The sequence below is a fragment of the Paraburkholderia sp. BL23I1N1 genome, assembly GCF_003610295.1.
Taxonomy (GTDB): domain Bacteria; phylum Pseudomonadota; class Gammaproteobacteria; order Burkholderiales; family Burkholderiaceae; genus Paraburkholderia.
The window spans coordinates 3,562,237-3,619,907 of the sequence record NZ_RAPV01000001.1 but is presented as its reverse complement, the minus strand read 5'-3'; the positions used below and the strand labels follow the sequence as shown (position 1 = coordinate 3,619,907).

General features: G+C 61.9%; 50 protein-coding genes and 2 pseudogenes (2 of these 52 only partly in view). 35 read left to right on the top strand and 17 right to left on the bottom strand.

The genetic code is table 11. The annotated features are described in order from the left end of the window. A protein-coding gene (locus tag B0G76_RS16830; RefSeq protein WP_120293611.1) for an ABC transporter substrate-binding protein crosses the window boundary here: on the top strand, positions 1-152 show its 3' end. Its footprint begins 682 nt before the window's first position; the window shows 152 of its 834 coding nt (coding positions 683-834); its start codon lies off the left edge, out of view; it ends in the stop codon at positions 150-152. A gap of 137 nt (positions 153-289) precedes the next feature. On the opposite strand, the gene B0G76_RS16825 is transcribed toward B0G76_RS16830, so the two are convergent. Then, positions 290-1,120, bottom strand: coding sequence for an ABC transporter substrate-binding protein (locus tag B0G76_RS16825; protein ID WP_183082072.1), 831 nt, complete (start codon positions 1,118-1,120; stop codon positions 290-292). A gap of 644 nt (positions 1,121-1,764) precedes the next feature. Between B0G76_RS16825 and B0G76_RS16815 the strand changes: the two genes are divergently transcribed. Genes B0G76_RS16815 through B0G76_RS43825 form a run of 3 tightly spaced genes read left to right on the top strand, consistent with a single transcriptional unit; the run spans position 1,765 to position 2,639 of the window. Continuing rightward, a complete protein-coding gene (locus B0G76_RS16815) occupies positions 1,765-2,043 on the top strand; it encodes a hypothetical protein (RefSeq protein ID WP_120293610.1) in 279 nt (92 codons plus the stop codon). Between the two features lie 27 nt (positions 2,044-2,070). Further along, the gene (locus B0G76_RS16810) at positions 2,071-2,421 is read left to right on the top strand and encodes a hypothetical protein (RefSeq protein WP_120296449.1); all 351 of its coding nucleotides are present in this window, start codon (positions 2,071-2,073) and stop codon (positions 2,419-2,421) included. Then, on the top strand, positions 2,421-2,639 hold the full coding sequence (locus B0G76_RS43825; RefSeq protein ID WP_120293609.1) for a hypothetical protein: 219 nt from the start codon (positions 2,421-2,423) through the stop codon (positions 2,637-2,639). Before B0G76_RS16810 ends, B0G76_RS43825 begins: the two co-directional genes overlap by 1 nt. Before the next feature lie 512 nt (positions 2,640-3,151). On the opposite strand, the gene B0G76_RS43820 is transcribed toward B0G76_RS43825, so the two are convergent. After that, complete coding sequence (locus tag B0G76_RS43820; RefSeq protein ID WP_120293608.1) at positions 3,152-3,367, bottom strand: GDCCVxC domain-containing (seleno)protein; 216 nt, start codon at positions 3,365-3,367, stop codon at positions 3,152-3,154. Between the two features lie 193 nt (positions 3,368-3,560). After that, entirely contained in the window at positions 3,561-3,962 is a 402-nt protein-coding gene (locus B0G76_RS16795; protein ID WP_259460603.1) for a response regulator, read from the bottom strand. 167 nt (positions 3,963-4,129) lie between these two features. On the opposite strand from B0G76_RS16795, the gene B0G76_RS16790 reads away from it, so the two are divergent. Then, on the top strand, positions 4,130-5,887 hold the full coding sequence (locus B0G76_RS16790) for an ATP-binding protein (RefSeq protein ID WP_120293606.1): 1,758 nt from the start codon (positions 4,130-4,132) through the stop codon (positions 5,885-5,887). A 58-nt stretch (positions 5,888-5,945) separates the two neighbouring features. Then, positions 5,946-6,254, top strand: a pseudogene (locus B0G76_RS16785) (acylphosphatase). Positions 6,255-6,329: 75 nt separating this feature from the next. Here the strand turns inward: B0G76_RS16785 and B0G76_RS16780 are convergent. Continuing rightward, positions 6,330-6,824: a Uma2 family endonuclease gene (locus B0G76_RS16780; protein ID WP_120293605.1), complete on the bottom strand. Its 495-nt coding sequence runs from the start codon at positions 6,822-6,824 to the stop codon at positions 6,330-6,332. 493 nt (positions 6,825-7,317) lie between these two features. On the opposite strand from B0G76_RS16780, the gene B0G76_RS16770 reads away from it, so the two are divergent. Beyond that, positions 7,318-7,521: a cold-shock protein gene (locus B0G76_RS16770; RefSeq protein WP_120296447.1), complete on the top strand. Its 204-nt coding sequence runs from the start codon at positions 7,318-7,320 to the stop codon at positions 7,519-7,521. A 303-nt stretch (positions 7,522-7,824) separates the two neighbouring features. Here B0G76_RS16770 and B0G76_RS16765 read toward each other — a convergent pair whose 3' ends face one another. The 3 genes from B0G76_RS16765 to B0G76_RS16755 form a co-directional block, all read right to left on the bottom strand. Continuing rightward, the gene (locus tag B0G76_RS16765; protein WP_120293604.1) at positions 7,825-8,004 is read right to left on the bottom strand and encodes a DUF2934 domain-containing protein; all 180 of its coding nucleotides are present in this window, start codon (positions 8,002-8,004) and stop codon (positions 7,825-7,827) included. Positions 8,005-8,247: 243 nt separating this feature from the next. After that, positions 8,248-8,421 (bottom strand): hypothetical protein, encoded by a 174-nt coding sequence (locus B0G76_RS43815; RefSeq protein ID WP_259460602.1) that lies wholly within the window; start codon positions 8,419-8,421, stop codon positions 8,248-8,250. 1,765 nt (positions 8,422-10,186) lie between these two features. Beyond that, positions 10,187-11,056, bottom strand: coding sequence for a LysR family transcriptional regulator (locus tag B0G76_RS16755; protein ID WP_120293603.1), 870 nt, complete (start codon positions 11,054-11,056; stop codon positions 10,187-10,189). A gap of 362 nt (positions 11,057-11,418) precedes the next feature. On the opposite strand from B0G76_RS16755, the gene B0G76_RS16750 reads away from it, so the two are divergent. Then, entirely contained in the window at positions 11,419-13,884 is a 2,466-nt protein-coding gene (locus B0G76_RS16750; RefSeq protein WP_120293602.1) for a GNAT family N-acetyltransferase, read from the top strand. A gap of 43 nt (positions 13,885-13,927) precedes the next feature. Here B0G76_RS16750 and B0G76_RS16745 read toward each other — a convergent pair whose 3' ends face one another. Next, a complete protein-coding gene (locus tag B0G76_RS16745; RefSeq protein WP_120293601.1) occupies positions 13,928-14,473 on the bottom strand; it encodes a hypothetical protein in 546 nt (181 codons plus the stop codon). A gap of 77 nt (positions 14,474-14,550) precedes the next feature. Continuing rightward, the gene (locus B0G76_RS16740; protein ID WP_120293600.1) at positions 14,551-15,339 is read right to left on the bottom strand and encodes an IclR family transcriptional regulator; all 789 of its coding nucleotides are present in this window, start codon (positions 15,337-15,339) and stop codon (positions 14,551-14,553) included. A 369-nt stretch (positions 15,340-15,708) separates the two neighbouring features. Between B0G76_RS16740 and B0G76_RS16735 the strand changes: the two genes are divergently transcribed. From B0G76_RS16735 to B0G76_RS16695, 9 genes are all read left to right on the top strand, one after another. Further along, entirely contained in the window at positions 15,709-16,758 is a 1,050-nt protein-coding gene (locus tag B0G76_RS16735) for a sugar ABC transporter substrate-binding protein (RefSeq protein WP_120293599.1), read from the top strand. Beyond that, positions 16,755-18,275, top strand: coding sequence for a sugar ABC transporter ATP-binding protein (locus B0G76_RS16730; protein ID WP_120293598.1), 1,521 nt, complete (start codon positions 16,755-16,757; stop codon positions 18,273-18,275). The genes B0G76_RS16735 and B0G76_RS16730 overlap by 4 nt, the downstream gene beginning before the upstream one ends. Beyond that, positions 18,265-19,320 (top strand): ABC transporter permease, encoded by a 1,056-nt coding sequence (locus tag B0G76_RS16725; RefSeq protein ID WP_120293597.1) that lies wholly within the window; start codon positions 18,265-18,267, stop codon positions 19,318-19,320. Before B0G76_RS16730 ends, B0G76_RS16725 begins: the two co-directional genes overlap by 11 nt. A 25-nt stretch (positions 19,321-19,345) precedes the next feature. Next, positions 19,346-19,672 (top strand): UxaA family hydrolase, encoded by a 327-nt coding sequence (locus tag B0G76_RS16720; protein WP_120293596.1) that lies wholly within the window; start codon positions 19,346-19,348, stop codon positions 19,670-19,672. A gap of 42 nt (positions 19,673-19,714) precedes the next feature. Beyond that, positions 19,715-21,028, top strand: a complete 1,314-nt coding sequence (locus tag B0G76_RS16715; RefSeq protein ID WP_120293595.1) for a UxaA family hydrolase — start codon at positions 19,715-19,717, stop codon at positions 21,026-21,028. A 150-nt stretch (positions 21,029-21,178) separates the two neighbouring features. Continuing rightward, entirely contained in the window at positions 21,179-22,219 is a 1,041-nt protein-coding gene (locus tag B0G76_RS16710; RefSeq protein ID WP_120293594.1) for an aldo/keto reductase, read from the top strand. Between the two features lie 7 nt (positions 22,220-22,226). Then, complete coding sequence (locus tag B0G76_RS16705) at positions 22,227-23,057, top strand: amidohydrolase (protein WP_120293593.1); 831 nt, start codon at positions 22,227-22,229, stop codon at positions 23,055-23,057. 66 nt (positions 23,058-23,123) lie between these two features. Then, positions 23,124-23,867 carry an SDR family oxidoreductase gene (locus tag B0G76_RS16700; RefSeq protein WP_120293592.1) on the top strand — a complete coding sequence of 248 codons (744 nt, stop codon included), beginning with the start codon at positions 23,124-23,126 and terminating at the stop codon, positions 23,865-23,867. Positions 23,868-23,938: 71 nt separating this feature from the next. Next, positions 23,939-24,787 carry an ureidoglycolate lyase gene (locus B0G76_RS16695; protein WP_120293591.1) on the top strand — a complete coding sequence of 283 codons (849 nt, stop codon included), beginning with the start codon at positions 23,939-23,941 and terminating at the stop codon, positions 24,785-24,787. A 103-nt stretch (positions 24,788-24,890) separates the two neighbouring features. Here the strand turns inward: B0G76_RS16695 and B0G76_RS16690 are convergent, their stop codons facing one another. Beyond that, positions 24,891-25,325 carry a PaaI family thioesterase gene (locus B0G76_RS16690; RefSeq protein ID WP_120296445.1) on the bottom strand — a complete coding sequence of 145 codons (435 nt, stop codon included), beginning with the start codon at positions 25,323-25,325 and terminating at the stop codon, positions 24,891-24,893. A 267-nt stretch (positions 25,326-25,592) separates the two neighbouring features. On the opposite strand from B0G76_RS16690, the gene B0G76_RS16685 reads away from it, so the two are divergent. Continuing rightward, complete coding sequence (locus tag B0G76_RS16685; RefSeq protein WP_120293590.1) at positions 25,593-27,215, top strand: methyl-accepting chemotaxis protein; 1,623 nt, start codon at positions 25,593-25,595, stop codon at positions 27,213-27,215. A 111-nt stretch (positions 27,216-27,326) separates the two neighbouring features. On the opposite strand, the gene B0G76_RS16680 is transcribed toward B0G76_RS16685, so the two are convergent. Beyond that, on the bottom strand, positions 27,327-27,530 hold the full coding sequence (locus tag B0G76_RS16680; protein ID WP_007178724.1) for a cold-shock protein: 204 nt from the start codon (positions 27,528-27,530) through the stop codon (positions 27,327-27,329). A gap of 219 nt (positions 27,531-27,749) precedes the next feature. Between B0G76_RS16680 and B0G76_RS16675 the strand changes: the two genes are divergently transcribed. Then, positions 27,750-28,025 carry a hypothetical protein gene (locus B0G76_RS16675; RefSeq protein WP_120293589.1) on the top strand — a complete coding sequence of 92 codons (276 nt, stop codon included), beginning with the start codon at positions 27,750-27,752 and terminating at the stop codon, positions 28,023-28,025. A gap of 53 nt (positions 28,026-28,078) precedes the next feature. Here the strand turns inward: B0G76_RS16675 and B0G76_RS16670 are convergent, their stop codons facing one another. Beyond that, positions 28,079-29,188, bottom strand: coding sequence for an AGE family epimerase/isomerase (locus B0G76_RS16670; protein ID WP_120293588.1), 1,110 nt, complete (start codon positions 29,186-29,188; stop codon positions 28,079-28,081). Between the two features lie 180 nt (positions 29,189-29,368). On the opposite strand from B0G76_RS16670, the gene B0G76_RS16665 reads away from it, so the two are divergent. From B0G76_RS16665 to B0G76_RS16620, 10 genes and pseudogenes are all read left to right on the top strand, one after another. Continuing rightward, positions 29,369-29,515 carry a hypothetical protein gene (locus B0G76_RS16665; RefSeq protein WP_409076718.1) on the top strand — a complete coding sequence of 49 codons (147 nt, stop codon included), beginning with the start codon at positions 29,369-29,371 and terminating at the stop codon, positions 29,513-29,515. Between the two features lie 133 nt (positions 29,516-29,648). Continuing rightward, positions 29,649-30,992, top strand: a complete 1,344-nt coding sequence (locus B0G76_RS16660; RefSeq protein ID WP_120293587.1) for a hypothetical protein — start codon at positions 29,649-29,651, stop codon at positions 30,990-30,992. A 339-nt stretch (positions 30,993-31,331) separates the two neighbouring features. Then, positions 31,332-31,640 carry a hypothetical protein gene (locus B0G76_RS16655; RefSeq protein ID WP_120293586.1) on the top strand — a complete coding sequence of 103 codons (309 nt, stop codon included), beginning with the start codon at positions 31,332-31,334 and terminating at the stop codon, positions 31,638-31,640. Between the two features lie 189 nt (positions 31,641-31,829). Continuing rightward, entirely contained in the window at positions 31,830-31,988 is a 159-nt protein-coding gene (locus B0G76_RS42900; protein ID WP_183082071.1) for a hypothetical protein, read from the top strand. 439 nt (positions 31,989-32,427) lie between these two features. Then, positions 32,428-32,739 (top strand): hypothetical protein, encoded by a 312-nt coding sequence (locus B0G76_RS16650; protein WP_120293585.1) that lies wholly within the window; start codon positions 32,428-32,430, stop codon positions 32,737-32,739. Between the two features lie 186 nt (positions 32,740-32,925). After that, positions 32,926-33,801: a 3-hydroxyacyl-CoA dehydrogenase family protein gene (locus tag B0G76_RS16645; protein ID WP_259460837.1), complete on the top strand. Its 876-nt coding sequence runs from the start codon at positions 32,926-32,928 to the stop codon at positions 33,799-33,801. A gap of 270 nt (positions 33,802-34,071) precedes the next feature. After that, positions 34,072-35,928: pseudogene (locus B0G76_RS16635) on the top strand (filamentous hemagglutinin N-terminal domain-containing protein); the annotation flags it as partial. A gap of 106 nt (positions 35,929-36,034) precedes the next feature. Beyond that, positions 36,035-37,411 (top strand): IS4 family transposase, encoded by a 1,377-nt coding sequence (locus B0G76_RS16630; RefSeq protein WP_120293581.1) that lies wholly within the window; start codon positions 36,035-36,037, stop codon positions 37,409-37,411. Between the two features lie 172 nt (positions 37,412-37,583). Next, entirely contained in the window at positions 37,584-38,195 is a 612-nt protein-coding gene (locus B0G76_RS16625) for a flavin reductase family protein (protein WP_120293580.1), read from the top strand. A 109-nt stretch (positions 38,196-38,304) separates the two neighbouring features. After that, the gene (locus B0G76_RS16620; RefSeq protein WP_120293579.1) at positions 38,305-38,739 is read left to right on the top strand and encodes a cupin domain-containing protein; all 435 of its coding nucleotides are present in this window, start codon (positions 38,305-38,307) and stop codon (positions 38,737-38,739) included. 10 nt (positions 38,740-38,749) lie between these two features. On the opposite strand, the gene B0G76_RS16615 is transcribed toward B0G76_RS16620, so the two are convergent. Beyond that, positions 38,750-40,207, bottom strand: a complete 1,458-nt coding sequence (locus tag B0G76_RS16615; RefSeq protein WP_120293578.1) for a polyhydroxyalkanoate depolymerase — start codon at positions 40,205-40,207, stop codon at positions 38,750-38,752. 220 nt (positions 40,208-40,427) lie between these two features. Here B0G76_RS16615 and B0G76_RS16610 point away from each other — a divergent pair, with 220 nt between their 5' ends. Next, positions 40,428-41,081 carry a glutathione S-transferase family protein gene (locus B0G76_RS16610; protein ID WP_120296443.1) on the top strand — a complete coding sequence of 218 codons (654 nt, stop codon included), beginning with the start codon at positions 40,428-40,430 and terminating at the stop codon, positions 41,079-41,081. A 54-nt stretch (positions 41,082-41,135) separates the two neighbouring features. Here the strand turns inward: B0G76_RS16610 and B0G76_RS16605 are convergent, their stop codons facing one another. The 3 genes from B0G76_RS16605 to B0G76_RS16595 all read right to left on the bottom strand — a co-directional run bounded on the left by B0G76_RS16605 (position 41,136) and on the right by B0G76_RS16595 (position 46,578). Beyond that, positions 41,136-43,118 (bottom strand): methyl-accepting chemotaxis protein, encoded by a 1,983-nt coding sequence (locus B0G76_RS16605; RefSeq protein ID WP_120293577.1) that lies wholly within the window; start codon positions 43,116-43,118, stop codon positions 41,136-41,138. 145 nt (positions 43,119-43,263) lie between these two features. Continuing rightward, entirely contained in the window at positions 43,264-45,792 is a 2,529-nt protein-coding gene (locus B0G76_RS16600) for a heavy metal translocating P-type ATPase (RefSeq protein ID WP_120293576.1), read from the bottom strand. 114 nt (positions 45,793-45,906) lie between these two features. Beyond that, entirely contained in the window at positions 45,907-46,578 is a 672-nt protein-coding gene (locus tag B0G76_RS16595) for an FMN-binding negative transcriptional regulator (RefSeq protein ID WP_120293575.1), read from the bottom strand. A 296-nt stretch (positions 46,579-46,874) separates the two neighbouring features. Here B0G76_RS16595 and B0G76_RS16590 point away from each other — a divergent pair, with 296 nt between their 5' ends. Together B0G76_RS16590 and B0G76_RS16585 are read left to right on the top strand one after the other, a co-directional pair. Next, complete coding sequence (locus B0G76_RS16590; RefSeq protein WP_120293574.1) at positions 46,875-48,296, top strand: DUF1254 domain-containing protein; 1,422 nt, start codon at positions 46,875-46,877, stop codon at positions 48,294-48,296. 254 nt (positions 48,297-48,550) lie between these two features. Beyond that, a complete protein-coding gene (locus B0G76_RS16585; protein WP_120293573.1) occupies positions 48,551-52,339 on the top strand; it encodes a DUF748 domain-containing protein in 3,789 nt (1,262 codons plus the stop codon). 5 nt (positions 52,340-52,344) lie between these two features. Here the strand turns inward: B0G76_RS16585 and B0G76_RS16580 are convergent, their stop codons facing one another. Beyond that, positions 52,345-53,898, bottom strand: a complete 1,554-nt coding sequence (locus B0G76_RS16580) for a PLP-dependent aminotransferase family protein (RefSeq protein ID WP_120293572.1) — start codon at positions 53,896-53,898, stop codon at positions 52,345-52,347. 130 nt (positions 53,899-54,028) lie between these two features. Between B0G76_RS16580 and B0G76_RS16575 the strand changes: the two genes are divergently transcribed. From B0G76_RS16575 to B0G76_RS16565, 3 genes are all read left to right on the top strand, one after another. Continuing rightward, positions 54,029-55,135 carry an ABC transporter ATP-binding protein gene (locus B0G76_RS16575; protein ID WP_120293571.1) on the top strand — a complete coding sequence of 369 codons (1,107 nt, stop codon included), beginning with the start codon at positions 54,029-54,031 and terminating at the stop codon, positions 55,133-55,135. 124 nt (positions 55,136-55,259) lie between these two features. After that, positions 55,260-56,309 (top strand): ABC transporter substrate-binding protein, encoded by a 1,050-nt coding sequence (locus B0G76_RS16570; protein WP_120296441.1) that lies wholly within the window; start codon positions 55,260-55,262, stop codon positions 56,307-56,309. A gap of 130 nt (positions 56,310-56,439) precedes the next feature. Next, on the top strand, positions 56,440-57,671 hold the 5' portion of the coding sequence (locus tag B0G76_RS16565; protein ID WP_183082211.1) for an ABC transporter permease. 37 nt of this gene lie beyond the right edge of the window; only the first 1,232 of its 1,269 coding nucleotides appear in the window; the start codon lies at positions 56,440-56,442; the stop codon falls past the right edge of the window.

The following is a 57,671-nucleotide window of genomic DNA, read 5'->3' as shown; positions in this document are numbered from 1 at the left end:
CGCACCAGGATGTCGCCTTCGGAATCCGAAAAGACACCCCAGCGGCTGACGTTGCTGTGCTCAATACTTTCATTGAACAGCAGGTCAAGACGGGCCAGGTCGACAAACTCGTGAAGGGGGCAATCCAGCAGATGCTGGAAGCAGCAAAGTGAGGCTGCAATGCCGGCTGGTCCGTCCATGTGAACGGACCAGCCTTGGCATCACGGCGACGGAATGATTCTGGACTGGAAAGGGTCGGTGACTGGCTCGCAACTGCTTCGCGGCGAGCCTACCGACCGCGGTCGACTTCCTACTTGGCCGTTGCAGCAAGCATTTGTTGCACGGACGACTTGACCAACTTGTCGACGGAGCCGCTTTTGACCTGGTCGTTGATAAACGAATTTAGCACCTGCATGTCACTGGCCGTCGTGTCTTTACGCACGCCGAAAGCGACCTCCTGCTGCGCGATTGGGGGAGTCGGCTGGATTGCGCCGGCCCAGTCCGGGTGTGACTCCGTCAGAAGCATGTTGGTGATGTTGGCATCAGCCAGAAGGTCAGCACGTTTGGACATTAACGCCATGCGCGTGTCGTCGTTACCTGGCAGCCGCATTATCTGAGCTTGCTTCAGCAAAGCCGAAATTGCTTTGTCCTGTGCAGACCCGGACATCACGGCAACCGTCACGCCCGGCTTGTCGAAATCGGACACGCCCTTGGCACCCTTGGGAATCTTGGGATTGTTCTTGTTGTACGCGAACGAAACATTGTACGGCGTCACCGGCGACGAAAACGAGACTGCTTTTTCACGCTCTGGCGTGTCGTTCAACGCCATGGACAAATCCCATTTATCTGACTGCAGGCCCGCGACGATGTTGTCCCAGGTGGTATCGACGAATTCAACCTTCACTTTCAAGACCTTCTGCCCGAAGTCGCGGCACAGGTCAGAAAAGAAACCGCTGTACTCGCCGGTTTTTGGGTCGCGCATGACATACGGAGGCGCGACTGCCGCACCGCAGCGGAGAACGCCCGCTTTTTTCACACTCTGCCAGGAGTCGTCGGCGTGTACCGGGGCGCTGGCGACCGCAAAACCAACAATTGCGAACGACGCGATTGCGCGAAGCGAAAATCGGGACAGCTTGAGCATTTTGAATCTCCGTTTAGGGGTAAGACTGCGAGCGCATGCACGCATACCACACAGCTTTGTGCGCCCATATGTGTACATCGTTGCACGCAGTCTATGAATTCAAAATTCCCTGTGTCAACAGGCGATTGCCCCAGGTCGCACAGCAAACTGATTTCACAACGCTTCCGAAGTCCGGAAAACCGCAGGGCATGTATCTTTTGTCATATGAAATATCATGCCGCGCACTCTCTTTGACGGTCGCATAGGCTTTCGCTTTGACCGCTGGCGGTCGGCGCCGGGCACAACCTTTATGTGGGGTGTTGTGGTCGGCGTTGCGGGTGCCCTGCGACCGCCGGCATCAGAGAAAGCATTGAGCTGCTGTAGAAGTCTTTCGGCGCAACCTCCACTAACCTCGTGGAGATGGCGCGTGGAATGCCTTGGCAGATGCGCATGGCTTTACCAACGCTCGGGGGACTTGTTGCCGGGATTTGCCTTGCCCTTGCCGGCCGGCGTCCAGCGGAAGGTGCCGAGGCGGTGACCTGTGGTAGCGGCGTTGTGCCAATCTGGCAAAGCATTTGGCGCTGTATCTCGTCCCTTTTCACCATCGCCAGCGGCGGCTCCATAGGTCGTGAAGGCTCGATGGCTATGGAGTTTTTCCGGCCGATATGCACGTGCACAAGCCCGGCAACCATCCGATGCCGGAAATTGCAGTGTTCGTCGCAGAAATGAAAGCGGCGTTTGGCGAGCGGGAAATCGATGAAGCCATCCGTCTCGGCAAGGCGGAGGAACCGACGTTCCACGCGTGCGAAAATGGTCACCCGGTGGGCACCACGACGCCAGCGGCAACAAATGTCTGGCGCGCTGACCGCGCCTTGCGCAACCGCCACCACTGCAATGGCTGCGACGGCTCGTGCATTGGTACGACACAATCCTGCGTGGCTTAAGCCGGCATGCAGACACACGGAGAGCATATGCTTCGATTTCTGGGTATCGCTGCACTTCTGCTGACTGCCACTTCGACTGTGTCGGCCGGTGAGCGGTACCTCGAAATCTGGAATCCGCCAGAAGCGCGCGGAGCGATGTATCACGTGAAGACCGCACATAAACAACGGAAGCGTCATCATGCTGCGCCCCACACCGTGAAGGTCCGTTCCCTCCAAACTTCCGCGTCCGTTGCGAAGCTCGCGTCGAAGCAGCGCTCCACGCCAGAGACCTTACGAGCCAAGGCACCGGACATAATGGACATTCCGCGGCAGATAACTCCCGAGGGCAACATCATCCGCGTCGATTCCCGCCGCGCATCAGTTGAGGTGACGCGCTAGTGGAATCGGAGCGCTATAAGGGATGCGGCGTGTGGGGCCACGCTATCATTCAGCAGGAGGATATCCTGCTGCCCGAGCGGTACACGGCTGGTGGGACTATTACCCAAAACAACAGTCTCGTTGAGACTTCGGGAATCCTTGGTCATTTCGATACCGAGGATGAAGCGCGGCATGTTGGACTTGCGTGGACGCCGGCCTGGATTGATTGCCACGGGTAGTCGAATTCAACTTTTGTCGATGCCCGAACGAACGTTTCGCTGCTCGCCTCATTCAGTGTCGCTTTTATCGCTGGGCACCTCTTTCCTGCTCTGAGTCTTGCTCACGAGAGACCCCGCTCCTGTGGAGGTCACCCGTTAAAAGAGTCCCATGCAACTTATGGCTTTATATGTCAGAAGAAGTCTTCGATTGAAGAAGATGTAAAGACATATCTAGCGAATGGCTTTAGCCCGTGCGTCATCTAAATTTTTGAAACGCGCACGCGCACGCGCACGCGCAAGAGAATCTCACATGCCAGCTATCGCGGCGATAGATTCGTGCGGCCGTCGGCCCATAAACGCTCGGGACAAACCAAACCAGCGATACCCGCTGCTCGGCCGAAAGTTGTTGAACAACGCTTTGGCCAGATATCCCCAGGGAATCGCGTCCGCCCGCGCACGAACGGCAAGTTATCCACGACGGCGGCCGTAACCGCCGTATCAGGACAAACTTCGAGCAAACCGTCTGCGAAGCCTTAGTCCGCACAGGAAGGGCCAGACTGCTGCTTCGGCGGACACCCGTTGGTGCCATATGAGCAGTACACGCAGCAGTCACCGGATTTCGGTCTAAGCACTGTCTTGCAATGCTCGCATTCGTAAAACCACACACAGGCGTCGGTGGGCATCAACTCATCTTTCCTATGTCCGCACGCGGGGCACGTAATGGTGGAATTCAACACAACCTCGCTCATCACTACCCTTGAACCAAGACGGACACCTGCATAACCTGAAGTCGGAAATCAAGTATGAAGTCTGGTCGCACAAACGCAACCAGCAGCAACGCACACGGCCCATGGCGTTCCAGAAAGAACGTCTGAAAGAAGATTCGCGGCATCAGGACCGAATCCACCTACCGTTCAAATGACGGGAACCCAATATCGAATGTTAGTGGCTGGACTTCCGCCCCGGTACTTCCGGGGGCGCTCCGTCGAGCAGGCTATGAATCGCATTTATCAACCGACCTATGGGGGCCGGCTTGAGCAACAGCACATCCCATAGCGGCTCCTCTGGTTCGGGCGGTAGCGCGGCCGACAGCATGACGACCGGAATGTCGGCCGTCGCGGTGTCGCCCTTCAAGCGCCGGCACAGTTCGACGCCGTCCACGCGCGGCATCATCCAGTCGGTCACAATCAGACCCGGACTCTCGATGGCGGCCACCGCGAGCGCAACCTCTCCATCCCCGGCTGTAAGCACGCGGTATCCTTCCCGCTCCACCAGTTGTCGAAGCGGACGCAGAATATTCGGGTCGTCGTCAACGAGCAGTACGGTCGCCAATTGAGGTGCCACGTTTAAAGTCACATGGGGTGATGGTGTGGTGCAGCAATAGTCATACCTGAACTTGTCGGCACTCTGGAGGGCTGTGTTACCACCGGCCTTTGTGATGGAGTTCCTACAATTCATTCTGCGTGGTAATTTCTTCCGCGCAGCCACACCAATTACAACCTGGAGGCCATATGGCCGGACTGTCTGCATCGGCAGCGGACCGCGCACGGCGCGCGGGGTGTCTCGTCACGTCAGCGCTCGACGCGCGTGCGCATCGCCCACCCGACCATGCTGCGGAAAGCAGCGCGATGCACCGTCTGGCACAGGCACTGACGTCATCGGACGGTGTCATGCTGCAGACGCTCTCCGATATGGCACTGAGTCTGTGCGATGCGGGCAGCGCGGGCATCGGGCTGCTGGAAACCGGCGCTGACGGCGCCCCCGTGTTCCGTTGGGTCGCGGTTTCGGGCGCCTGTGTTGACACTGTGGGCACCACCATCCCGGTTGCAGACAGCCCGAGCGCCGTGACGCTCGAACTGGCCGCGGGGCAACTGTTTTCGTTTCCCCGGCGCTACTTCGCCTGCCTGGAACACGTTTCTCCGGAGATTATCGAAGAACTGGTCGTACCCATTCCGGGCGAACCTGAGCCGTGGGGCACCCTGTGGGTCATGTCCCACGACAGGGCACACCTTTTCGATGCGGAGGACCGCAGAATCCTGACCAGCCTTGCAAACTTCACCTGCGCGGCGCTCACCATGACCCGGGCGAAGGCTGACGCGGAAGCCAGGGCGGCAGAAGCCGAGGCCGCAAGGAATGCACTGGCCCTGGAAGAGTCACGCAAGGATGACTTCATTGCGACCTTGAGTCATGAACTACGCAATCCCCTCGCGCCCATCGACGGCGCCCTGACGGTCGCACGAAAACTCGCTACAGACAATTCCGCTGTGCTGGCTGCGTTGGGCATCGCCGACAGGCAGATGCGGATACTGAAACGGCTTGTCGGAGACCTGCTCGACGCGTCCCGGATAAGGCATGGCAAACTGTCCGTGCGCCCATCGTACGGGTTGCTCCAGGATATCGTGGCCGACGCGGTGACGGCGATGACGGCCGACGTCAGAAACGGCGAGCACCGACTGCATATCACTGTTCCGCCTTATCCGGTGACCGTTCACGCCGACGCTGCCCGACTCACCCAGGTCATATCGAACCTGCTGACGAACGCGGTGAAATACACGCCTCCCGGCGGCGACATCACTTTATCGGTCGAGGCACCGGACCTGAGCATCGCGTCGATACGCGGCTCATCGCCCCGAACTGCGGTCATCACGGTGAGAGACAACGGTGCGGGCATTTCATCTTCACTGCTGCCGCACGTCTTTGACATGTTTACCCAGTCGGCGTCGGCCCGCGGGCATGCAGAAGGCGGGCTCGGAATCGGACTGGCGGTCGTGAAGCATCTCGTTGCCGCACACAACGGCACGGTTATCGTTACGAGCGAGGGCGAAGGTAAAGGAACGGAAGTCGCTGTGCAGCTTCCCATCGTTTGCGAAAGCGCCGGCGAGCCCGTCGTGACCGCGACACGCCCGATGGCGCCGAGTCGTATCCTCCTTGTCGACGACAACGCGGACACCATGGAGGCGCTGGCTACGTTGCTGGAGCTCGAGGGGCATGAGGTGAAGCGGGCACAGAGCGGACCCGACGCGCTCTCGATAGTGGAATCATTTACTCCGGACATTACCCTGATTGACATCACGATGCCCGGCATGGATGGCGTTGAGCTTGCACAACTGCTTCGCCTTCGGGCCCAGTGCTCCCAGACGAAGCTGGTTGCATTAACGGGCTATACCGATGCTGCCAGCAGACTCGAGACTGACGAACGGGTATTTGACAGCCATCTCACCAAACCGCTGTCGCTTGAAGACCTGGCGGATGTCATGCGGCGCTCATAGAACTGGGCCACTTCACTGAACGGCGAAGCTGCGTGAACACTTTGCGAGAACTACACGCATGGAAACCAACAACGATGACGGGACGCTTGAGACTCGGCTCGTTCGAGTACTCGGGCAGGTGCAGGGTATCGGCTATAGGGAAGCCTGCGTACGCCGGGCGCAAGCGCTCGGCGTCACCGGCTGGGTGCGCAACCGATTGGACGGTTCGGTAGAAACGATGCTGCAGGGCTCACCCGAGCAGCTTGCCGACATGTGCGCCTAGTTGAGCGAGGGGATGTCTGCAGCGCTGGTCGACAAGCTCGAGGTGACCGAGGTGCAGCCGCCATTTGCCCGCTTTGACTACTTTGAGCGAGTGCCCACTCTGTAGAGGCGGGCAATTCGCTACAGCGGACAAGGTGGGGGCTTCCCCGCGCAGGCCTGCCGGGCAGCGCCATCGATGTTGTCAGCAGGATGGACTTCGGACCCTTTCGGCTGCGGGGACACCGCGCCCTTCGAAACCCATACAACCAGGCGGTAGCGCTATGCCTAACATCGAAGCGTGCCGCTGGCCCAACGGGCCCCAAAATTCAACCTCTCCGCGCCGGCCTACGACAATGACTTCGCTGGCCCCGCCTTCCAGATACGCGCGAACCCTCCGGTCAATGTCCAGCGGCCTGTCCCTATCGAGAAGCACCTCAACACAGAGGTCAGGCACGAACGGCACGGGGTCATCGCGGTCGAAACCCTCCCATTTTTCGCTCGGCATCCAGACGACGTCGGGAACCCTGATGCCAAAGGACAGGGTCGTCACCGCCACAGACATTGCGGCTAGATGACCAATCTGCTCGGTCAGCTGGCAAAAGACGTCTGTAAGCACTATCTGGCGCCTCGCCGAGGGGCGTGAATTCAATACCCTCTTGCCAAGCTCGTCCAACTCGTACCATTCCCGCGATGCCATGCAAAAATTCGGTGCGCTGATGCAACTGGTTCTGCCCGACGACCGCCCGGGCGTCTTCGTGAAACGCGATGCAGTTCAGAGAGTTATGGATTTCGGAACAGTAAAGCGACTGGTTTTCAAGGACGGCTCATGTCTGGATGTTCGATATGAAGGGCCGTACAGTGACCTTTTCGACGCGTGAACAGCGTGGGCATGCCTGCAGTTGCCTCGAGCCAGTCCGTCGCCCGTGACGCCCTGGTGGCAGACTTTGCAGCTTTGGGGGAGCGAGTTCTGAGTTTTGCTGCTGACGCGCATCTCGACGCGGCCGCGACCGGGAACGAGCGAAATGTCGAGCGGTCAGAATCCGCGTTTTACCCGCATTGCCCCACTTACTACAGCAGACTGCAACTTCACTGTCGGAATCTCGGATAACGTAACTGCGATTGAGCTAGGGCTTGCAAGACTCACGCGCACCGAATTAAGTGTGCTCTTCAAATTTTATTGGAAACGGATGATGGCAACTGGAACAGTGAAGTGGTTTAACGACGCCAAGGGCTTCGGATTTATCACGCCGGACGACGGCGGGGACGACCTGTTTGCCCACTTCTCGGAAATCAGCGCAGAGGGGTTCAAGTCGCTGCAGGAGAATCAGAAGGTCAGCTTCGACGTGAAGATGGGCCCGAAGGGCAAGCAAGCCGCGAATATCAAACCGGTCTAGGAAGAAATCTGCGTCTTGGAGGCGCACGATTCCCGGTCCGTCGGACATCGGATTTTCCGGGCGGAGTCGGCGCAAGAGCGCCGCCCGGCACCAAGCGCCGAGATTCCGCGTCACGCGAAGCTTGGGTATAGGCGGCGCCTGACTGGACTGTCTTCGCGGTCGCACGCAGACTGCAACGAAGGAATACCGCGCGAGCACCGCGCCACCGTGCAGTTCGCCAGCAAGAGGAATTTAATGGCCTGAGTTATGGCACGGCCAGGCATTCGACGGCGTGGCTACTCCTGAGCGCCTAGCCGATTTTCGTCACCCTGGCAGCCGGCCCTTCGGGTCGCCTCCATCCCCGTCGGCTCCAGATTCTTCCTCATCTATCTGAATCCGCGCTTGTTCCCAATACTCGTCGGCGCGGCCCTCCGGGCTGCCGTCTTTTTCCCAGAGTTCGTAGGCCCGTACACGAATCTTCTCTTCCCGCGAAACGTTGTCCATTGCATGGCTCCTGGCAGGTTCGCCACGACCAGCTACTCATCAATTTGCAAGCGACCTTTTCGATGGCAGATGGCGCAAGCGCTAACGAAAGAACCGACAAACTCAAAGTCGGCGAACATATGAAAGCTACCGGCACTTGACGTTCTGTACCCTATCCTGCGTTCCCGACAACTTGCCGCATAACACTCCCTAACCGGGAGCCTGACCGTGCAGATTGCCGGGTACACGTCCAACGGGACCGCTTTAGTAAGTCTTCTTCATTCCGCCGCTGTCGGAGGCAGGCGCATCCATTCCCCCCTTCTTCTGCATCTTCGGCTTCATCTGCTTTTGCGACATCTCACCCGATTTTCCCATCGTGTTTACCCCGGACGCGCCAGATGGCGACTCTGTAGTGCCGTTTGCATTCGGGGTTCCCATTCCAGCTCCACCCTGGCCCGCACCGGCGCCCCCGCCGCCACCTGTTCCCGCGCCTTGCGCGTAGGCGGCGGCAGACTAGCTCAGAATCAACGCCGAAAACAAGATTTCTTTCGCAGCAACTCGCATGATGGTCTCCCTCGTGTGCAGAGCGACTGGCTGCAATCTCGGCCGATGCAGCCCCTCCACCACGAGCCACGCAATTCGCGTGCCGCTGTTCGCGGTGGCATAGGGTCCTCGATTTCACCGTTGGCCGTTATCCACCCTGGTGCGCGTACAGGCGTTGCTGCCCTTAAGTCGCCTTCCGAATGCCAATAAGCGAAACGCTCCTTGAATTCCTATCTAAAGCTCGTCGCCGATTTTAGTAACCGAGCCCTCCGACCTTTGTGCCCGCGCAACGCAGGGGCAAGCCAGTCCTTCTGGGCCCGTGCCTTGAGGATTAGGTTCGGTAGCGCCAGGCGAAGCCTGGGATTGGAGGAAGTGTGTATTGCGGAAACCAGTCATTGGAATCCAGAGGGTTCGACTCCCTCCCGGTAAAGGCTAGCCACCAGCCGGAAGCGAGCCTTGCATGCGAGTGCGGTGACGCACTACTTGAAGCGTAGGCAGCAGGTACCGAAGCCATGTGATTGAGCCTCGAGATAATCAACTGTTGGTGTCTTCACTTTCCGAACACTGGGGACAGCACTGTGCGAGCCGTAATGGTGAGGCTCGCCAGACCGACCGGGGTCCGAGAGCAGGGCAAAGGTGCGAGGATGGATTCCCCAGGAACCTGGGAGGTCCTGTGTTCGACCGATCTTGTAGGGCCCTGAGGCACGGGGCGATATAAACCGGGCCACACCTTGCGGGGCTCTCCGCCGCAAGGAGCAAAACGAGGAGAGGAAGGATTGGAGCGAGCAAGCGAATCCATAAGCGACCTCGTATTCGGCACAGGAAGTCTTAGCGCCTTCATAGTACTGATGACGCCGGGGAACGCCGCTCGGGCGGACCCGGTCGAGGAAAGCTCGCAGGCGTTATCTCTCCTCACGGAGACAGCTAGGCCAGAGGCCAGCCACGTTGTCCCGGTGGCTTCACACGTCGTCGTTACCAACAACGCATGCACCGGTAGGCTACGGTCGACGGAACGACCGGTTTCCTGACCAGCCTTTCGGCTGGTTAAAACAATTGCATACGCGACTTCATGTCGCACTGGTCCAAGCCTGTCAGCACGTTTGGCTTGCTACTGGTGACGACGTTTATCGGAAGTTCACATATGTTGGTCGTACCCACTCATCCCTTGCTCCTCTCCGCCTTCGTGCTGGCAGATTCCGTCTTGCTTCGCAGCTCGACGTACCGTGAATCCGGCGGTTGCTTTGTCCCCGAAGCTTCACACCAAGCTGTTGCCAGCTTCGCATGTCCGGGTAGGGAACGGCTGATGGAACAGCCGGTTTCATCGGGTTTGAATTGCTTCCGTGAAACAGAGAAAACACGGGACTTGCAGGTCGCACCAGGCTTCCAAACCTGGCTGCTGGGTGTTTCCCAGCGGCTCGAAGATTATAAATCAGGGTGGGGTAGCACTTGTCACTTGTTCAGGCTAAGTGATCAACTTTGGCCGTTTGGATAAGGCCTCGTCAAAATCAAGCGCCATGTTTTGTTTAACGACCCTCATACGGGCTATTAAGTGACTTAACAGCCCGTATGAGGGCCGTTATACAGAATGGCTGCAAGATTTGATCGGTAAAGGACGGGCGCAACGAACCCGTCAGCAAAGAAGCGCCTGGCTCTGCTCACCTCACTCCATCTTCAACACTTCTTCCCGCATCCAACTGGCAAACGCCTGCACATGCTCAAGCTCCGCGTGGCGTTGCGCCACGTCGAGCCAATAGCCGAAAGGCCCGGTCACTTCGACATCGGAGAACCGCGCCAGACTCCCGTCCGCGAGTTCGTCGACGATCATGTTCCGATCGACAACCGCCAGCCCCGCGCCCTTGCGCGCGGCGTGGATCGCCTGTTCGAGCGTGGAGAATTCGGTGCCGTTTTCCGCGTAACGCGCGGGCATGCCCGCCTTTGCCAGCCAACTCGGCCAGAGGTCCAGCCTGGCCTCGTTATGCAGCACGTGCAGTGCAGGCATATGCTCGAGCAGCATCTCGAGCGGTTCGCCGAGTAGCCGCGGTGTACCGACCAGAATGTGGCGTTCGATCATCAGCAATTCGGAATGGGCGTCGGCCAACGCGTGGCGGCCGAAGCGGATGTTGCAATGACAATCGTCCGTGGCTGAGGTGCGAACGGAAAGTTCGACGTCGGGTAACTCGATACCGAGCGAACCGAGCCGTGGCGAGAACCACTGGGTCGCGAAGGTGGGCGGCACCGAAAGCACCAGGCGGCGCCGTCCTTTGGCCGCGGTGATCTGAAGGAAGCCTCGCTCGATCGTGTCGAAGGCTTCAGAGAGGCAGGGCAGGAATTGCTGGCCCGCCGGTGTCAGGCGAATGCCTTTGTGATCGCGCTCGAACAGTTTCGCGCCGAGCGATTCCTCGAGCAGCTTGATCTGCCGGCTCACCGCGCCCTGCGTCACGCACAGCGCGGTTGCCGCGCGATTGAAGCTCATATGGCGGGCGGTCTCTTCGAAGAAGCGCAACGCGATCAGCGATGGCAAGCGCCGCATAAATCACCCTCTGTCTCTTTGTTCATCCGTATAGGCTGGCTGATGTCGGGCCAGCGCCGACGCGGAATATCTGTTCGTGCCGCGCGTTGTTTCCGGCGCGCGTTTGCGGCCATCATCTGCCGGCACAGTCTCATTCTAAAAGGCAAACGTGCCGTTCGGCATCCGGGGGATTGTCGCATTCCGGCCCGATATTCTGCCTGAATGCGCTAAAAGAATTCTGGCGTGCGTTGGCGCAGATCAAATCGAATTTCGCATGCGTTAAGCCTCGGATTCTGAAGCGCCGCGAAAACCCCCGAATTCGCCTATTCTGACGAAGACGCGGGCCTCGCTGCCGGCGCGCCCTCTCACTCTGCGGAGAACCCGTGACCGTTCGCAATCTCGACGCCTTGTTCCGTCCTAAATCCGTCGCCGTGATCGGTGCTTCCGAGCGCCCGGGCAGCACCGGCGCGATGGTGTGGTCGCGCGTGCTGGAAGGCGGCTTCGACGGCCCCGTCTGGCCGGTCAATCCGAAGTACGACGCGCTCGGCGGCCACGCGGTGATCGGCGATGCAGGCGATTTGCCGCAAGCGCCGACCGTCGCGCTGATCTGCACGCCGCCGGACACGTGGCCGGGCATCATCCACAAGCTCGGTGGACTGGGCACTCGGGCGGTGATCATCGTGGGCGAGGTGCGTTGCGACGAAGACCGGCTGGCGCTGCGGCACGCGCTGTCGGCGGCGCGGCCGCATCTGTTGCGGATCGTCGGGCCGGGGAGCCTGGGCGTGGTGTCGCCGGCGTTGCACGCGCATCTGGGCGCGCCGTCGTGCACGGTGAAGGCGGGAGGCGTCGCGTGGATCTCGCAGTCGAATGCGCTGACCAATGCGGTGCTCGGCTGGGCGCACGCGCGCGGGCTCGGCTTTTCGCATGCGGTGGCGTTGGGCGGTGAGGCCGACGTGGATGCCGGCGACGTGCTCGACTATCTGGCGAGCGATCCCGGCACGCGGGCGATCCTGCTTGAACTGGATACGGTGCGCGCGGCGCGCAAATTCATGTCGGCGGCCCGGGCGGCGGCGCGCAACAAGCCCGTGCTGGCGTTGCGCTCGGGCCGCGCCGATCCCGCCGACGCGTTGTACACCGCAGCGTTCCGTCGCGCGGGCATGGTGCGAGTCGATTCGCTCGACGATCTGCTCGACGAAATCGAGACGCTCGGCGTGGGACGTGTGGCGGCTGGCGCGACGGCGACGCTGATCACCAGCGACAGCGGTCTTGCGACGCTCGCCTGCGACGCCTTCGCCGCCGCGGGTGACACGCTGGCGCCGTGGCCCGACGCAGCCAGCGAAGCGCTCAAGCAAACATTGCCGCACGCGGTGCCCGGCAATCCGCTGCAACTCGGCGATGACGCCCGTCCCGAGCATTTTGGGACCGCGCTTCAACTGCTCGCCGAGCATCGCAGCAGCGGCACGGCCTTCGTGGTCCACGCGTCGACGCATGGCGCGCCGGTCGGCGACGTCGCGCAAGCGTTGATCGCCAATCAGCGCTTTGCGTATCGCGGTTTGCTGGCGTGTTTCTTCGGCGGCGTGGATGCGGCGACACGGGACGCACTGCACGCCCAAGGCATTCCGGTGCACACGACGCCTCAGCGGCTCGCCCGCGCGTTCGCCCGGTTGGTCGACTACCGGATGGGCCGAGAACTCTTGATGCAGACGCCGGAGGATTTGCCCGCGCAGGTTCCCGAAGCGATCGACGCCGCTCAGGCGCAGGCACGCGCCGCGCTCGCGGCAGGTGAGCACCAACTAACCGGGAAAGCGGCGGCAACGTTTCTCGGGCGCTTCGGGCTAAGCGTCGAGCCGCACGCGGGCGGACAGCCGGAACCAACGGCCGAAAAGCGCGCGGAGCGGGAGCCGGACCCTTGCGCGGACCCGGCCGCTGTGCAGGCCAGGAAGCCCATCGTCGAGATCGCCGTCGAGCTTCACGACGACGACAACTTCGGCCCCGTTTTCCGCTTCACGGCGCCGTCGGCGGATGGCGTCTCCGACCCGCTGCGGGTCTACGGCCTGCCCCCGCTGAATCCCATGCTCGCGCGCGACATCGTTGCGCGTTCGCGCTACGCGCGGCTAGTTGCACCGGAGCCCGCCTTGGCCGCTTTGACAGCGCTGTCGCAAGCGGTCTGCGACGTCAAGGAGATCGTCGGCCTCGCGTTGACGCTACGGGTGTTCAGCGACCATGTCGTGGTAGTTGAGCCGACGCTGACGATCGCCGCGACCCGCAGCCGTCTTGCGATCGTGCCCTATCCGCGCCGCTTCGAAGAGACGCTCGACTGGCAAGGCGTGCGGGTGACGGTGCGGCCAATCCGTCCGGAAGACGAAGCCGCGCATCACGATTTCGTCGAAGCGATGACGCCGGAAGATTTACGCCTGCGGTTTTTCGGCGCGGTCGGCAGCTTCGACCACTCGCAGCTCGCGCGCATGACCCAGATCGACTACGACCGCGAAATGGCGCTGATCGCAACCGTGACGAGCGAAGAAGGTTTCACGCGGACGTTGGGCGTGGTGCGGGCGGTCGCCGACCCCGACAACGAGACGGCCGAATTCGCCGCCGCTGTGCGCTCCGACCAGAAGGGCCGCCGCCTCGGACAACTCCTGATGGACCGCATCATCAAATACGCGCGGGCGCGCGGCATCCATTGGCTGGTCGGCGAGGCGTTACGTGAAAATAGTCCGATGATCGCGCTGGCAAAGTCGTGCGGTTTCACGATTACGCCGACGGAGGATCCTGGCGTGGTGGGCTTCAGAATGGCGCTGGATGAACCGGCGGAGCCAGACGCGGCAGTGCTCGGATCGAGCAGCTAGCCGCGGACTGTGGCGTTAAGACTTGAGCACTGAACCCTGAACGTCAGGCCGGCAGCTTGGCCAACGCTTCGTCGACCTGCGCGCGGGTCACCGACAACTCTTCCAGCAACGCTTCGGCATAGATCGCGCCGGTCTCGCGTTCCAGACGCGCAATCGTCGCGGCACAACGGTTCGCGTCCTTCAGGGTGGCGATGAACGACTTCACCGATTCGCCTGCCTTGAAGGCGTCGAACAGCGGAACGCGGATGTCGTCCGGCAGCGGACGCGCCGTCCATTGGTACGGCTTGCCGTTGTAAGTGAACGAAGGCGGCAGCACGCGTTCTTTCTTCGCGGCCGGAATCAGGCCGAAAGTGCGCGCGGCGTCGCCGATCTGGTCGGCCGAAAACAGCTCGTCCGGGCTGATGTCGAATTGCTGAATGAAGGTCTCGATGCTTTGCATCGCCGCGGCGCGGTCGTCGCGGCGCTTTTGCGCATGAGCGACGATGTCGCGCAGTTCGTCGGCTTCTTCAGGCGTGATCGTGAAGCTCGACTGCTTCTGCTGGAGTTCGGAAAAACGCTGGAATTCGGAATCGGTCAGAAGTTTCGCCATTGCTTGATCGGTGAGCGCGCATGAGCGGACCCATGCGGCGTGATTTTTGAGAGGGTCGCCATTCTAAACCATGTGCGCTAGACGGCCGCTTCCCGAAACATCGACAGCGCCTGCACCGTCTCGCGCAGCAGCGCCGTCGCCGCTTCCAGCGTCGGCGCGACGTATTCGTCGATGCGCCGCAAGTACGGGCAGGTCAGCGCCGCGATTGCCTGGCCGGACGGTCCCTGGACCGGAAAGGTGACATCGGTCACGCCGAACGTCTGCTGGCTGTCCTTCTGCGAAAACCCCGCCGCGCGAATCCGCTCGCAGGTCTGTTCCAGGACATCGCGATCGATCGTGACTTCGCCCTTCACCTTGGTGTGCTCGGCCAGCATCTGTTCGCGCTGCTCGATGGTTTGGAACGCGAGCATCACGCGGCCCGACCCCGTATCGATCAGGCCGACCCGCGAACCGAGCCGCACCGACATCCCCCACGTGCCCGGTCCATCCACTTGCGCGATCACCAGCAGATTGCCGCGGTCGTATACCGCCAGATGACACGATTGCTCGGCGGCATCGGCGAAGCGCTGCATCAGCGGCAGCGCTTCGGTGATCAGCCGGTTCATCGGCGGATGACGATGCGCGAGCGCATACAGCTTCAGACTCAACGAATAACGGTCGCCCGCCGCGGAGCGCACCACGTATTGCCGCGCGACCAGCCGCTCGAGCATCCGGTACATCTCGCTCGCGTTGCGTCCCAGCAGTTTGGTGATTTCGGCGCGCGTCAGCCCCTCTTTCTGCTCGGCGAGCAGTTCGAGTATGTCGAGGCCCTTGTCCAGCGCAGGCGCGCGGTAACGGTCGACGTCGTCTTTGTCTTCTGCGTCCATCGTAAGGGTGGCTCCGTGTGTTGTTCTCATTATCTGGCGGCGAGTGTAAGTGCGTGGTGTGAATCTGGCGCGAGAGGGCGGTGGTCCAGGGAAAACACGGACGGTTAATGCAGTGCAGATTGCTTGACTTCGAAAAGTCCGTATATGAATAATACGTTCATTGGTGAATTTTCATCAATGCCGACAAGACGATAAGAAAGCGCAGGACGCAGTGCCCGTCATCCAGCATGACCGGATCACGCAGTTCAACAACGCAATACCTTGCATGGGGCCGGAGTAGGTGCTTTGCATGGGACCAGAGTAAGCGCTGAAGCGCCAACTCTGGTCGACAGCTAAAGCGCTAACTCCGGACCGACAAAGGAGACAACCATGTCGTTCGCAAAGGGGCCGCTCGCGGCTCGTCGTGGGTTCCGCAGTTCGCTATTTGTCGCAGCCGCGGCAGCTTGCGTCGCCGGCCTTGCTGCCAGCAGTGCCGCGCAGGCCGCCGAAGCCGGCAAGGTCGGCCTCGGTCTGCCGCTTCTCACGTCGCCGTTCTGGCAGTCGTACAATAACTATCTGCCCAAGTACGCGAAAGACATGGGCATCGATATCCTCTCGCCGGTCAATTCGAACGGCGATCCCGCCCAGCAGATTACCGACATGAACAACCTGCTGAACCTCGGTGCGAAGGGCATCGTGGTCGGCCCGCTGGATTCGGCCGCGATTAGCCGCGCGCTCGATGCAGCGGCGGCGAAGAACGTGCCGGTGGTTGCCGTCGACGTCGCGCCGACGCAGGGCAAGGTCGCGATGGTGGTGCGTGCGGACAATCACGCCTATGGCGAGAAGGCGTGCAAGTACATTGGCGAGCATGTGAAATCGGGCAAGGTCGTGCAGATCATGGGTGACCTGGCCTCGGTGAACGGGCGCGACCGCTCCGAAGCGTTCCGCTCGTGTTTGAAGGGTTTCCCGGGTTTGTCGCTGCTGGAAATTCCTGCGGCCTGGAAGGGCGATGTCGCGGCTACCGCGCTCGACAGTCTGCTCACCGCGAATCCTGACGTGAAGGCGATCTACATGCAGGCGGGTGGCGTCTATCTGTCGCCCACACTGCAAACCCTGCGCCGCAAGCAGATGCTGTTTCCGGTCGGCGACGCAAAGCACGTTGTGATCGTCAGTAACGACGGCATTCCTCAGGAGTTCGACGCAATCCGTCGCGGCGATATCGACGCCACCATTTCGCAGCCCGCCGATTCCTACGCGAAATACGGTCTGTTCTATATCAAGGCCGCGTTGGCCGGGCAGACCTTCAAGCCGGGCCCGACGGATCACGGCAGCAACATCATCCAGTTGGCGCCGGGCATTCTCGAAGATCAATTGCCCGCACCGCTCGTCACGAAGTCGAACGTCGACGACAAAGCCTTGTGGGGCAATACCGTTAAATGAGCGAGCCGACGCCCTCCGTGCCGGTCGTCGAAGCGTTTGAGGTCACCAAACGCTTCGGCTCCACGGCCGCGCTGAAAGACGTCAGCATTCGCGTGATGCCCGGCGAGTCGCATGCGCTCGTCGGGCGCAACGGTGCCGGCAAATCGACGCTGGTGTCGATCCTCACCGGCCTGCGCAAGCCCGATACCGGCGAGGTGCGTTTCAGCGGCACGGCCGCGCCTTCGATCGCGGATCGCGATGCGTGGCGCGAGCGCGTCGCCTGCGTGTATCAGCATTCCACGATCATCCGCGACTTGAGCGTCGCGGAGAATCTGTTCATCAACCGGCAGCCGTTGCGCGGCGGTGTGATCGATTGGGGCGCGATGCGCCGCGACGCGCGTGAGCTGCTCGACCACTGGAAGATCGACGTGCGCGAAGATGCGCGCGCCGGCGACCTGAGCGTGGAAGCTCGGCAACTCGTGGAGATCGCGCGGGCGCTGTCGTACGGCGCGCGCTTCATCATTCTCGACGAACCCACCGCGCAACTCGACGGCGACGAGATCAAGCGCCTGTTCCGCCGCATCAGCGAGTTGCAGCGCGAAGGCGTGACCTTCCTGTTCATCTCGCACCATCTGCAAGAGGTCTACGAAATTTGCCAGGCCGTGACGGTGTTGCGCGACGCGCGGCATATCGTCAGCGCGCCGGTTTCCGCATTGCCGCGCGAGCAATTGATCGAAGCGATGACCGGCGAGCGCGGCGGCCTTGCCGTCGCCGATGCGGCGGCGCGCGCCGCGTTGCCTGCGGATACGGCCATTGCGCTCGAAGTCAACGATCTGGCCGGTTCCGATTACGAAGGCGTGTCGTTCAAGGTGAAGCGTGGCGAAGTGGTCGGGTTGACCGGCGCGACGAGCAGCGGCCGTACGAGCGTGGCCGAGGCGATTGCGGGTCTGCGCGCGGCGAAACGCGGCTCGATCAGCGTCGACGGTGTAACGCTGCCGCCAGGTGACGTGCCGGCGGCGTTGGCGCACGGCATCGGCTGCGTGCCGAAGGATCGCCATCACGAAGGCCTGGTGCTGACGCAATCCGTTGCCGAAAACGCTTCGATGACGATCGCGCGCCTGCTCGGCAAGTTCGGGATCGCGCCACCCGCGAAGAAAAATGCCTTCGGCCAGAAGATGATCGATGCGCTCGGCATCGTCGCGCAAGGTCCCGAGCACATTGTTTCGGGACTATCGGGCGGCAATCAGCAGAAGGTGGTGATGGCGCGTGCGCTCGCCACCGATCCCAATGTGCTCGTCCTGATCGACCCCACAGCGGGCGTCGACGTGAAATCGAAAGAAGCGTTGCTGTCAGTCGTGGATCGCGTGCGCGAAGACGGCAAAGCCGTGCTGGTCGTATCAGGCGAACTCGACGATTTGCGCACCTGTGACCGTGTGCTAGTCATGTTCCGTGGCCGTGTCGCGGCCGAATTCCCCGCGGGTTGGCAGGACCACGACCTGATCGCATCCGTTGAAGGAGTCAGTCTCCATGAAGAATAGTGTGCCCAGTCCTGCATTCGGCACCGCGCAAGCTCAAGCGCAGCCGCAGGCCGTCGTGGCCGCGCCGCGCGGCAAACGTGCTCGCAGCGAACTCGCACGGCTGCGTGACCTGGCGTTGCTGCCCGCGCTCGCGTTGCTGCTCGTGATCGGCGCGTTTGTCAGCCCAAGCTTTCTCACGAAGGCGAATCTGATCAGCGTGCTGGGTGCGTCCGCGGCATTGGCGTTGGTCGTGCTCGCGGAATCACTGATCGTGTTGACCGGCAAATTCGATCTGTCGCTTGAGTCGACAGTGGGCATTGCGCCCGCTGTCGGTGCGATGCTGGTGATGCCGGCGGCATCCGCGGGTTTCGGCATGCAATGGCCCGCGGCCGCGGGCTTGCTCGCCATTCTCGTGGTCGGCGCGGCGATCGGCTTCGTCAACGGCTTTCTCGTTGTGCGTCTGCGGCTGAACGCCTTCATCGTCACGCTGGCCATGCTGATCGTGTTGCGCGGCATGCTGGTCGGCGCAACCAAAGGCGGCACGCTGTTCGATATGCCACCGTCGTTCTTCTCGCTCGCCACCACCATCGTGTTCGGTTTGCCGTTGTCCGTGTGGCTCGCGGCAGCTGCATTTGCGATCGCGGCGTTCGTGCTGCGCTATCACCGCCTGGGTCGCGCGTTGTATGCGATCGGCGGCAATCCGGAAGCGACGCGCGCGGCGGGGATTCGCGTCGAGCGTATTACGTGGGGTGTATTCGTGCTCGGCAGCATGCTGGCCTCGGTGGGCGGTTTGATCGTCACCGGTTATGTTGGCGCGATCAACGCGAATCAGGGCAACGGCATGATTTTCACGGTGTTCGCGGCGGCGGTGATCGGCGGCATTTCGCTCGACGGCGGCAAGGGCACGATGCTCGGCGCGCTCTCCGGCGTATTGCTGCTCGGCGTCGTGCAGAACCTGCTGACGCTCGCCCAGGTACCGTCGTTCTGGATTCAGGCGATCTACGGCGCGATCATCCTCGGCTCGCTGATGGTGGCACGGCTCGCCAGCGGCGAAGGCCAGAACTGATTCGCACACATTCTGGAGAACTCATTTGACCAGCCGTCCATTGCAAACCGACTCACGCCTGATCCTGCTCAGTCCCACGGACAACTGCCTGATCGCGGCGGCGCGTCTCGATGTGGGCACGCAAGTCGAGATCGAAGGCGAGCGCGTGACGCTGACCAAAACGATCGACCTCGGCCACAAAGTAGCGCGCGTTGCCCTCGCCAAAGACGACAAGGTGTTGCGTTATGGCGCAGTGATCGGGCACGTGACCGAAGCGGTGGCGCGCGGCGCGCATCTGCATACGCACAACCTCGAAAGCGATTACCTGCCCACTTATACGCACGACGCGGGTCACGAGTTCGTCCATCACTGATTTGAGCACTATGAAGTGGCCTTGCGCCGCGCTGGAAAGATCATGACCGACACTTCCGTAGCATCTGCTGTCTTGCAGCAGCCCGCGTTGCAAGGCTATCTGCGCAGCGATGGCCGCAAAGGCATCCGCAATGTGGTTGCGGTGGCGTATCTGGTCGAGTGCGCGCATCACGTCGCGCGCGAGATCGTCACGCAGTTTCGCGAACCGCTCGATGCGTTCGACGATCCTTCAGCCGAGCGCGAGCCGCCGGTGCATCTGATCGGCTTTCCCGGCTGCTATCCGAATGGTTACGCCGAAAAGATGCTGGAGCGTCTCACCACGCATCCCAACGTAGGCGCGGTACTGTTCGTGTCGCTCGGGTGCGAGAGCATGAACAAGCACTACCTCGTGGACGTCGTACGCGCGAGCGGCCGTCCCGTCGAAGTCCTGACGATTCAGGAAAAAGGCGGCACGCGCAGCACGATTCAATACGGCGTCGACTGGATTCGCGACGCACGCAAGCAACTTGCCGCGCAGCAAAAAGTGCCGATGGCGCTGAGCGAACTGGTGATCGGCACGATTTGCGGCGGCTCGGACGGCACCAGCGGTATTACGGCGAATCCCGCAGTGGGCCGCGCATTCGATCACCTGATCGACGCGGGCGCGACTTGCATCTTCGAAGAAACCGGCGAACTGGTGGGCTGCGAGTTCCACATGAAAACGCGCGCCGCGAGGCCGGAACTCGGCGATGAAATTATTGCGTGTGTGGCGAAGGCGGCGCGCTACTACTCGATCCTTGGACATGGCAGTTTTGCAGTCGGCAACGCGGACGGCGGCCTCACTACGCAGGAAGAGAAATCGTTGGGTGCGTATGCGAAAAGCGGTGCGTCGCCGATTGTCGGCATCATCAAACCCGGGGATGTACCGCCGACCGGCGGTCTCTATCTCCTCGACGTCGTGCCCGATGGCGAACCGCGCTTCGGCTTTCCGAACATCAGCGACAACGCGGAAATCGGCGAATTGATCGCCTGCGGCGCGCATGTGATTCTGTTCACGACCGGGCGCGGATCGGTGGTTGGCTCGGCGATATCGCCGGTTATCAAGGTGTGCGCGAATCCCGCGACGTATCGCAATCTCGCCGGCGATATGGACGTCGATGCAGGCCGCATTCTCGAAGGCCGCGGCACGCTCGACGAAGTAGGCCGCGAAGTGTTTGAGCAAACGGTGGCGGTGTCGCTCGGCGCGGCGTCGAAATCGGAAACGCTCGGACATCAGGAATTCATCCTGACGTATAAGACTTTTGAACCTGTGGGCCCGGCTTGCCTGCCGTCGAGGGCTGCACCGCCGCATCAGGTTGTTGCGATCGCGCAGTATTGAGGGGCCTATCGGCAATCAGTCCGAGCCCAAGCCGTAATCGATTCGGCGACTATCAGTGCAGCCGTCAACGCGCCAATCGCGTCGCCGTCAGCGTGGCGGGCAAACATCGGCGGCACGTGCTAAAACACTATCAAACAGGAGACTGAGTCCATGACGGCAAAGGTCGGTTCGAAGATCGAACAGCGGCGCGGCATCGGCCGCCGTGCATTGCAGGTAACCGGATTAGGGCTTGGTACGGCGCCCTTGGGCGGCCTCTATCGCGACCTGTCCGAAGAGGAAGCGCACGCCACCATCGCCGCTGCGTGGGACGCCGGCGTGCGTTACTTCGATACTGCGCCGCATTACGGCAACACGAAGGCCGAACATCGTCTGGGCGATGCGCTACGCCGTTATCCGCGCGGCGAGTATGTGTTGTCCACCAAAGTAGGCCGCCGCTTTGTGCCGCGCACTACGCCCCACGATCCAAATGACGGCTGGCAAAATCCGCTGCCGTTCGAAGGGATCTACGACTACACGCATGACGGCATTCTGCGTTCGTTCGAAGACAGCCAGCAGCGCCTCGGCATGGTCGATATCGATATTCTTCTCATACACGATATCGGCCGATTCACGCATGGCGACAACAACCCCCACTATTGGCGGCAACTGACCGAAGGCGGCGGCTTTCGTGCGCTCGACGACTTGCGCTCCGCGGGCGCGGTGAAGGCGGTTGGGCTCGGCGTCAACGAAGGCGCGGTCATACTCGAGACGATGGCTGAATTCGATATCGATTGCGCGTTGCTCGCGGGCCGTTATACGCTGCTCGAACAGACCACCCTCGACGACCTGTTGCCGGCATGCGAACAGCGTGGCGTTAGCATCCTGTTAGGCGGCGCGTTCAATTCGGGCATTCTTGCGCGCGGTGTTGAAGGCGATCTGAAATTCAATTACGGCGATGCGCCGAGCGAAGTTATCGAACGCGTCGCTCGGCTCGAAGCGGTGTGCCGGGTGCATGGCGTGTCGCTGGCTGCCGCGGCCTTGCAGTTTCCGTATGCGCATCCGGCGGTCGCGACCGTGTTGACCGGCGCGCGCAGTGCCGACGAGTTGCGCGAGAACGCCGCGTCGTTCGAGCTGCCGATCCCTGCGGATTTGTGGTCCGCGTTGCGTGACAAAGGCTTGCTCGACAGTCGCGCGCCCGCACCAGAGGACTGATTTGACGATGCCTATCGACGCGCACCAGCACTATTGGGACCCCGCTCGCGGCGACTACGAGTGGCTCACGCCGGAACTGAAGATCCTGTACCGGACGTTCGGTCCCGCCGATCTCAAACCGCTACGCGAAACGGCGGGCATCGAGCGGACGGTGGTGGTGCAGGCGGCGCCGACGATCGACGAAACACGTTACCTGCTGGACATCGCGCGCGAAGAGCCCTCGATCGCAGCCGTGGTGGGTTGGGTGCCGTTGCTCTTGCCGACTGCGCCGGAAGTAATCGACGCTTTCGCGCACGAGCCGAAGTTCAAGGGCGTGCGGCCGATGCTGCAGGATTTACCCGACGACACCTGGATCGCGAATCCGGACCTGGCGCCCGCAATCGAAGCATTGATCGCGCACGACCTCGCGTTCGACGCGTTGATTTACGCGCGGCACGTCGAGCATTTCGAAACGTTCGCGGCGCGTTTTCCTGCGTTGCGCATTGTTGTCGATCACGGCGCGAAGCCCCCGATCCGCTACGGTCGCGCGGCCTGGCAGCCGTGGGCCGATGCCATCACGCGGCTCGCAACGTTGCCGCAAGTGCACTGCAAGCTGTCGGGACTGGTGACAGAAGCTTCGCCTGGCTGGACCGAGGGAACCCTGCAACCGTATGTCGATCATCTGCTGAAGTCGTTCGGTCCCGCGCGCTTGATGTGGGGCAGCGACTGGCCGGTGCTCGATCTGAACGGCGACTATCTGCTCTGGCACTCGGTGGCGAACACCTTGCTCGCGTCCTTGAGCGACGACGAGCGTGAGGCGGTTTTTGGCGGCAATGCCGCCGCGTTTTATCGGCTTTGATGTGACACGCGCGTTGTGAAAGCACGTTGCGAAGACAAGCGAAAGCCCATTCAACTGGAGTCGTACATGACACAAAGACTGGCCGGCAAGACGGCCCTGATCACAGCGGCAGGACAAGGCATCGGTCTGGCCACTGCGGAACTGTTCGCGCGCGAAGGCGCGCGCGTGATCGCCACCGATATCCGCATCGACGGACTCGCCGGCAAGCCGGTCGACGCGCGCAAGCTCGACGTGCGCGACAACGCTGCGATCAAGGCGCTGGCGGGCGAACTCGGCGCGATCGACGTGCTGTTCAACTGCGCGGGCTTCGTACATGCCGGCTCCATTCTCGAATGCAGCGAAGAAGATTGGGACTTCGCCTTCGACCTGAACGCGAAGGCGATGTACCGCATGATCCGCGCGTTTTTGCCCGCCATGCTGGAGAAGGGCGGCGGGTCGATCATCAATATGTCGTCGGCGGCGTCGAGCGTGAAGGGCGTGCCGAACCGCTTTGCATACAGCGCGTCGAAGGCCGCGGTGATCGGGCTGACCAAGTCCGTCGCTGCGGATTTCATCACACGTGGTGTACGCTGTAACGCGATCTGCCCGGGCACGGTGGCTTCGCCGTCGCTCGAACAGCGGATCGTCGAGCAGGCCAAAGCGCAAGGCGCGACGCTCGAGGCCGTGCAGGCGGCCTTTGTCGCGCGCCAGCCGATGGGCCGCATCGGCAAGCCGGAAGAGATCGCCGCGTTGGCGCTGTATCTCGCGTCTGACGAATCGGCGTTCACCACGGGTCACGCGCATGTGATCGACGGTGGCTGGTCGAACTGACGCGTCCGGCTGCTCACTGCAAGCTAAGACACACGAACCGAATACCACTGAACGTAAAGGGAAGTGCAACGATGAAACTGCTTCGTTATGGGCCGAAAGGCCAGGAAAAGCCGGGCTTGCTCGACGCGCAAGGCAAGATTCGCGATCTGTCGAAGGTGGTCGGCGATATCGACGGCGCTGCGCTGAGCGACGAAAGCCTCGCCAAACTGCGCGCGCTCGACCCGGCTTCGCTGCCGGTCGTGGAAGGCAATCCGCGCATGGGCCCGTGCGTCGGCAAGATCGGCAAGTTCATCTGTATCGGGTTGAACTACGCGGACCACGCGGCTGAATCGAATCTGCCGGTGCCGGCGGAACCGGTGATTTTCAACAAGTGGACGAGCGCGATCTGTGGCCCGAACGACGACGTCGAAATTCCGCGCGGCTCGAAGAAGACCGACTGGGAAGTCGAACTCGGCGTGGTGATCGGCAAGCCGGCGAAAAATATCGACGAAGCGAACGCGCTCGATTACGTCGCCGGTTATTGCGTGATCAACGACGTGTCGGAACGCGAATGGCAGATCGAACGCGGCGGCACGTGGGACAAGGGCAAGGGCTTCGATACGTTCGGCCCGATCGGTCCGTGGGTCGTCACGCGTGACGAAGTGGCCGATCCGCAGAACCTGAGTCTGTGGCTCGAAGTGGACGGCCACCGTTATCAGAACGGCAGCACGAAGACGATGGTGTTCGGCGTTGCGAAGCTGGTGTCGTATGTGTCGCAGTGCATGAGCCTGCAACCAGGCGACGTGATTTCGACCGGCACGCCGCCGGGCGTCGGCATGGGCGTGAAGCCGAATCCGGTGTATCTGAAGCCGGGCCAAACGATACGTCTCGGTATTGAGGGTCTCGGCGAACAGACGCAAAGGACTTACGCGGCGGAGTGATATGCCCGCCTGGCGAGCGCGGTTGTTGATCTAAAAAACGAAGAGGCCGTTCCCGCGCGATGCGGGAACGGCCTTTTGCTCATCTTGCGCTCGTTTTCGCTTGTTACCCTGCTGGCTCGTGCTCGCCGTTCTCGCTGATGCGATTGATCGTGCCTTGTGCCACCGCGACGAGCTTCTCGCGGTCGCCTTCCATCACATACACATTGCACTGGCAGGTTGCCTGAAGCCGGCCCGCGTAGACGACCTTCGCCCGCGCGATCAGCGTGCCGTTCACCACCGGCCGCAGATAGTTGATCTTGTACTCGCCGGTCACGACCCTCGGGCCCAGCGACAGCGCGCCGGCGAACGTCAACGCGTTGTCGGCGAGATAACTGATCACGCCGCCATGCACGAAACCATGCTGCTGCCGCAGTTCGTCGCGGATCGGCAGGCATAGCGTCAGTTCGCTGGTGCCCGTGTGCATCAGTTCAGCGCCGAGCAACATGCTGAACGGCTGGGCATGCAGTGCGCCGCGCGCCCGGTCGAGGATGTCGGTCATCGTGATTCCTTTGGGCGTGGCCCGCAGTGGCATCTGCACCGGCGTGCGTTGTGCAGTCCCTACCCACTCTAGGAAGCGCCGACGCGCCGCGTCAAGGTGAATCCAAAATATCTGTGCGGCATTGTTGCGCAAAATGACGGAAATTGCGGAGTTGGCCGATGAAAAGGGCTTGTAAGACGATCTTTCGCGGAATTGATCTCAAGCAAAGTTCGGCCTTGCCGTTAACCCGGACGTAGCTCCCGTCATTCTTTGCTTTAGGTGTTCACGATGTTCAGCAAGATCAAAGTCGCTTCCGGCCTGTTGTGTGTTCTGGCCGCGTTCTGCGTTTTCCAGCTTGTTACGGTGGGTTTGGGGTTCTGGTCGCTCACGCGCACGCATGACGACGTGGGCGATCTGTCGAACATCGCCTTGAAGCAGGTGGACGCGGTCAATGAAACGACCCAGCATCTGATGGACGCGCGCATCAACCTGTCGCGAGCCGGTACGCGTATGGTGCGCGGCGGCGCCGAGCCGAGGGACATCGTGCAGCACGCACGCGAGCAATTGACGGCGGCCGATCAGTCGTTCGGCGCCTTCATGAGCGCGCAGAAGACCAGCGACGAAAACACCACGCGCGCTGCTGCGCTCGCCGAACGTTATAAGAAACTGCACGACGCGCTCTCGGAGCTGGTGCAGTTTCTCGACGGGAACAATATCCAGGCCTTTCTCGACCAGCCGACGCAGGGCTTCCAGGACGCCTATCTCGCCGAGTCGCGCAACTTCGTGCAATTCGGCGACGCCGCGAGCCGCGCGTCGATCGATTCGATCGACGCGCGCATGGCGACGTTCCGGGCCGTGAGCATCGTGATCCTGGTTTTACTGGTGGCGGGCACGTTCGGTGTGTACGCGGCGCTCCGCAAGGGCGTCGTGGCGCCGCTGGAAGAAGCCGGCCGTCATTTTGACCGCATCGCGCAAGGGCGTCTGGATCAGCCGATCGCTTCGCGCGGCACCAACGAGATCGGCCGCCTGTTCTCGGGTCTCGCGAAAATGCAGGCCAGCGTGGCGCGCACCGTGCAAACCGTGCGCGAATCCGCCGACTCGATTCACCTCGGCGCCGACGAAATTGCCACCGGCAACGCCGATCTGTCGGCACGAACGGAAAACCAGGCGGCGTCGCTTGAAGAAACCGCGTCGAGCATGGAGGAATTGACCGCCACGGTGCGCCAGAACGCCGATCACGCCCGCGAGGCCAATGCGCTCGCCGAAACCGCGCTCGAGGCCACCTCGCGCGGCAGCGAAGTGGTCAACGAGGTGGTCGACAAGATGCGCGGCATCGCGCAAAGCTCGGACAAGATCGCCGAGATCATTTCGGTGATCGACGGTATCGCGTTCCAGACCAATATCCTCGCGCTGAACGCAGCCGTCGAAGCAGCCCGCGCCGGCGAGCAGGGCCGTGGTTTCGCCGTGGTGGCGGGCGAGGTGCGTGGTTTGGCCCAGCGCAGCGCGCAGTCGGCGAAGGAAATCAAGACGTTGATCAGTGAGTCGGTTGCCGAGATTCAGGGCGGCTCGACGCTGGTCGAGCATGCCGGCGAGGCGATGAGCAACGTTTCGGCGTCGATCTCGCGCGTCACGCAGATGATGGCGGAAATCAGCGCGTCGTCGCTCGAACAGAGCACGGGCATCGAGCAGGTCAACCAGGCGGTGGTGCAGATGGACGAGATGACGCAGCAGAACGCGGCGCTTGTGGAAGAGGCCGCAGCCGCGGCAGCTTCACTGCATCAGCAGACGCAGCAATTGAAACAGGCCGTGTCCGTGTTCGAAATTTCTGAAACTGTGTTGCGCACGCAACAATTTGACGAACTGGGCGGTCGAAGGACGGAATTCGCGCTGTCCGGGATGCGGGCAATTTGAGCCGCGAGAGTGCCCCAAAAGAGGGCATCGGCAAAAGAAAATGGCCCGCCAAAGCGGGCCATTTTGCATTAGACGCAAGCGCCTAAGGGTGCTTCAAGTACCGGAAGGTACTTAGGCCGGCTGGATGTTCGCAGCCTGCTTGCCCTTCGGGCCTTGCTTAACTTCGAACGTCACCTTCTGGTTTTCCTGCAGGGACTTGAAGCCGCTGCCTTGAACTTCCGAAAAGTGCGCGAAGAGGTCTTCACCGCCGTCGTCCGGCGTGATGAAGCCAAAGCCCTTTGCATCGTTAAACCACTTCACAGTACCTGTTGCCATTTTTAATCCAATAAATGTTGTGTGTTGCATTCGCGACCGCTATTTCTCAACGTGAGATCGAGCGCGAAGTGAGAGTTGTATCACGTCTTTATGATGGACGCCAATCAACACGTATTCGGGTATTCCCCTGATTAGGCCCTTTTGAGGCCTGGAAAGCTTTTTGCAGGGGTGCTGCAACCGGTAGGGTAAACTGTTTGTATTACTCTTCCAGGAAAAACATTGACACACTATTTGCAGGAAGAACTCACCTCGTTCTGGAGTCGTTTGACCCCTTATCTCGCGATATTGGAGTCGAAATCACCTCAAGAGAACGCCCCGGACCCGGTCGGCCGTATTACGGTCGATACCGCAGATCACCAGGCTTTCGCCCTTCACACCACCGACAAAAAACCACACGGCGATACGTCGGACACCCCCACCGGTCACAGCGCGACCTACACGCGATTTAAAACCGCCGACGCCGACTGGGGCCCGTGGCAACGCGAAGAATATTGATTGACCGGTCAGTCGGCTTTTAACGCCGACGCCCGGGGGATGCTGGCCGGCGCTTAGCCCGGCAAGGCGTCATAGGCGGTCGCAAGGTGATAGGGCGTGGTCGATGGCATGTCGGCGCGCGCCACGTCACCGGCGGCCGTTTTGCATTCGAACCAGCCTTGCGGGCGCAGGAAGCGTTGCTGGAAAAGCCCGATTTGCCGCGGCAGTGCGGCGAGCACGGCGGGGTCGTCATGGCTCGCCAGGGCGCGCAGATATTCCGTCTGAGCCCAGATCCGCTGGGTGGCGTCCTTGATCCGCCCGGTTTCGTCGAGCGAGGCGCACACGCCGCCTGTATGCGGGTCCACGCCATATTGCTGCGCGAAGCCGAACGCACGCGTCAGCGATTCGTCCAGACCGGAGGCTTCGAACAACGCGCCCGCCTGCTTGACCAGCCAGAACCACTCGAACTGGTGTCCCGGTTCCAGACGGTTGTCGTCCGCGCCAATTGGTAATTCGGCGATACAACCGGTGGGCGCATGCACGAAGTGATGTGCGATGGCGCCGGCAAGTCGGCGCAACGGGGCGTCGAAGGTGTTGTCGCGCGTGGCGCTGCGGGCGGCCAGCCAGGCCTCGGTCAGATGCATCAGGGGATTCTGGATCGGCATGCCGGTCACACGGGCGAAATCCGCGGTGAGCGCGGCGTTGAACAGATCGTCCGCGGCCGCGAAGTGCGACTGAATCAGTGCCGACGTTCGATGCACGACGTCCAGCGCGTCGCGATTGCCGGAACGGCCGCCATATTCCGCACAGGCGAACACGACGAATGCAATCGTGTACAGGTCTTTGGTGGTGTCGAGCGGCGCGCCCTGCGCATCCACGCTATAGAACCATCCGCCGTGGCGCGTGTCCTGAAAGGTGTGGATCAGCGAATCGAATAGCACCTGGGCATGAGCCGCATCGCCCGCTTGCGAGAACACGAACAATTGCCGCGCGCATGCCATCGCCCGGTAACGTCCCGCGGGCAACGGCTCGGGACCTTCGGCGCTGACTGCTTCGTACGGCAACTTCAGCGCGGTGTTGAACCCGGGCCCGCGCCACAGCGGCAGCACCACACGAGTGAAGTGATCCCGAAGCGTGGTGGCGAGAGTGATCGTGGAAGCGGTGGAAGGGGTCATGCTCTGCATAGTTCGGTTGGTCAAATGCGGTCGTTCGCGGTCGTTCGAAATGCTTGCGGACTCAGTTTGTTGCGATGGATGCGCCCGCGTGCGGGCAAGCATAAAGCAAACGTCCGCCGCTGGCACTCTGAGACGGGTGCGGAATACGCTTCGCAAAATTTCAGATGCCCGCGCGTCAAGCCGTTTGTGATGGAGCAAAGCGACGACGCGCCGGAGTGCGATGAAGTCATGATCACCCTGCATCGCGTGTCGAATACCGAATATGAAGCCATCTGCGCACGCTTGCGTCAGTTGCATGGCGTCAAGCAGTTCCGGCAGGACGAAGCGTCGTCTTAAAAAGCGGAAAATCGTCGGCGAATGGCTTCGGCTGGGGCGGGTGGCCATGCGACAATGCGGTCTCGAAAAATTCCAAGGGCATTGACGAGCGGTGCTCGGCGCCCGCTTTCCGGCGACGACCGCTTTTTTCTCTATGGCAGATTCCGCAGCATCCACGCAGTCCCGGCCTCAGCGCGCCGCTTCGAAGAAGCGGCGTCAGGCCACCGTCTCGACCGAAACTGAAAACAAGCTGGCGCGCGCCGCGCGCTCGGCACAACGTCTCGCGCAACTGAGCGATGCCGCACGCGACGACAGCACACTCGACCTGTTCCCTGACGATCCCACCCGCGCCACGCTGGAAGCGATGAACATCGACATCCGGCAAGGCACGTTGCATGGCTTTGAATTACCCGATGTCGTGCTGGCTGCGGTTGGCGTGATCGATACCGACGGTGTCGCGCTGGAGGCAAGGGCCGCGCGCCGCGCGCCTCGTGCTGCAAAATCCGATGAACCGGCGCCGGTGAATGCGCAATTGAGCGGGTTGGAGACGGAGACTGTTGAGACGGTGGCTCCGCTGGTTGGCGAGCTGGCTTTCGGGGATGCCGAGGCGTCGGCCGAAGAGAAGCCGGCGGCATCGACGCGTGACGTGAGCACGCCGTTGACGTCCGCGATGGCGGCCGCGACCGTGGCGCGCAGCGTGACCGCGCTGCGCCAGGTGGCCGAGCCGGATGCCACGGCGGCAGATGCAGCGGTTGCATCGACGTCGGGCGGCGCCACACCGCCAATGCCGCCGCAGCGCGTCGCCACGACCGTTGCCAAGGCGACGACGGCTTCGCGAGAAGCAGCCGGTGCCGAAGCCGCGGATGCGGGAACGGAGCGCTTGGCATCTTCGACGGAGTCCGAGGCTGGAGTGATGGCTGCTGGGGCGAAGCAGGCCGCCAAGCCGTCGGGCGATGTGCCGGCATCTGCGACTGCTACAGCGTCCGTGCACGCATCCGCTGCTTTCGCTGCGCCTGCCTTTCGGGAAACGCAGCGCGCCGAAGCTGCCGCGGCAGCGCTGCGCGCCGCGCCTGAACTCGACCGCGCGCGTGCGACAGCCTTCGCCGATACCGTCGACGCGCTATATGGCGTGATCGCCGATCAACGCCGCGCCGCAACCGACCATTCACGTCGCATGAAATGGATGCTGTCGATCGTGGTGGGCGCGCTGCTGATGACGGTCGCGATCGGCATCACGCAGACGGTGCTTCTGATGCGCCTGACGCGTGAAACCACCGCCCAGCAACACCGCATTGAACAGATGATGCAGAACCAGCAGGCCGCTATGACCAGCTTGCTCGACACCCATATGGCGATGGCCAACGCGGCAACGGCCAGCGCCGCTTCTGACGCAGCCCTAACAGCGGCACCCCAGCCGGCGGCGGCCACGCCAACTCATGGCAAACGCGCCGCGCGCGCACAGCACGCGCACAAGCCGAAAGCAGCCAACTCGCACTGATTTTCGGTGCCGCCGCGCCGGCGAGAGTCGGCGGCGGCGTATCCCTTTCGGCTTCTGCTGCTACCTACCGCGACTTCGCGCTTCGTGTCCGCCGCTTCCCGGATTTCGGCTTCCGGATCGGCGCCGTAAGGCATCTTTCGCCGCCTCCTACTGGCATCCCTGCTTCCGCTCCGGCTCCCCGCTGCCCACCTCCCGCTTGCTCACGTTCGCTGCCCAGATAGGCGCCGTAAGGCACCATCCGCCACCACCCCATCGCAAGCCAATTTTCGCGTTTTACACTCTCGATGCTGTTGCGAAGCCGGACCGGATACGCCAGCGCATCTTCTGACGGGAGCCACCATGCCGACCAGCGAGCACAAATATTCCATCGAGGAACTCCTAGGCGCGCTTTTGCGCGATCAGGGCATACACGAGGGGTACTGGGTTTTGAATGTGGAGTTTTCGGCGACGGGTGCCTCCGTCAAGCCGCAAGACAATCCCGCGCGGACGCTGCCGGGGCTGATTGTGTCCGTCAACAGCGCGATGCTGATGCGCGCGGAGAGCGCGGCGGCAGGCGCCGTCGACGCCGCCGTGGTCAACCCTCGCAAAAACATGACGAGCACGAAACCCACGCGCAGCAGGAAGCCGCAGGCGACCACGCTTCAGTAGACGGAGTTTTGACCCTGAAATATGAAAAACAGGGACGTTGTCATGGTGCAACGCACCATCGATAAAACACTGTGACAACACACCACACCCGAGAAATTGCTGCATTGCACTAGCTTTTGACTAGGGAAAACCCTATAATGCTTCTTAAGGGAAAACCCTAGCTAATGCAGTAACCAACCGGGAGTCGCCATGAGCTTCATTTTTGCACTGTTCCAAAAGGTCAGCGACCTCTTTGCGTCGCCCCATCTGCCGCTGGATTCGGACTACTCGTACGCTGCGCGTAGCCGCGAAACAGAGCGCATGCGCAAAGCGCAAGCCACGTTGTTCGGCATCAAGCTGAGCGACTAAAACGCAAAGTTGCACAGCCTGAGCGCGGACCACCGCGCATGGGCGCGCACGTCCAGTGCGCCTCGCATCACTGAAGCCACCGCCCGCGAAACGCGTGCCGTGGCTTTTGTTTTTTGGGTGCTTACTACCCAATTCCCGGTCTTTCCGAATATTTCTCGGCCGAAATGAATGTAACGACGGCTCACAAGGCGTCGCGGTGCCATTCAGTCGATCCACTGCGCATGCGCAGTAGACGGGCGGCTAATCCCGAAAAGGCCACTTTTCATCAGTCTTTTTCTATGAAATGTGCGCTTACAAGTGCTCACGTCTTCATGCGGTTTGCCCCGCTAAAGTTGGTTTCAAGCGTACGGCGTCTGGTCCGAACCAAAAATAAATCGCGGTTCGATGTCGACCGAACACGGGCGCTGGCTTGACACAAAACTTTGCATGGGAGGTCACGATGAAAACCTTTAACAAGATGTCGCGTTCGATTGTTGCAACCTTGCTGGCCGGCGGCGCGTTGCTCGCAGCCGGCAGCGCTTTCGCCCAGGAACGGGTGATTGTCGAGAATGGTCCGGGGCCGGTGGTTTACGGTCAGCCGCACATGACGCCGGTGGACGTGTCGATCAACCTCGGCTGGCATGGCGATCGTTACTGGGACGGCCATCGCTACTGGGCCCATGACGACTGGATGCGTCATCATCCGCACGACTACGATCCGCATCATCACGGCGATCGCGACGACCATCGCCCGCCGCCCCCGCGCTATTAATGCGTGAATGACGGCGCCGCAGGTCGCGGCGTGAAGTCCGCAAAGCCGGTCCTTCCTCACGGAAGACCGGCTTTGTCATGTTCGGTCTTGGAAAACGGTGTGCTGCGCTATGCTTGAACGCTTTCATCGACGGCAGCGGAGAGCGGCGTGGACAAGGCAGTCATAGGCGTAGTGGGCACGGGATTGATGGGCGTCGGCATTGCGACGCAAAGCGCATTGCATGGGCACCGGACGATCGTTCACGACGTCGACCCGGCGCGCCTCGCGAGCGTTGTGCCGAAGGCAGAAGCGGTGCTCGACGAACTGATCGACGCCGGACGCATCGACCATGCTGCCAAACAGGCAGCGCTCGCGCGCATCGAGACGCATGCGCAGCTTGAGGTCATGGCGTCGGCGCAATTCGTGATCGAAGCGATTCCCGAGGTGCTCGAATTGAAGCATCGCCTGTATGCGTCGCTAGCCGGATTGATGGCGGATGATGCGATTCTCGCGAGCAACACCAGCGGTTTTCCGCCCGATCAACTGGTTGCCCCGTTGCGCGCGAAGGAGCGCTTTCTGATCGCGCATTTCTGGAATCCGCCACACATGATCCCGCTTGTCGAAGTTGTGCCGGGTACCGCGACCGCGCCGGAAGTGACTGAGCAGACCGCCGCATTGATGGGTACGATTGGTATGGAGCCCGTAGTATTGGCGAAGGCGATTCCGGGTTTTGTCGGCAACCGGTTGCAGTTCGCGGTGCTGCGCGAGGCGCTGAACATCGTGCGCTCAGGGGCGGCGACGCCGGACGTGGTCGATCGGGTCATGAAGGCGTCGTTGGGGCGCCGGTGGGGGATTGTCGGGCCGCTCGAGGGCGCGGACCTGGGCGGGCTCGACACTTTCCTCGACATCTCCACGCATCTGATGCCGGAACTCGCTAAAGACGAAGACGTGCTCGATCTGCTCCGTGCGCAGGTCAACGCGGGACGCGTCGGCGTGCGCAGCGGCGCTGGTTTCTATGAATGGGACGCGGCGCATTTGGCGCGAGTCAAGGAAGGCCGCAAGCGGGTGATTAGTCGTGGTTAATGGCAGTCGCACGCATCCCGCTTGAACCGGATTATGCAATTAAAATAGTCAGGCATTTGAAATGAATAATATATAGATAAAATAATTTCAAATGTCTTTCTGTAAAATTGAAAATGTAATATCGGTGCGATAAAAAACTCATAAATAACCCTAAAGAACTCTCGATCGCCGCCGTTATTGATCATACGAAAGACGCGGCTCCATAAAAAGCCGCGCGGGAAAGACCAAACCGATCGAGAGCCCGCAACGGAAAGTTGCGTGAAAACAAGAATGTTTCGGAACGCACGGGGTAGGTGTGCGGGCCACGGGAAGCTGCGTCCGCAACACCATCGAGTAAAGCTGATTGTTGTATGGCTGGCCGCCGCGCCCTTAGGTGCGAGTGCGGCGGGCATTGCTATTGACGGCGGAACCGCAACGACAGTTTCAACTGCGGCGAATGGCCATCAGACAGTCAATATCGCGCCGACAGTAGCCGGTGTTTCGAATAATACCTATAGCAGTTTCAATGTAGACGCGGCCGGCGCTTCACTGAATAACGTCGGTATTAATGCCAGAACGATTGTCAGTCAGGTAACAAGTACCAATCCTAGCATTATTAGCGGTCGAATCGATGTGCTCGGCTCACGTGCGAATGTGGTATTGGCGAATCCGAACGGCATTACGGTTAATGGTGGTTCATTCGTCAATACGGGCCGTGTCGCGTTGACCACCGGACGCGTCAGTTTCAAGGACACCATTCCGGTAGCGGGGATTCCTGAGCGGGACATCGTGCTCGACACCAGCACCAGGACGATCGTCGTCGGGCCGCAGGGATTGGCGAGTGCGTTGATCGGCCTCGATCTGATCGCGAAGAATGTTCAGATCAACGGGCCGCTGACCAACGGTTTCACGTCGCAGACCGCCTACGTGCGCGCTGTGGCCGGTAACAGCAATGTCACGCTGAACACGGCGGTTTCGCCGAACGACAACAGCAACGACTGGCTCACGCTGAGCCCGTCCACCAGCGCGGCTACGGCCAGCTCATTCGCGATCGACATCATCGCCGCCGGCAGTCTGACGAGCGGCCGCGTGCAGCTGATCGTCACCGACAAAGGCCCGGGCGTGCGCAGTGCCGGGCCGATGAACGCGTCGCTTGGCGATTTCACGCTGTCGTCGAACGGAGCCGTGCAGTTCTCCAATACGTCGCTGACGGCGCAGAACAATCTCGATCTGCAGGTGCAGGACAGTTTGACGTTGTCGGACACCAAGCTGAAGGCGAACAGCGGTGCGGCGACCTTGAGCGCGAGCGGCGCCGTCAACCTGACGGGCAGCAGCCTGCTCGCCAATGCCGGTATCGACGTGAGCGGCGCGGGCATCGCATTGGCGCAGGACGCGACCGCACAATCGGTGATCGCTTGGACCACCAGCGGTGTGGTGTTGACCAGCACCGGCGATATCACCAACATCGGCTCGCTGATACAAGGCGAGCAGAAGAACACGCTCGATACGGCGTCGCTTGGCGCAGTGACGCTGAAAGCCACCGGCAATGTGCTGAACCAGTCGACACCCACGGGCCAGCTCGGCGTCGTGTACGGCGCGAACGGCGATGTGTCGGTGACGGCCGGTGGCTCCGTGACGAATCAGGATGCACGCATGCTGTCGAACCAGAACCTGTCGATCATCGCGGGCGGCGACGTCGACAATATCGTCGATCATTCGGCCGGTGTGAACGGCGGCGCGCCGGTCAGCTATTCGGACCGCAGTTGGCGCCTGATTTTCGTCGAACATCGCGACGACGGTTTCAACATCGACTACGGCGCGCTTGCCGATCCGGACAAGCTCTCCTACTTGAGCGCCAACGTCGGCAACGTGACCATTGCAGCGCAGAACGTTCACAACATCGGCGGCACGATTCTCGCGCAAATCGATCCGAAGAACCCAACCGTCGGCGGATCGATTTCGATCACGGCGCGCGTTCAGTTGCTGACGCAGGGCATCTTCACTGGCCAGGCGTCGTTTCATCGAACCTGTTTCTTCTTTTGTAGTTCGAGTTCGTCGAGCAACGTGCAGGCCTGCGGCGGCGTGATCCAGGCGAACAACAACATCACCCTTAAGTCGAATGGCACTTACTTAAGCCTGCATGGAGGAGAAGACGCGGGTAAGTGCTTGAAGAGAAATGGAGGGGGCTGATCCAGGGATTGATAGGATGGTTGTTACCAGGCAAACACCCGTCTCATTCCAAGGACCGGCCCCCATGGATCGTAATGCACGAAGTCATCAGAGGCAAACACGAGGCGGCGTTCAAAGCCGGGCGTGCAGGGCCCAGGCGGTTGACTACTTCAACATACTGACGAGCCCCGGGCTGTTGGACATAACGGAAGCGCATTTGCCAGAACATCGGGAACGGCTGTATCCGCCGACGGTGACACTGTCGATGTTCATGCGCCAGGCGCTGGAAGAGGACGCCTCCTGTCAGAAGGCCGTCAACGGGTGCGCCGCGCAGCGAGCTGCCGACGGGCTGCGGCCCATGAGTGTGCGTACGGGAGGCTACTGCCGCGCTCGCCAGAGACTGCCGCTGACGATGGTGCGGGAGTTGACGCGCGAGACAGGACGTCAACTGCACCAGCAGGCCAGAGCGGCCTGGAAGTGGCGCGGGCGCCCGGTCAAGCTGGTTGACGGTACAGGGATCCCGATGCCCGATACGCCGTCGAACCAGGCCCGCTTCGCGCAGTCCAGTGCTCAGGCCGAAGGAGTGGGATTTCCGTTAGCCTATCTGGTTGCGGTGATCTGTCTGGCAAGCGGCGCAGTGCTGGAGGCGGGTATCGGAACGTACGCGGGCAAAGGCGGCGGGGAGCTGACGGCGTTTCGCATGCTGCAAGCCACGTTTCGCAAAGGTGATGTGATCGTCGCCGATGCCTTGTACTGCCACTACTTTCTGATGGCCTCAATGATCGCCGCCGGAGTGGATATCGTGATGGAACAGCATGGGGCGCGCCGCACCGACTTTCGGCGAGGCCGGTCCCTGGGCATGCGCGATCACATTGTGACGTGGCCCAAACCCCGGCAGCGTCCCGACTGGATGACGCGTGAGCAGTACCAGGCCTTCCCCGATGAACTGATGGTGCGCGAGTCCAGGCTGCATCACCGGGTGCTGGTCACCACGATGCTTGATGCACGCAAGACCAGCAAACAGGACCTCTCGCAGTTGTACGCCAGGCGCTGGAACGTGGAACTGGATCTACGTAACATCAAGACGACGATGGGTATGGACGTACTGCATTGCCAGACTGCCCACATGAACGAGAAGGAGATCTGGGTCCATCTGCTGGCCTACAACGTGATTCGGCTGCTGATGGCTCAGGCCGCGAGCCACCATGCCACCGATCCGCGAACACTGAGTTTCAAACACACCGCGCAGCTATGGACTGAATGGCTGGCCCGAGGTCTGACCGCAACCCACGACCCGGGTCTCCTGTTCAACCTGATCGCGCAGTCTTGCGTCGGGAGTCGCCCCGGTCGCATCGAACCACGGATGCGAAAACGAAGACTGAAGTCCTACCCATGGCTGAAAGAGCCTCGTCACATCGCACGTGAGCGCGTCCAAAAATATGGGCACGCTCCACGGGCTTAAGTAAGTGCCATTCAGTCTAAAGCCTGTTAAGAGGGAACGCGAAGCCAACCGATCAACCGGAATCCACGGAAAGGCCAAATAACAGCAGCTCCCTTCAATCCCGCCCCAAGCAGCCCCAGCCACTCTGCGGTATAAATACCTCCCGCCTCACCCGCAAACCCCAACACAAACCATGCCCCACTACTTCTACGACCCCGCTGCCGGTCACGGCCTCCCGCACGACCCGTTCAAGGCCATCGTCGCTCCGCGCCTGATCGGCTGGATTTCCTCACGCGCCACCGACGGCACGCTGAACCTCGCGCCCTACAGCTTCTTCGGCGCGTTCGCCAGCTTCCCGCCGATCATCGGCTTCTGCAGCGAAGGCCGTAAAGACAGCATCGCCAACATCGAGGCTACCGGCGAATTCGTCTGGAATCTCGCCTCCAGGCCGCTCGCCGAACAGATGAACCGCTCGTCAGCGCCGGTCCCACCGCACATCGACGAATTCGAACTCGCCGGCCTCACACCCGCGCCGGGTCGCAACGTAGCCGTGCCGCACGTCGCCGAATCGCCGGCCGCGCTCGAATGCAAGTTGCTGCAAGTGGTGCGTTTGCATACCCTTGAAGGCAAGCCGATGGACAACTACCTGTCGCTTGGGCAAGTGGTCGGCGTCCATATCAACGAGGCTTATCTGAAAGACGGCCTGTTCGACACGCACGCAGCGCAGCCGATCATGCGTGCCGGCTATCGCGCGGATTACGCGGGAATCGGTGAGATGTTCCAGATGTTCCGCCCGACCGCATAGCGGTTCTTTCCGCAGCGCAAAGCCCCCACAAACTGGCCCGCTTGATGCTTGCAACCGACGCGCCAACGCGTCGTTTTCAACTGCCGGCTCACTCAAGAGGAGCGCGATCATGTCCACCGAATTCGCCACGCAGTTCAGCCATGTCCGTCCGCAAGACACGTCCTACGTGGATCAGGGACTACGCGACTTTTTTCTCTACCGTGATTTAGGCATTGCGCAGGCAACCGGCGGCAAGGTGCTCGCGCAACTCGTCAAGGCGAATCACGCACCAGAGCAAGGCACCGGTTGGCACCGTCATGAGGCCGATTTCCACATTGTGATCATGTTGAAAGGCTGGGCGCGCTTCATGTACGGCGACAAGGAAACGCTCGTCGCCGCCGGCGATTGCGTGCATCAGGCGCCGGGCATCGTCCACTATCTGTTCGATTACTCAGAAGATATGGAGTACATCGAAATCGTGTCGCCGGCCGATTTCAAATCGATCGAAGTCGAAGGTCCGTGCGAAGTGCCGGCGGTGCAGCCGTGGAAGAACGCCGCGGCTTGACTCGGACTCGCTATTGCGTCGCGGGTGGCCGTCGGCGAGGCGATCGTGACGCCTGCTGAGGTTTGGCGGAGGAGCCGGAACCGGCGGCTTCGTTCGACGCGGTAGTCGTCACGCCGGTTTCGATCTCGACATCGACCGCCGCCGCGGCCGGCGCTGCCGCTGTCACCTCGGAAGCCACCGCCGCAGCCACCGCCACCGGCTGAATCGTGCGTGCCCGCGAACTCACCAGCACCGCACGCGGCTCGTTGTCGTAGATCACGGCCCGCACGCGCGGATAAATCTGCCGCTCCCACCGATGCCCATTGAACACGCCATAGTGCCCCACTCCAGTTTGCACATGATGCGTCTTCAGATAAGGCCTCAACTTGTCGCACATATCCTGCGCGGCGAGCGTCTGCCCGACTGCGCAGATATCGTCCTTTTCGCCTTCCACGGTCAGCAGCGCAGTACGGCGAATCTTTGACGGCTCCACAAGCCGCCCCTCCACCTCGAGCTCATGCAACGGCAAGGCATGCCGCTGAAAAACCGTATCGACGGTCTCAAGATAGAAATCGGCCGTCAGATCCATCGTCGCGAAGTATTCTTCGTAGAAAGTGCGGATCGTGTCGGCCTTCGCCGGATCGCCTTTGGCGCGCTCGTAATGCATGGTCTCGAACGAGTCGAGATGGCGGTTAAGGTTCATCGACATAAACGCGGTCAGTTGCACGAAGCCGGGATACACGCGACGGTGCGCGCCCGCAAAACCGAACGGCACCGCGCTGATCAGGTTCTGCTCGAACCACTCGATCGGCTTGCTTTTGGCCAGTTCGTTGACGCGCGTCGGGTTGATGCGCGTATCCAGCGGGCCCGCCATCAACGTCATGCTGGCGGGCTGCGCGGGGTTGTCATCGGCGGCCATGAGGGCGACCGCGGCCAACGCGGCGACAGTCGGCTGACACACCGCCAGCAGATGCGCGCCCGGCCCGATTGTCTCGGTGAAGTCGATCACGTGCCGCACGAATTCGTCGAAGCCGAAACGACCCTGGCTCAGCGGCACGTCGCGCGGGTTGTGCCAATCGGTGACGTAGACGTCGTGCTCGGCCAGCATCGTGCGTACGGTGCCGCGCAGCAGCGTCGCGAAGTGGCCGGACATGGGCGCGATCACCAGCACGCGCGGCTGCGGTTGCGAAAGGGAGGCATCCTTACGAAAATGCAACAGCGAACAGAACGGCGTGTGCGCGGCCACTTCCTCGACGATCCGGACGGATTTGCCTTCCGTCACCAAGCTTTCGATGTCGAATGGCGGCCTGACGGGCGTAAGTCCGGCGAGCGTCAGCAACTCGCAGGCCGCGCGGATCGAGCGTCCATGCGACGTCTCGCCAAACGCGGGCCACGCGTCGAGCGAATGATTCACCAGCGCAGCGCCGTGCCGCATCGGCAGCATCATGTCGGCGAAAGCCTGGTATGTGGGATATGCGAACAGGTTCATAACCTTCGCACGAGTGCAGGAAAGGAAGGAACCCGAATAGAGGCAAGTCATGTGCCAATCATGCGGTCGCACTGACGCAACCGTCACTGCACGTTGGCATAGCATTTGCGCGAGTCATGGGAACGGGCCGAATTTGCCGCGCTTTGGTGCGCCCGCGCATGGCAACGATGCATGCGCATCGTCAGGCGTCGGCGGAACGCCTCATCTGGAGGAGAATCGTATGGCGAATACCACGCTCACCATCAGCAGCAAGAACTATTCGTCGTGGTCGCTGCGCGGCTGGCTGCTGACGAAGTTCAGCGGCCTGCCGTTCGAAGAGATCGTGATGCCGATCGACGATCCCGCCGCACGCGCCGAATTACTGTTGCTGTCGCCGTCGATTCTGGTGCCGTGTCTCTTTCATGACGGCATCAAGATCTGGGACACCCTGGCGATTGCCGAATATCTGAACGAGGTGAAACCGGAAGCGGCGCTGTTGCCGAAAGACATTCGCGCGCGAGCGCATTGCCGCTCGATCTGCGGTGAGATGCATTCGGGTTTCGCTTCGCTACGCTCGGCATTGCCGATGAATCTGAAAGCGCATTTCCCGGGCTTCAAAGTGTGGGCGCGGGCGCAATCGGATATCGACCGCATCGTGACGATCTGGAGCGAGTGCCTGAAGCAGTACGGCGGCCCGTTTCTGTTCGGCGAGCGCAGCGCGGCGGATGCAATGTACGCGCCGGTGGTGACGCGTTTCGTGACCTACGACGTCAAGCTGGATCCGGAGATTGTCGACTATGGGCAGCGCATCATGGCGTTGCCTGAAATGCAGCAGTGGATCGCGGACGCGCAGCAGGAAGTGGAAGAGATCGACGAGCTGGACGTGGAGTTTTAATGACGGCGCACGACACACGACGCGGCAAGACGCGCCGCGCCGTTAAAAAACACTTTAATCCCGCCCCGCTTCCAGCTTGAACACGCTAACCACCTGCGCAAGCCGCGCCGCGTGATCGCGCAACTCGGCCGCCGCGAGTTCCGCCTCGCCGACAATCGTCGCATTCTGCTGGGTCGCCTCGCCGATCTGCGTGACGGCAAGGTTGACCTGCTCGATGCCGCCCGATTGCTCGCGTGACGCAACGCTGATCTCCGCCATGATCGCGCGCACCTGGCCCACCTGGTGAACGATGCCTTGCATCGTCGAGCTGGCCTCTTCAGCGATCCGGAAGCCGCTCTGAACGGTCGCCGTGGAGGCGGCGATCAGGCTCTCGATCTCCTTCACCGAAGCCGCGCTGCGCTGCGCCAGCGCGCGCACTTCCGAGGCCACCACCGCAAAGCCCCGGCCATGCTCGCCGGCGCGCGCCGCTTCGACGGCCGCGTTCAGCGCGAGAATATTGGTCTGGAACGAGATGCCTTCGATCACGCTGGTGATCTCGGCGATCTTTTGCGACGAGCGGCTGATCTCGCCCATCGTCGAGACCACGCGTTCGACGGCGCGGCCGCCTTCGAGCGCGGCGTCCGCGGCATTCGTGACGAGCGTGTTGGCCTGTGCAGCATGGTCGGCGTTCTGCTGTACGGTCGACGTGATCTGTTCCATGCTGGCCGCGGTTTCTTCGAGGCTGCTCGCCTGCGTGGCGATTCGCGCGGCGATATTACCGCTGCCGGCGGCAATTTTTTCGGTCCCTTCCGACATATCCGTCGACGCATTGCGCACCTGCGAAACAATGCGCGCAAGGCCTTCGCCGATGCCGTCGATCGACCGCATCAAGCGGCCGATTTCGTCGGCACGCACGTTCGCACCGTTGCTGCTCTTTGCCACGCGCACGCTCAGATCGCCCGAGGCGAAGCGCTCGGACGCCTTGGCGGCTTCATCGAGCGGACGGCTCACGAGGCGGCGCACGGCGATCAGGAAAACGATCGCGAACGCACCGACCAGCGCGAAGCCGATCGCCAGGAATGTATCGCGCGTTGTGACGACGTCGGCCATCACTTCGTCGCGCGGTGCGACGCCGCCCACCAGCCATTGCCATTCCGGCACGGTGATGAAGGACACGAACTTGTCACGCGCGTTGTGCTCGCCGAGCGTCGCATCGGCGGAGTTGAATTCGAGCTGGCCTTCCTTCATGTCGAGCATTTGCTGATACGGCGCGTTCGCGTTGTCCGCGTTCTGGCCGGCGGCAGCAGGATGCACGATCAGCTTGCCGCGATCCGCGCCCTTCGAGGCGTTGACCACGAAGTAGTAGCCGCTGTCGCCGATTTTCAGCTTGCTGATGCCGTCTTCGACCGACTGGATTTCCTTGTCCACGTTCACGCCGACGAACAGCGCGCCGATCACGCGACCGCTCGCGTCCGTAATCGGCCGGTATTGCGTAATCAGCCGTTTGCCGAAGAGCGCGGCAAGTCCCGTATAGGATTTGTTCGCCAGGATCAGCGCATAAGCGGGCGCCTTGCGGTCGAGCAGCGTGCCGATCGCGCGCGAGCCGTCCTGTTTCTTCAGCGAAGTCGTCACGCGGACGAAATCGTCTCCGCTACGCGCGAACACAGTAGCCACCGCGCCGCTGCGTTCGAGAAACTGGTCGGGAATGGAGAAGTCCATGTTCAGGACTTTGTCGCCGGCCTTGATAGTCGGCGTGGCGACGCCGTTGACGTCGACTTTCTGGCTGTCGTCGAGCGTGTAGCTGGTGGGGAGGAAGCTCGCAAACAGTGACATCGAGCGATCGACTTCGGTCGAGAGCGCCTTGTCGAACAGCGCGATCATGGCGGCGATCGAGCGGTCCTTATCGGCGATGCGTTCGAGCACCTGATCGCTGACCTGCTTGCTGGCGCTGCGCGTGAGCGCCCACGTAAAGGCAGCGAAAATCAATGCAACCAGCATGCACGACAGCACGGCAAGCCGGGCGCCAACGCTGGCGCGGCGCAAAGAGAGAAATTCCATGGGCACTCGGGGTAAAGAAGGACATGTGACGTGCAAACCACGCGAATACATGGGTTTACACCTATGTCATGATTACGGCCGAATTGCCCCTATCTTTAGCGCTTTCGAAAGTGTTTCGTAATATGACGACGTATATCGCCGTCAATCAACGCGCCGACGCGACGCGCCAGGTGCGCAGCAGCAGCGCATTGGTAACCACGCTGACGCTCGAAAACGCCATCGCCGCGCCAGCCAGCATCGGGTTCAGCAAGCCGAACGCGGCAAGCGGAATGCCGATCAGGTTGTAGACGAACGCCCAGAACAGGTTCTGCTGGATCTTGCGCCAGGTCCTGCGAGAAATGTCGATGGCGTCGGCCACCAGCGCCGGATCGCCGCGCATCAGCGTGATGCCGGCCGCCTGCATCGCAACGTCGGTGCCGGTTGCCATGGCGATGCCGATGTCGGCGGCAGCGAGCGCGGGGGCGTCGTTGATGCCGTCGCCCACCATCGCGACGATTCCGGCGCTGCGGATCTTCAGATCGCGAATCACGCGGGCTTTGTCGTCAGGCAGGATTTCGGCATGGAATTCGGCGATGCCGAGCGCCTCAGCGACGCTCGCCGCGCTGCCGTGGTTGTCGCCGGTGACGAGCACGCTTTTGATGCCCATTTGGGCGAGCCGCTCGACTGCCGCGCGGGCAGTCGGTTTGACGGTGTCGCCGAAGGCGATCAGCGTGAGCGCGGCGGGCGCAAGCGGCGCGCGCTGCATCAGCCAGGAGACGGTGTTGCCGGCGGCTTCGAGCTGTTTTGCGCGTTCGATGAATGGCGGCGGCAATACGATGCCGAGTTCGTTGAGCCAGCGCGTGCTGCCGAGCGCAAGGGTGCGGCCATCGACGTCGGCTTCCACGCCGCGGCCGGGAATCGCGCGTGCGGCGCTTGCTGTTAGTGTCGCAACCGGCAGCGCTGTCGCGACATTCGCCGCCTTCACCACGGCCCGCGCCAACGGGTGATCGCTATGCCGTTGCACGGCCGCCGCGAGCGACAACGCCTCGTCGCGCCCGATGCCGCCGATCGCCTCGAACGCCGTTACCGACGGTTGCCCGAGCGTCAGCGTGCCGGTTTTATCGAACGCGACGATATTCACCCGATGTGCGGTTTCCAACGCCTCGGCGTCCTTGATCAGCACGCCGCGCCGCGCCGCGACGCCGGTCCCGGCCATGATGGCCGCGGGCGTCGCCAGTCCAAGCGCGCACGGGCACGCGATCACCAGCACGGCGACCGCATTCAGAATCGCGGTTTCGCCGCCCGCGCCTGCGATCAACCAGCCCACCAGCGTGAGCGCGGCAATGGCCAGGATCGCCGGCACAAAGATCTCGCTGACACGATCGACCAGACGTTGGATCGGCGCCTTCTCGGCCTGCGCGCTTTCCACGAGGCGGATGATTCGCGCGAGGGTTGTTTCCGCGCCGATCGCGGTGGTCGTTACCGTAATCGCGCCTTCGCCGTTGATCGAACCGGCGGTAACCGGATCGGCGGCCTGCTTCGGCACCGGCAGGCTTTCACCGGTAATCAGCGATTCGTCGATATGGGTGCGCCCTTCTAACACCGCGCCGTCGACCGGCACGCGTTCGCCGGGACGCACGATCACCACGGTGCCGACCCGCACTTGCGCAAGCGGGACTTCGCGTTCGTCCGCGCCGACGCGGATGCGCGCACGGTCGGGGCGCAGCGCGTTGAGCGCGCGGATCGCATCCGTGGTCTGGCGCTTGGCGCGTGCCTCGAGCCATTTGCCGAATCGCACCAGCGTAATCACGACTGCCGACGCTTCGAAATACAGATGCGTCATGTCGCCCGGATGGGTCGCCAGTTCGTAGACGCTGATTCCATAAGCCGCCGACGTGCCGAGCGCCACCAGCAAGTCCATGTTCCCGGCGCCGGCCCGCACCGCACGGTAGGCCGCGCGATAGAAGCGCGCGCCGAACACGACCTGCACGATCGAGGCGAGGGCGAACTGCAGCCAGGGGGAAAGCATCGCGTGCAAACCGAACCATTCGCCGACCATCGGCAGAACGAGCGGCAGCGTCAGCACGGCGGAGGCGCGTACGGCCACCAGTTCGCGGCGGGTCTGGTTGCGTTTGCTTTCGGCCGAGGAGACAAGGGTCGCCGTGTCGGCGGCGGACGCCGGTGTGTCTGGCGGCGCAATCAGCGTCGCCTCGTAGCCTGCTTTCTTGACCGCCGCGAGTAGCGCGTCGGTGTCGGCACTGGCGCTTGCGTCGGCTGGATTGACGGTCGCCGTTTCAGTCGCCAGATTCACCGACACGCTTGCGACGCCCGGCACCTTCGCGAGCGCCTTCTCCACGCGCATCGCGCACGAAGCGCACGTCATCCCGCCGATCGCCAGTTCCGTGGCGTGCGCTGTTTCCGCCGATGCGACATCCGCACGCGCCGACGGCGTGGCGTCGTAGCCTGCTTTGCGTACGGCGCCGGCGAGCGTTTCGGAGTCGACGGCAGCGTGGCTGTCGATGCTGGCTTTTTCAGTGGCGAGATTCACCGAGGCGCGCGTGACGCCTGGCACTTTCGCGAGGGCTTTCTCCACGCGCATCGCACATGAGGCGCAGGTCATTCCACCGATGTCGAGTTCGGTGGTTCTGGAGGGCGTAGCGTCCGCGGGACGCAGTGGTGTGGCAAGTTCGGTCATGGCAGGCAAGGCTCGTCGCGGCATTGGGCCGCCTCATGAACCGAGTATTGACCTTCCCATGATGGGAAGGTCAAGGATGTTTTTAAGGCGCGCTACGGTCGACGAGCAAAAACCTCAGAATGCGGGCGGCGCGTCCAGCATTGCCTGGCCAACGGCCTTCTGTTCATCGCTGGTGCGCGCCAGCAGGGCTTCAGCCGCGCCGCGCCGGTCGGCGGCTTCCTTGTTTTGGCCGAGTTTCCATTTGCCGACCAGTCGCGTGACCTCGATCTCAAGACCGACGATCGCCCCCAGCATCTGGGCGATATAGTCGGCCGGCGCGTCGCCCATCTTCCAGGGCACCGCTTCGCCCGCTTCCATCTTGCGGGTGAGCCGCGCGACCAGGCCGCGCACGAACGCCTCGTCGTCGCGCACGACGATCCGGCCGTACGCATGGACCACCATATAGTTATAAGTCGGCACCTGGCGATGCGTTTTGTGCTTGCTCGGATACCAGGTCGGCGAGATATAGGCGGCGGGGCCCTGGAAAATGACGAGCGCTTCCGGGTTGGCGGCGACTTCCTTCCAGACGGGATTGGCTCGTGCGACGTGGGCGCGGAGGATGCCGTGGGAATGCGCGGGCGCCGCGTCATCCGCTCCCGGGACTAGCTTCGCGTCGAATTCGAAAGGCAAATGATTGGCATCGAGCCCGTTCGGCCCATGAGTAATCAGCGCGCCGAACGGCTGCTCGGCGATCAGGCGGTGGAGAACCTCTGGACGATTCTCTTCAAAATGGGCGGGCATATACATAAAACGCTCCGGATACAAAAAAGCGGCGAGTGGTCGGAAAGGGCGGCCAGCCGGGGCACGATCCCGCGCTGAAGTGACGAAAATCGTCAACCGTACTGCAAAAGGTGTCCGCACGCGCATTATCAGGCGCTATTCCTGCCTTTGCGCTTGCCTGGTGAGCAAGGATACGATACAACCCGATGTTGTCGGAATCGCGAGCCGCGGATTGGCTGCGCTGGCCTTAGGGAGACCACGCAAACAGGTTCCGCTGCGCACCGACGTCTCCCTTAGGACCGCACGTTCTGCCACCTGAACGAATGATAAAAAATCGCCAAGAACTGTTTTCGCTTCACTGGACCTGCGCATCGCTCGCAGGCCTCGCATTTCTGGCCGGTTGTGCGTCGACGCCGTCCGCGACGCAAAAAACCACTGGCTGGATCAAGGACGAAGTCGCCGATTCGTATGTATTCGGCTATCCGCTGGTGCTGATGGGCGTCGCGCGAGACGCGGCGGTCGGTACCGATCCGGGCCAGGCGCCGGTCAACACGCTGCGTCACGCGCAAGCCTTGCCGCCGATCGGCGCAGCCAATCCTCAGCAGCCGAGTCTCGACACGCTCGATTCGACCGGATGGCTGGACGTCGGCAGCGAGCCGGTGATCGTGTCGCTGCCCGACTCGCACGGCCGCTACGTTGACGCCCGCGTGCTCGACATGTGGACCAACGTCGTGTGGTCGACCAGCGCGCAGTTCGCCACCCGCGCCGTGGGCATCAAGGCGCAAACGATTGCCTTCGTCGGGCCGGGCTGGCAGGGCGATTTGCCCAAGGGCGTGACGCGCGTCGACGTGCCCACCCGCAACGCATGGGTGAGCGTGCGCATCCAGTCGAACGGCACCCGCGACCTGACGGCGGTGCGTAAGCTGCAGCGCGCCATCCGTGTCGCGCCGCTGAGCGTCTACGCCGGCGACACGCGCTCGGCGCAGATTGCGCCGCTGCGCAGCAATGCCGCCGATGCCGCCGCACTGGCCGCTTCCGGCACACCGGCCGCGCAGGTTGCCGCGCTCGACGCAAACGGCTTCTTCAGCCGGCTCGCGCAGGCCTTGCCGGACAACCCGCCGATGCCGGCCGATCCGCATGCACTGAAAACCCTGTCTGACTTTGGCGTGACGCCTGGCGATCCGGTGAAGCTGCCGAACGCGCCGGAGGCAATCGCCTCGGGTCTTGCCGACGGCCACGAGCGCGTCGTCACACCGCCGTCCAATCTGCTGAGCGCCAACGGCTGGAGCTGGTTCGGCGACGGCGTCGGCAACTACGGCCCCGACTACGCGATGCGTGCTTACGCTGCGGCCACCCAGCCGGGCATCGGCACGAAGGACGACGAAGTGCGCGCGGTCGTCACCCAGGACAGCGACGGTCATGCGCTCAACGGCGCGAACCGCTACGTGATCCATTTCGCGCCGAACCAGCTGCCGCCGGTACGCGGCTTTTGGTCGATCACTGCGTACACGAAGGACGGCGCGTTAGGCGAAAGCGCGCCGGCGCGTCTGGCGGTGGGCGATCGCAACGGCGCGCGCCGCAATCGCGACGGTTCGCTCGACGTGACGGTGTCGTCGGCGCGCGGCAAGAGCGGCAACTGGCTGCCGGCGCCGCGCACCGATCTGCAACTGGTGCTGCGTCTGTACGCGCCGAAGCCGCAAGCGACGGACGGCAGCTGGCAACCGCCGGCCGTCGTGCGTCAGTGATGTGAATCAATGAAGTGCCGCAGTGAAATGCGCCAGTGATTTTATGCGTCACTGCTGTGACAGCAATGCATGAGTGACGCATAAATCCACCCATGTCCGCCGCTTCGTGCCGGCGGACATGGGCTGCTATAGCGTGCAACAATGTGTAAGCCACGGCTTACATTGCTATCCCGCGTAAGATTCACCACTTATACTGCCGCTTGCGGGATTTTCGTTTCGCGGCGGGCTTGCCGCCGCATTACCCAAGACCGAGCATGGCAAGCCTCAATAAAGCATCAATCGCCTCTTCCATGCAGACCATGCGCAATGTCGCGCAGTCACGCCGCACCCGGCGTGTCATCACGGGTCTGCTGATCTTCCTCGTATTGTTCGGTCTGCTGGGCTTTTTCGCGGCACCGCCGCTGATTCGCCACATTGCCGAACGGCAACTCAGCAAGCAACTCGACCGGCCCGCCACGATTGGCCGCATTGCACTCAATCCGTACACGCTCAAACTCGAAGCCGATCGCGTGCATATCGGCGAGCGTGGCGGCGCGGGCGACTTCGTCGATATTTCTCGGCTCATCGTGCAGGCGTCATGGAGCTCGCTGTTTCGCGCCGCGCCGATCGTCGACGAAGTGCAACTCGATTCGCCGCGTTTTCATATCGTTCGCTACGATGCGCAGCGCTTCAATTTCACCGACCTGATCGAGAAATTCTCGAAGCAGCCGGCCACACCTAATAGCAAACCGACGCTCTTTTCGGTGTCGAACATTCGCCTCGAAAACGGCCAGATCACGTTCGACGACAAGCTGCTCGGCGTCACGCACGTGATCGATCAATGGAAGCTCGGCATTCCGTTCATTGCCACACTGCCTTCGAAAACCGATATCTTCGTCGAGCCGTTGCTGCGTGCACGCATTGACGGCAGTCCGCTCGCTATCGACGGCAAGACCAAGCCGTTTGCCGCGTCGCGCGAATCGGAAGTGTCGCTGCGGTTCGACGGGCTCGATGTGCCGCGTCTCATGTCCTACGTGCCGACCAGGTTGCCGGTGATTGTGCAGAGCGGCAAGCTGTCCACCGATCTCAAGCTCAACTTCGTGATGTCCAACGACGCGCCTTCGCTGCGCGTGGCGGGCACGGTCGATTTGAACGACGTGGACATGCTCGATCAGGGCAAGGCGCCGTTCTTCGCCGCGCGCGCCGTACATGTGGCCGCCGCGACGCTCGAGCCGCTGAAGAGCCTGTATCACTTCGACGATATCCGCATCGACGCGCCCAGCGCCAATCTTGCGCGTGACAAAGAAGGCGTGTTGAGCGTCGAGCGAATGTTCGCGACAGCGCCTGCTGCGGGGGCTTCTGCGTCGGCACCGGCGTCGGCATCCACGACAGCTAAAAACGCCGCGAGCGCCCCAGTCGCTGCATCCGCTGCGGGCGCCGCTGACAAGCCCGCGCAGCCTCTGGACCTGTCGATCAAGCGTTTCGCGCTCAATGACGGCACCGTGAACGTTCACGACGAAGCCGCCTCGCGACCGGTCAACCTTGGCCTGCAAAAACTGGCCGTCACGCTGACCGATTTCTCGACGCTCGCAACCGCTCCCGCGCACTACACGCTCAATACCGATTTCAAGGACGCCGCCGGCTCGCTCGGCGTGGCCGGCGCGTTCGGCCTGGTCGCGAAGACCGCCAACGCAAAGCTCGATCTGAAGACGCTGCCATTGCCGCTGATGCAGCCGTACCTCGACTCGGCGACGGCGGCGCAAGTAGTCGACGGCGCGTTGTCCGCTAACGCGAACGTCGATGCGAACTGGTCGAAGTCGCCCGTCGCTGTGATGGTCACCGATACACAACTGAATCTGCAATCGCTCAAACTCGCGGCGCGCGGCAGCAAGGAACCGGTCGTCTCGCTCGCGCAAGGCCAGGTGACGGTCAAGCAGGTGGACGTGGCGGGACGCACGGCCGATATCACCGGCGTCGACACGACCGGCCTGGTGATCAACGCGCAGCGTCTGAAAGACGGCAGCATCGACCTCGCCGCGCTCGCCGGTCCGCATCAGGCCGAGCAACAGCGCACGGCGATTCATGCGGTGAAGAAGGCGCAGGCGGCAGGGCCCGCGTGGCACTACAAGATCGGCGAACTGAATCTGAAAGACGCGACCGCCAATTTCACCGACAACACCACGCCGACTCCGGTGAAACTGAGCGTGACGCCGCTGCAACTGAAGGTGCAACAGATCAGCGACGATCTGAGTAAGCCGCTGCCGGTCGATCTGCAAGCGACGCTCAACAAGAAAGGCACGCTTGGCGTAAAAGGCGCTGTCACGGCGACACCGCTCAAGGTGGCCGTCAAGGTGAACGCGAACCGCCTGGATGCGGCGGCCTTCGAACCGTACTTCGGCAGCAAGCTGAATGCGCTGATCGCGAGCGCATTGCTCAACGCGAACGGCGATCTCGCGCTGAATCAGGCGAAAGCATTGAAGGCGACGTACCGTGGCGACGTGGCGCTGGTCGATGTGCGGATGCTCGACAAGGCGACGTCCGACCCGTTCGCGGGTTGGAGTTCGCTCGCGCTGACCAACCTCAAGGCCGACTACGACGAACACGGCACGGTGGTCGACGCGGGCCGCGTCACGTTCACGAAGTTCTATGGGCGCGTGCTGCTCGACGCGCAAGGCAAGCTGAATCTCAACGACGTGGTCGCGCACGAAACCGGCGCCGCGCAATCGCTGACGCGCGACAAGAGCGGCAAGGAACCTGTGCCGTTGACGCCGCAAGCTGCGTCGGACGCATCGTTGGCTCAGGCGGCGTCCGCGCCGGTCTCGGCGTCGGCCGCTACGCCCGCCACGGTCACGGCCGCTTCGCCGCCGCAAAGCCCCGTCAAGCTGCACTTCGGCCAGCTTGTGCTGCAACAGGGCCGCGTGACCTACACCGACAACTTCATCAAGCCGAATTTCACGGCGAACCTGGTCGGCATTCAAGGCACGGTCGGTGCGTTCGGCACGCAATCAACCACACCCGCGCCGGTGGACATTGCCGCGAAAGTGGCGGCCAATGGACCGTTGTCGATTCGCGGGACGGTCAATCCGCTGATCGCAAAACCGGCGCTCGATTTGACGGCGAGCGCGCACGATATCGAACTTACCAACCTCACGCCATATTCGGCGAAATACGCTGGGTATCCGATCACCAAGGGCAAGCTGAACGTCGATCTGCACTACAAGCTCGATAACGATCAGTTGAACGCGAACAACCACATTTTCATCGATCAACTCACGTTCGGCGATCACGTCGAGAACAATACGGCGACCAAGCTGCCGGTGCGTCTCGCGATCTCGCTGCTGAAAAATTCGCGCGGTGAAATCGACGTGAATCTGCCGGTGTCAGGTTCGTTGTCGAATCCGGAATTCAGCATTGGCGGCCTGATCTGGCATGCGGTGCTCAATCTGCTGCAGAAAGCCGTCACCGCGCCGTTCTCGCTGATTGCCAATGCCTTCGGCGGCAATGGCGAGGAATTGGGCTATGTCGAATTCGATCCGGGGTCGGCGAAACTGTCGGACGCTGCGGACAAGAAGCTCGACACCATCGTGAAGGCGCTCGCCGACAAGAGTTCGATCGGTATCGATCTGATTGGCCGCGTTGATCCGGCCGTCGACGAACCGGGCCTGCGGACGCAATACGTCGAACGCGAGGTCAGGCAGCAGAAAGTCAAGGACGTGGTGAGCCATGGCGAGAGCGTAGATCTGTCGACCGTTACCGTGGATCCGAAGGAATACGACAAGTACCTGGCCAAGGCGTATAAGGCAGCCGACTTCAAGAAGCCGCGCAATTTTGTCGGCTTGACCAAGAGCTTGCCGGACGACGAGATGAAGGCGGCGATGGCCGCCAACGCGCCAATCGACGACGCCAGTTTGCGTCAGCTCGCGCAGCAACGGGCGCAAGCCGTGCAGCAGTATTTCGAGGGCAAGATCGACAGCAGCCGCGTGTTTATCGTGGCGCCGAAGCTGACCGCGGACGGCATCAAGGACAAGGGCGCCACGACGCGGGTGGATTTCGGCTTGAAGTGATGCGTTCAGGCGGCACGGGTCGGCGCTTTCTTCAACACCGTCTGCTCGATTACGCGAGCGAGCGTGTCGAATGCCGGGCCGATCTTTTCGTTCGCCACGCAGGCGTATCCCAGCAATAGTCCGCGCCGCGCGGGCGTCTCGCTGCTGTAGTAGGCGGCGAGCGGCCGCACGATCACACCGGCATCGTAAGCGGCTGCCGTTACCGCGCGATCGTTCGCATGATCGGGTAAGCCGAGCACCAGATGCAGACCGGCCTCGTCGCCCATTACGGGGAGTTCGTTGCCGAAACGCGCGGTGATCGCGTCGATCAGAATCTGCCGGCGCTCGCCGTAGAGCGCACGCATACGGCGAACGTGCGACGTGAGATGACCGTCCATGATGAAGTCGGTCATCACGGCCTGCTGCATCAGTTGCCCCTCGCGATATAGCTCGGCGACACCTGTGCGGAACGTATCCACCAGATGCTCCGGCGCGATCATGTAGCCGATCCGCAAACCCGGAAACAGCATCTTCCCCAAGCTCCCCACGTAGATCACCTGGCCGGCGTCGTCGAGTCCTTGCAGCGACGCGAGCGGACGGCTGCCGTAGCGGAACTCGCTGTCGTAGTCGTCCTCAATGATCCAGACGTTGTGCTGACGTGCGTATTCGAGCAGCGTGCGGCGGCGCGCGAGACTCATCACCATGCCGAGCGGATACTGATGCGACGGCGTGACGAGCGCGAGACGCGGTGGCTGTTGCAGATCCTGTTCGCGTGGGTTGAGACCCTCATCATCAACCGGCACGGGTACCAACGTGATCCCGGACGATTGCAGCACGCTGCGCGCACCCCAATAGCACGGTTCTTCCACCCACGCGCGATCGCCGACATCGGTCAATAAACGCACCGCCAGATCGATCGACTGATGAATACCCGTCGTGATGATGATCTGGTCCGGCGTGCAATTCACCGAGCGCGCGACCCGCAGGTAATCGGACAACGCGCGCCTTAAAGGCCGGTAGCCGCCACCGGGCGCATAGGTCAGTAGATCGGGATTGGCCTCCTTCCACAACCTTGCCTGCAAGCGGCTCCATGTGCGCGCCGGGAATTCGGCGACGTCGGGCACGCCCGGCATGAACGCGCCCCACTGTTTGGCGGAGACGCCGGCCTGATCGATGAGCCTGCGTCCACGCGTGGAGAGATCGCCCAGATCGCGCTTTGGCGGCTTTGAGACCTCGGCGGCCTGATCGGTAATGTCCCCATCGACGCTCGCCACCGCCGGCTTCCGGCGCATATTCACGGCCGCCGTGTCCGGCCGCGTGTCGGCGACATAGGTACCGCTGCCGGTGGTCGAGATCACGTAGCCTTCGGCAGTCAGCTGGTCGTAGACGTGCAGCACCGTATTGCGCGCGATGCCGAGGTCTTCGGCGAGCATGCGCGAACTCGGCAGCTTGGTGCCGGGCGGCAACTGGCCGGTCAGGATGGCCTGCTGCATCAGCCGCAACGTCTGTCTGTAGACCGGTTCGGCGGCGGTGCGGTCGAGCCGTGCAGCAAGCCAATCCGACAAAATCACGGTGTCCAAGTGGTTCTATCCGGAATAATGAAATGGTTCCATATTGTAGAACCGTAAGGGACTATAGTGAGCCACGCAATAAATGCAATCCCGCTGTTTTGCAGGGGGAGCCGGCCGGACCGCAGAGGAGACTAGTACGATGAAAACCGATGACGTGATCGTCAGCTTTCGAGGTGTGCGCAAGACGTACGACGGCGAAACGCTGGTCGTCAAACAACTCGATCTGGACATCTACCAGGGCGAATTCCTGACGCTGCTCGGACCGTCCGGATCAGGGAAAACCACGTGTCTGATGATGCTGGCGGGCTTCGAATTTCCCACCGGCGGCGAGATCTGGCTCGACGGCACGCTGCTCAATACCGTGCCGCCGCACAAGCGCAACATCGGCATGGTGTTTCAGAACTACGCGCTGTTTCCGCATCTGACGGTCGAGCAGAACGTCGCGTATCCGCTCACGGTGCGCAAACTCTCCGCCGAGGAACGCGCGCACCGCACGAACAACGCCCTGAAGATGGTGCGCATGGAGAGCTTCGCGAAGCGTTATCCGGCGCAGCTTTCCGGTGGCCAGCAGCAACGTATCGCGCTGGCGCGGGCGCTTGTGTTCGAGCCGAAACTGGTGCTGATGGACGAGCCGCTCGGCGCACTCGACAAACAGTTGCGCGAACACATGCAGTACGAACTTAAATCATTGCACGAGAAGCTCGGCGTCACCTTCGTGTACGTCACGCACGATCAGGGTGAGGCGTTGACCATGTCCGACCGCGTTGCGGTGTTCGATAAAGGCATCGTGCAGCAACTCGATACGGTGGACCGCCTGTACGAATCGCCTTGCAACGAGTTCGTCGCGAACTTCATCGGCGACAGCAACAAGCTGCGCGGCACGATCGCGAACGTCGACGGCGAGTACTGCGAGTTTCATCTGATTGACGGCACGCGGCTCACGGGGCGCAATATTGGCGGTGCGCGGGCGGGTACGCCGGCGGTTGCTTGCATCCGGCCTGAACGCATGAAGCTTGCTAACCTGGCGAATGGCGCGTCGCGGCCAGGCGCCAATGCGCTAAGTGGCGAAGCGCGCGGGCTGATCTATTTCGGCGACCACGTGCGCATGCGCTGTGGGCTGCCGGAACAGGACGAGTGTTTCGTCAAGGTGCCGCTCGGCACCGACGCACTCGAAAGCTTCGCGCCAGGCTTACCCGTCGCGCTGGAGTTTGCACCCGAGCATCTGCGCGTGTTTGCAGGGGCGTGAGGTCTTGCGAGGCGTGAGGCGTTCAACGCAGGAAAAAAGCAGTTCGTGTAAGCAGCACATAACAAGTCGCACTGTACTTAGCTTGAAGCACACCACCAAAGGAGAGCAATACACCATGAGCACCATGAGCAAGATCGGGAAATCGCGCTGCGCCATCGCTGTCGGTGCTGTGACGCTCGCGCTGGGCGCCGCGCAAGTCAACGCGGCCGAACTGACGGTCGTCAATTTCGGCGGCGCGAATGGCGACGCGCAAAAGGTCGCGTTCAACCAGCCGTTCGAAACGCAAACCAGCAACAAGGTGACCGCCGTCGAATACAACGGTGAGCAGGCCAAAGTGAAGGCGATGGTCGAAGCGAAGCATGTGAATTGGGACGTGGTGGAAGTCGAATCGGGCGACATCGGCCGTGGCTGTGACGAAGGGCTGTACGAGAAACTCGACTGGTCGAAGATCGGCAAGAAGTCGGATCTGATTCCTGAAGCGCCGCAAACCTGCGGCGTGGGTTTCTTCGTGTGGTCGACGGCGCTCGCGTATAACGCCGACAAGCTGAAAACCGCGCCGACCGGCTGGGCCGACTTCTGGGACGTGAAGAAATTCCCGGGCAAGCGCGCGATGCGCAAGGGCGCGCGTTACAACCTCGAATTCGCGCTCATGGCCGACGGCGTGGCCCCGAAGGACGTCTACAAGGTGCTGGCCACCAAGGAAGGCCAGGACCGCGCGTTCAAGAAGCTTGACGAACTGAAGCCGAATATCCAGTGGTGGGAAGCGGGTGCACAGCCGCCGCAATTCCTCGTTGCGGGTGACGTGGTGATGTCTACCGCGTACAACGGCCGGATCGACGCCGCGCAGAAGGAAGGCAAGAACCTCAAGGTCGTGTGGAACGGCAGCATTTACGACCTCGACTATTGGGCGATTCCGAAGGGCACGCCGAACAAGGCGCTGGCTGAGAAGTACATTGCCTATTCGATCTCGTCGAAGCCGCAGCAGGACTACGCGCACAACATCGCGTACGGTCCGGTGAACGTGGCGGCCATCAAGGCGCTCGATGCGAAGACGCTTGCTAACCTGCCGAACTCGGCTGCTAACGGCAAGAACGCGGTGCTGCAGAACCTCGCGTTCTGGACGGATCATGGCGATGAACTGGAGCAACGTTTTTCGTCGTGGGCTTCGAAGTAATTAGCTGGGTGTGAGGAGGCGCGGCTCGATTAAGTCGAGTTGCGCTTTGACGAAGCAATGCAAAGCGCGCGCATGTCGGTCCGACGTGCGCGCGGTACGACGCAAAAGCAGGAGACGAGGTGTGACTACGATGACGATCGCCGCCGATTCAACGCCTGAGTCGACTATTCGGCTCAAGCGAGAACTGAAAGCAGCGGAAGCGAAAAAGCGCGCAATGGCGCTGCTGCTGATCGCACCGCTCGCCATTTTTCTGCTGCTGATTTTTGTCGTGCCAATTGGCGCGCTGTTGATGCGCGCCGCGCAGAATCCGGAAGTGGTGGGCGCCTTGCCGCATACGCTGCAAGCATTGAGTGGTTGGGATCGCAAGACGCCGCCTCCCGACGCGGCATACGCCGCATTGGCTGTGGACCTGACCGCGGTCGCCGATAGCGACGGCATGGGTGCGCTGGCACGCCGCCTGAACGTCGAAATTCCGGGCTACCGTTCTCTGGTCGCGAAATCGGCACGCGCAATGCCGTTCGCCGACGACAACAGCAAGCCATTGACCCTCACGCCCGCCCAGATCCACGCGAAGTTCGTCGAACTCGACGAGCGCTGGAACGACGTCGCTTATTGGCAAGCGATCGCAAAGAATTCAGGTGCATATTCGCCGTTCTATCTGTTGGCTTCTTTGGACCATAAGCAGGACGCGTTCGGTCATATTATTCCGACCGACCCCGACCAACAGATCTATCTCGCCGTATTCAGCCGTACGTTTGTGATCGGCGCAGCCGTCACGTTTTTTGCGCTTCTGCTCGGCTATCCACTCGCTTACTGGATCTCGACGCTGTCCGATCGTCGCGCGAATCTGGTGATGATTCTCGTGCTGATTCCCTTCTGGACGTCGATCCTCGTGCGCGTCGCCGCGTGGATCGTGATTCTGCAAAGCGAGGGCTTGGTGAACAAGGCGCTGATCGCCAGCGGGCTATTGCATGACCCGCTGTCGCTGCTGTTCAACCGGACGGGCGTGTACATCTCGATGACGCACATTCTGCTGCCGTTCATGATCCTGCCGCTGTACAGCGTGATGAAGTCGATCCCGCCGACCTATCAGCGCGCCGCGATTTCGCTCGGCAGTCATCCGTTCGCGGCTTTCTGGCGTGTCTATGTGCCGCAAACTTATCCGGGTATCGGCGCGGGCGCGCTGCTCGTGTTCATCCTGGCGATCGGGTACTACATTACGCCGGCTTTGCTCGGCGGTCCGGGCGATCAGATGGTCAGCTACTACGTCGCGTACTTCACCAACGTGACGATCAACTGGGGCATGGCGTGCGCGCTCGGCGGCTTGTTGCTGGCCGCAACGCTCGTGCTGTACGTCATCTA

Coding starts and splice junctions, on each gene's coding strand:
- B0G76_RS16615 (WP_120293578.1), bottom strand. CDS start 40,207: ATGAACCTGTTCGCATATCCCACATACCAGGCTTTCGCCGACATGATG.
- B0G76_RS16665 (WP_409076718.1), top strand. CDS start 29,369: ATGGAGCAAAGCGACGACGCGCCGGAGTGCGATGAAGTCATGATCACC.
- B0G76_RS16710 (WP_120293594.1), top strand. CDS start 21,179: ATGACGGCAAAGGTCGGTTCGAAGATCGAACAGCGGCGCGGCATCGGC.
- B0G76_RS16570 (WP_120296441.1), top strand. CDS start 55,260: ATGAGCAAGATCGGGAAATCGCGCTGCGCCATCGCTGTCGGTGCTGTG.
- B0G76_RS42900 (WP_183082071.1), top strand. CDS start 31,830: ATGAGCTTCATTTTTGCACTGTTCCAAAAGGTCAGCGACCTCTTTGCG.
- B0G76_RS16705 (WP_120293593.1), top strand. CDS start 22,227: ATGCCTATCGACGCGCACCAGCACTATTGGGACCCCGCTCGCGGCGAC.
- B0G76_RS16815 (WP_120293610.1), top strand. CDS start 1,765: ATGCACGTGCACAAGCCCGGCAACCATCCGATGCCGGAAATTGCAGTG.
- B0G76_RS16645 (WP_259460837.1), top strand. CDS start 32,926: ATGGGCGTCGGCATTGCGACGCAAAGCGCATTGCATGGGCACCGGACG.
- B0G76_RS16680 (WP_007178724.1), bottom strand. CDS start 27,530: ATGGCAACAGGTACTGTGAAGTGGTTTAACGATGCAAAGGGCTTTGGC.
- B0G76_RS16620 (WP_120293579.1), top strand. CDS start 38,305: ATGTCCACCGAATTCGCCACGCAGTTCAGCCATGTCCGTCCGCAAGAC.
- B0G76_RS16790 (WP_120293606.1), top strand. CDS start 4,130: ATGGCCGGACTGTCTGCATCGGCAGCGGACCGCGCACGGCGCGCGGGG.
- B0G76_RS16595 (WP_120293575.1), bottom strand. CDS start 46,578: ATGTATATGCCCGCCCATTTTGAAGAGAATCGTCCAGAGGTTCTCCAC.
- B0G76_RS43820 (WP_120293608.1), bottom strand. CDS start 3,367: ATGAGCGAGGTTGTGTTGAATTCCACCATTACGTGCCCCGCGTGCGGA.
- B0G76_RS16685 (WP_120293590.1), top strand. CDS start 25,593: ATGTTCAGCAAGATCAAAGTCGCTTCCGGCCTGTTGTGTGTTCTGGCC.
- B0G76_RS16600 (WP_120293576.1), bottom strand. CDS start 45,792: ATGACCGAACTTGCCACACCACTGCGTCCCGCGGACGCTACGCCCTCC.
- B0G76_RS16650 (WP_120293585.1), top strand. CDS start 32,428: ATGAAAACCTTTAACAAGATGTCGCGTTCGATTGTTGCAACCTTGCTG.
- B0G76_RS16730 (WP_120293598.1), top strand. CDS start 16,755: ATGAGCGAGCCGACGCCCTCCGTGCCGGTCGTCGAAGCGTTTGAGGTC.
- B0G76_RS16670 (WP_120293588.1), bottom strand. CDS start 29,188: ATGCAGAGCATGACCCCTTCCACCGCTTCCACGATCACTCTCGCCACC.
- B0G76_RS16700 (WP_120293592.1), top strand. CDS start 23,124: ATGACACAAAGACTGGCCGGCAAGACGGCCCTGATCACAGCGGCAGGA.
- B0G76_RS16745 (WP_120293601.1), bottom strand. CDS start 14,473: ATGGCGAAACTTCTGACCGATTCCGAATTCCAGCGTTTTTCCGAACTC.
- B0G76_RS16735 (WP_120293599.1), top strand. CDS start 15,709: ATGTCGTTCGCAAAGGGGCCGCTCGCGGCTCGTCGTGGGTTCCGCAGT.
- B0G76_RS16585 (WP_120293573.1), top strand. CDS start 48,551: ATGGCAAGCCTCAATAAAGCATCAATCGCCTCTTCCATGCAGACCATG.
- B0G76_RS16605 (WP_120293577.1), bottom strand. CDS start 43,118: ATGGAATTTCTCTCTTTGCGCCGCGCCAGCGTTGGCGCCCGGCTTGCC.
- B0G76_RS16765 (WP_120293604.1), bottom strand. CDS start 8,004: ATGGACAACGTTTCGCGGGAAGAGAAGATTCGTGTACGGGCCTACGAA.
- B0G76_RS43815 (WP_259460602.1), bottom strand. CDS start 8,421: ATGGGAACCCCGAATGCAAACGGCACTACAGAGTCGCCATCTGGCGCG.
- B0G76_RS16575 (WP_120293571.1), top strand. CDS start 54,029: ATGAAAACCGATGACGTGATCGTCAGCTTTCGAGGTGTGCGCAAGACG.
- B0G76_RS16810 (WP_120296449.1), top strand. CDS start 2,071: ATGCTTCGATTTCTGGGTATCGCTGCACTTCTGCTGACTGCCACTTCG.
- B0G76_RS16590 (WP_120293574.1), top strand. CDS start 46,875: ATGATAAAAAATCGCCAAGAACTGTTTTCGCTTCACTGGACCTGCGCA.
- B0G76_RS16625 (WP_120293580.1), top strand. CDS start 37,584: ATGCCCCACTACTTCTACGACCCCGCTGCCGGTCACGGCCTCCCGCAC.
- B0G76_RS16780 (WP_120293605.1), bottom strand. CDS start 6,824: ATGGCATCGCGGGAATGGTACGAGTTGGACGAGCTTGGCAAGAGGGTA.
- B0G76_RS16660 (WP_120293587.1), top strand. CDS start 29,649: ATGGCAGATTCCGCAGCATCCACGCAGTCCCGGCCTCAGCGCGCCGCT.
- B0G76_RS16825 (WP_183082072.1), bottom strand. CDS start 1,120: ATGCTCAAGCTGTCCCGATTTTCGCTTCGCGCAATCGCGTCGTTCGCA.
- B0G76_RS16755 (WP_120293603.1), bottom strand. CDS start 11,056: ATGCGGCGCTTGCCATCGCTGATCGCGTTGCGCTTCTTCGAAGAGACC.
- B0G76_RS16655 (WP_120293586.1), top strand. CDS start 31,332: ATGCCGACCAGCGAGCACAAATATTCCATCGAGGAACTCCTAGGCGCG.
- B0G76_RS16695 (WP_120293591.1), top strand. CDS start 23,939: ATGAAACTGCTTCGTTATGGGCCGAAAGGCCAGGAAAAGCCGGGCTTG.
- B0G76_RS16770 (WP_120296447.1), top strand. CDS start 7,318: ATGGCAACTGGAACAGTGAAGTGGTTTAACGACGCCAAGGGCTTCGGA.
- B0G76_RS16610 (WP_120296443.1), top strand. CDS start 40,428: ATGGCGAATACCACGCTCACCATCAGCAGCAAGAACTATTCGTCGTGG.
- B0G76_RS16740 (WP_120293600.1), bottom strand. CDS start 15,339: ATGGACGCAGAAGACAAAGACGACGTCGACCGTTACCGCGCGCCTGCG.
- B0G76_RS16690 (WP_120296445.1), bottom strand. CDS start 25,325: ATGACCGACATCCTCGACCGGGCGCGCGGCGCACTGCATGCCCAGCCG.
- B0G76_RS16725 (WP_120293597.1), top strand. CDS start 18,265: ATGAAGAATAGTGTGCCCAGTCCTGCATTCGGCACCGCGCAAGCTCAA.
- B0G76_RS16630 (WP_120293581.1), top strand. CDS start 36,035: ATGGATCGTAATGCACGAAGTCATCAGAGGCAAACACGAGGCGGCGTT.
- B0G76_RS16715 (WP_120293595.1), top strand. CDS start 19,715: ATGACCGACACTTCCGTAGCATCTGCTGTCTTGCAGCAGCCCGCGTTG.